Source organism: Pseudomonas taeanensis MS-3 (assembly GCF_000498575.2).
Lineage (GTDB): Bacteria > Pseudomonadota > Gammaproteobacteria > Pseudomonadales > Pseudomonadaceae > Aquipseudomonas > Aquipseudomonas taeanensis.
Window position 1 is genome coordinate 1 of record NZ_AWSQ01000001.1, and the last position, 56203, is coordinate 56203.

At 59.4% G+C, this 56203-nt stretch carries 55 protein-coding genes, 1 tRNA gene and 3 pseudogenes (1 of these 59 cut by a window edge); 35 read left to right on the forward strand and 24 right to left on the reverse strand.

The window, feature by feature from the left end; genetic code table 11:
• Positions 1 to 27: 27 nt before the first annotated feature.
• Positions 28 to 1227, reverse strand: a complete 1200-nt coding sequence (gene tyrS, locus TMS3_RS00005) for a tyrosine--tRNA ligase (protein ID WP_025163178.1) — start codon at positions 1225 to 1227, stop codon at positions 28 to 30.
• A 213-nt stretch (positions 1228 to 1440) separates the two neighbouring features.
• Here tyrS and TMS3_RS00010 point away from each other — a divergent pair, with 213 nt between their 5' ends.
• Both TMS3_RS00010 and TMS3_RS00015 read left to right on the forward strand, forming a co-directional pair.
• Positions 1441 to 2880, forward strand: a complete 1440-nt coding sequence (locus TMS3_RS00010; protein WP_025163179.1) for a peptidoglycan DD-metalloendopeptidase family protein — start codon at positions 1441 to 1443, stop codon at positions 2878 to 2880.
• A gap of 5 nt (positions 2881 to 2885) precedes the next feature.
• Complete coding sequence (locus tag TMS3_RS00015) at positions 2886 to 3977, forward strand: anhydro-N-acetylmuramic acid kinase (protein WP_025163180.1); 1092 nt, start codon at positions 2886 to 2888, stop codon at positions 3975 to 3977.
• A 77-nt stretch (positions 3978 to 4054) separates the two neighbouring features.
• Here the strand turns inward: TMS3_RS00015 and erpA are convergent, their stop codons facing one another.
• The 4 genes from erpA to argC form a co-directional block, all read right to left on the reverse strand.
• A complete protein-coding gene (erpA, locus tag TMS3_RS00020; protein WP_025163181.1) occupies positions 4055 to 4405 on the reverse strand; it encodes an iron-sulfur cluster insertion protein ErpA in 351 nt (116 codons plus the stop codon).
• Between the two features lie 76 nt (positions 4406 to 4481).
• A complete protein-coding gene (locus TMS3_RS00025; RefSeq protein WP_025163182.1) occupies positions 4482 to 4892 on the reverse strand; it encodes a bactofilin family protein in 411 nt (136 codons plus the stop codon).
• A gap of 9 nt (positions 4893 to 4901) precedes the next feature.
• On the reverse strand, positions 4902 to 5633 hold the full coding sequence (locus TMS3_RS00030) for a DUF6776 family protein (RefSeq protein WP_025163183.1): 732 nt from the start codon (positions 5631 to 5633) through the stop codon (positions 4902 to 4904).
• On the reverse strand, positions 5633 to 6667 hold the full coding sequence (gene argC, locus TMS3_RS00035) for an N-acetyl-gamma-glutamyl-phosphate reductase (protein ID WP_025163184.1): 1035 nt from the start codon (positions 6665 to 6667) through the stop codon (positions 5633 to 5635). Before argC ends, TMS3_RS00030 begins: the two co-directional genes overlap by 1 nt.
• A gap of 134 nt (positions 6668 to 6801) precedes the next feature.
• Between argC and hemJ the strand changes: the two genes are divergently transcribed.
• From hemJ to TMS3_RS00055, 4 genes are all read left to right on the forward strand, one after another.
• Positions 6802 to 7230 (forward strand): protoporphyrinogen oxidase HemJ, encoded by a 429-nt coding sequence (gene hemJ, locus TMS3_RS00040; RefSeq protein ID WP_025163185.1) that lies wholly within the window; start codon positions 6802 to 6804, stop codon positions 7228 to 7230.
• Between the two features lie 32 nt (positions 7231 to 7262).
• On the forward strand, positions 7263 to 8225 hold the full coding sequence (locus TMS3_RS00045) for an NAD(P)H-dependent flavin oxidoreductase (protein WP_025163186.1): 963 nt from the start codon (positions 7263 to 7265) through the stop codon (positions 8223 to 8225).
• A gap of 167 nt (positions 8226 to 8392) precedes the next feature.
• Positions 8393 to 9388 (forward strand): DUF805 domain-containing protein, encoded by a 996-nt coding sequence (locus TMS3_RS00050; RefSeq protein WP_025163187.1) that lies wholly within the window; start codon positions 8393 to 8395, stop codon positions 9386 to 9388.
• Positions 9389 to 9478: 90 nt separating this feature from the next.
• Positions 9479 to 10270 carry an SDR family NAD(P)-dependent oxidoreductase gene (locus tag TMS3_RS00055; protein ID WP_025163188.1) on the forward strand — a complete coding sequence of 264 codons (792 nt, stop codon included), beginning with the start codon at positions 9479 to 9481 and terminating at the stop codon, positions 10268 to 10270.
• Positions 10271 to 10281: 11 nt separating this feature from the next.
• Here the strand turns inward: TMS3_RS00055 and TMS3_RS00060 are convergent, their stop codons facing one another.
• The gene (locus tag TMS3_RS00060) at positions 10282 to 11769 is read right to left on the reverse strand and encodes an AAA family ATPase (protein WP_025163189.1); all 1488 of its coding nucleotides are present in this window, start codon (positions 11767 to 11769) and stop codon (positions 10282 to 10284) included.
• Between the two features lie 88 nt (positions 11770 to 11857).
• Here TMS3_RS00060 and TMS3_RS00065 point away from each other — a divergent pair, with 88 nt between their 5' ends.
• Together TMS3_RS00065 and coq7 are read left to right on the forward strand one after the other, a co-directional pair.
• Positions 11858 to 12196, forward strand: coding sequence for a histidine triad nucleotide-binding protein (locus TMS3_RS00065; RefSeq protein WP_025163190.1), 339 nt, complete (start codon positions 11858 to 11860; stop codon positions 12194 to 12196).
• 153 nt (positions 12197 to 12349) lie between these two features.
• Complete coding sequence (gene coq7, locus TMS3_RS00070; protein WP_025163191.1) at positions 12350 to 12997, forward strand: 2-polyprenyl-3-methyl-6-methoxy-1,4-benzoquinone monooxygenase; 648 nt, start codon at positions 12350 to 12352, stop codon at positions 12995 to 12997.
• A gap of 83 nt (positions 12998 to 13080) precedes the next feature.
• Here coq7 and speD read toward each other — a convergent pair whose 3' ends face one another.
• Both speD and TMS3_RS00080 read right to left on the reverse strand, forming a co-directional pair.
• Complete coding sequence (gene speD, locus TMS3_RS00075; RefSeq protein ID WP_025163192.1) at positions 13081 to 13875, reverse strand: adenosylmethionine decarboxylase; 795 nt, start codon at positions 13873 to 13875, stop codon at positions 13081 to 13083.
• A 219-nt stretch (positions 13876 to 14094) separates the two neighbouring features.
• The gene (locus tag TMS3_RS00080; RefSeq protein ID WP_025163193.1) at positions 14095 to 14517 is read right to left on the reverse strand and encodes an OsmC family protein; all 423 of its coding nucleotides are present in this window, start codon (positions 14515 to 14517) and stop codon (positions 14095 to 14097) included.
• Between the two features lie 235 nt (positions 14518 to 14752).
• Here TMS3_RS00080 and crp point away from each other — a divergent pair, with 235 nt between their 5' ends.
• On the forward strand, positions 14753 to 15397 hold the full coding sequence (crp, locus tag TMS3_RS00085) for a cAMP-activated global transcriptional regulator CRP (protein ID WP_025163194.1): 645 nt from the start codon (positions 14753 to 14755) through the stop codon (positions 15395 to 15397).
• A 54-nt stretch (positions 15398 to 15451) separates the two neighbouring features.
• Here crp and trpC read toward each other — a convergent pair whose 3' ends face one another.
• The 7 genes and pseudogenes from trpC to rpe all read right to left on the reverse strand — a co-directional run bounded on the left by trpC (position 15452) and on the right by rpe (position 21083).
• Positions 15452 to 16288, reverse strand: a complete 837-nt coding sequence (trpC, locus tag TMS3_RS00090) for an indole-3-glycerol phosphate synthase TrpC (RefSeq protein WP_025163195.1) — start codon at positions 16286 to 16288, stop codon at positions 15452 to 15454.
• Entirely contained in the window at positions 16285 to 17331 is a 1047-nt protein-coding gene (trpD, locus tag TMS3_RS00095; protein ID WP_025163196.1) for an anthranilate phosphoribosyltransferase, read from the reverse strand. Before trpD ends, trpC begins: the two co-directional genes overlap by 4 nt.
• Positions 17328 to 17924, reverse strand: a complete 597-nt coding sequence (locus tag TMS3_RS00100) for an aminodeoxychorismate/anthranilate synthase component II (RefSeq protein WP_025163197.1) — start codon at positions 17922 to 17924, stop codon at positions 17328 to 17330. Before TMS3_RS00100 ends, trpD begins: the two co-directional genes overlap by 4 nt.
• Before the next feature lie 11 nt (positions 17925 to 17935).
• Positions 17936 to 19429: an anthranilate synthase component I gene (gene trpE / locus TMS3_RS00105; RefSeq protein WP_025163198.1), complete on the reverse strand. Its 1494-nt coding sequence runs from the start codon at positions 19427 to 19429 to the stop codon at positions 17936 to 17938.
• A gap of 68 nt (positions 19430 to 19497) precedes the next feature.
• Positions 19498 to 19595 (reverse strand): annotated as a pseudogene (locus TMS3_RS25815) (phosphoglycolate phosphatase); the annotation flags it as partial.
• A gap of 124 nt (positions 19596 to 19719) precedes the next feature.
• A complete protein-coding gene (locus tag TMS3_RS00110) occupies positions 19720 to 20412 on the reverse strand; it encodes a phosphoglycolate phosphatase (RefSeq protein WP_025163199.1) in 693 nt (230 codons plus the stop codon).
• Positions 20409 to 21083 carry a ribulose-phosphate 3-epimerase gene (gene rpe, locus TMS3_RS00115; RefSeq protein ID WP_025163200.1) on the reverse strand — a complete coding sequence of 225 codons (675 nt, stop codon included), beginning with the start codon at positions 21081 to 21083 and terminating at the stop codon, positions 20409 to 20411. The genes TMS3_RS00110 and rpe overlap by 4 nt, the downstream gene beginning before the upstream one ends.
• Positions 21084 to 21218: 135 nt before the next feature.
• Between rpe and TMS3_RS00120 the strand changes: the two genes are divergently transcribed.
• Entirely contained in the window at positions 21219 to 22211 is a 993-nt protein-coding gene (locus TMS3_RS00120; RefSeq protein ID WP_025163201.1) for an alpha/beta hydrolase family protein, read from the forward strand.
• A 35-nt stretch (positions 22212 to 22246) separates the two neighbouring features.
• Here TMS3_RS00120 and TMS3_RS00125 read toward each other — a convergent pair whose 3' ends face one another.
• Genes TMS3_RS00125 through TMS3_RS00135 form a run of 3 tightly spaced genes read right to left on the reverse strand, consistent with a single transcriptional unit; the run spans position 22247 to position 24700 of the window.
• Positions 22247 to 23005 carry a TerB family tellurite resistance protein gene (locus tag TMS3_RS00125; RefSeq protein WP_025163202.1) on the reverse strand — a complete coding sequence of 253 codons (759 nt, stop codon included), beginning with the start codon at positions 23003 to 23005 and terminating at the stop codon, positions 22247 to 22249.
• A gap of 1 nt (position 23006) precedes the next feature.
• Complete coding sequence (murU, locus tag TMS3_RS00130) at positions 23007 to 23678, reverse strand: N-acetylmuramate alpha-1-phosphate uridylyltransferase MurU (RefSeq protein WP_025163203.1); 672 nt, start codon at positions 23676 to 23678, stop codon at positions 23007 to 23009.
• Positions 23675 to 24700 (reverse strand): aminoglycoside phosphotransferase family protein, encoded by a 1026-nt coding sequence (locus TMS3_RS00135; protein WP_025163204.1) that lies wholly within the window; start codon positions 24698 to 24700, stop codon positions 23675 to 23677. Before TMS3_RS00135 ends, murU begins: the two co-directional genes overlap by 4 nt.
• A gap of 297 nt (positions 24701 to 24997) precedes the next feature.
• On the opposite strand from TMS3_RS00135, the gene TMS3_RS25735 reads away from it, so the two are divergent.
• Together TMS3_RS25735 and ltrA are read left to right on the forward strand one after the other, a co-directional pair.
• A complete protein-coding gene (locus tag TMS3_RS25735; RefSeq protein WP_268787740.1) occupies positions 24998 to 25129 on the forward strand; it encodes a hypothetical protein in 132 nt (43 codons plus the stop codon).
• Between the two features lie 847 nt (positions 25130 to 25976).
• On the forward strand, positions 25977 to 27674 hold the full coding sequence (ltrA, locus tag TMS3_RS00140; RefSeq protein ID WP_025163205.1) for a group II intron reverse transcriptase/maturase: 1698 nt from the start codon (positions 25977 to 25979) through the stop codon (positions 27672 to 27674).
• 84 nt (positions 27675 to 27758) lie between these two features.
• Here ltrA and TMS3_RS25530 read toward each other — a convergent pair whose 3' ends face one another.
• Positions 27759 to 27941, reverse strand: coding sequence for a hypothetical protein (locus tag TMS3_RS25530; protein WP_235576628.1), 183 nt, complete (start codon positions 27939 to 27941; stop codon positions 27759 to 27761).
• A gap of 51 nt (positions 27942 to 27992) precedes the next feature.
• Between TMS3_RS25530 and TMS3_RS00145 the strand changes: the two genes are divergently transcribed.
• From TMS3_RS00145 to TMS3_RS00195, 11 genes are all read left to right on the forward strand, one after another.
• Positions 27993 to 30584, forward strand: coding sequence for an LPS-assembly protein LptD (locus TMS3_RS00145; RefSeq protein ID WP_407691592.1), 2592 nt, complete (start codon positions 27993 to 27995; stop codon positions 30582 to 30584).
• Entirely contained in the window at positions 30565 to 31860 is a 1296-nt protein-coding gene (locus tag TMS3_RS00150) for a peptidylprolyl isomerase (RefSeq protein ID WP_025163207.1), read from the forward strand. The genes TMS3_RS00145 and TMS3_RS00150 overlap by 20 nt, the downstream gene beginning before the upstream one ends.
• A 135-nt stretch (positions 31861 to 31995) precedes the next feature.
• Complete coding sequence (pdxA, locus tag TMS3_RS00155; RefSeq protein WP_025163208.1) at positions 31996 to 32997, forward strand: 4-hydroxythreonine-4-phosphate dehydrogenase PdxA; 1002 nt, start codon at positions 31996 to 31998, stop codon at positions 32995 to 32997.
• Positions 32998 to 33283: 286 nt separating this feature from the next.
• A complete protein-coding gene (gene rsmA, locus TMS3_RS00160) occupies positions 33284 to 34108 on the forward strand; it encodes a 16S rRNA (adenine(1518)-N(6)/adenine(1519)-N(6))-dimethyltransferase RsmA (RefSeq protein ID WP_025163209.1) in 825 nt (274 codons plus the stop codon).
• A 31-nt stretch (positions 34109 to 34139) separates the two neighbouring features.
• Positions 34140 to 34520 (forward strand): Co2+/Mg2+ efflux protein ApaG, encoded by a 381-nt coding sequence (apaG, locus tag TMS3_RS00165; RefSeq protein WP_025163210.1) that lies wholly within the window; start codon positions 34140 to 34142, stop codon positions 34518 to 34520.
• The gene (locus TMS3_RS00170) at positions 34520 to 35344 is read left to right on the forward strand and encodes a symmetrical bis(5'-nucleosyl)-tetraphosphatase (protein WP_025163211.1); all 825 of its coding nucleotides are present in this window, start codon (positions 34520 to 34522) and stop codon (positions 35342 to 35344) included. The genes apaG and TMS3_RS00170 overlap by 1 nt, the downstream gene beginning before the upstream one ends.
• The gene (gene glpE / locus TMS3_RS00175; protein WP_025163212.1) at positions 35341 to 35670 is read left to right on the forward strand and encodes a thiosulfate sulfurtransferase GlpE; all 330 of its coding nucleotides are present in this window, start codon (positions 35341 to 35343) and stop codon (positions 35668 to 35670) included. Before TMS3_RS00170 ends, glpE begins: the two co-directional genes overlap by 4 nt.
• Positions 35671 to 35951: 281 nt before the next feature.
• A complete protein-coding gene (locus tag TMS3_RS00180; protein WP_025163213.1) occupies positions 35952 to 37874 on the forward strand; it encodes a PrkA family serine protein kinase in 1923 nt (640 codons plus the stop codon).
• A gap of 103 nt (positions 37875 to 37977) precedes the next feature.
• A complete protein-coding gene (locus TMS3_RS00185) occupies positions 37978 to 39249 on the forward strand; it encodes a YeaH/YhbH family protein (RefSeq protein WP_025163214.1) in 1272 nt (423 codons plus the stop codon).
• Positions 39246 to 40826 (forward strand): SpoVR family protein, encoded by a 1581-nt coding sequence (locus TMS3_RS00190; protein ID WP_025163215.1) that lies wholly within the window; start codon positions 39246 to 39248, stop codon positions 40824 to 40826. Before TMS3_RS00185 ends, TMS3_RS00190 begins: the two co-directional genes overlap by 4 nt.
• A 164-nt stretch (positions 40827 to 40990) precedes the next feature.
• Positions 40991 to 42223, forward strand: a complete 1233-nt coding sequence (locus TMS3_RS00195) for a multifunctional CCA addition/repair protein (protein ID WP_025163216.1) — start codon at positions 40991 to 40993, stop codon at positions 42221 to 42223.
• Here TMS3_RS00195 and folK read toward each other — a convergent pair.
• Together folK and folB are read right to left on the reverse strand one after the other, a co-directional pair.
• Positions 42220 to 42756, reverse strand: coding sequence for a 2-amino-4-hydroxy-6-hydroxymethyldihydropteridine diphosphokinase (gene folK, locus TMS3_RS00200; protein WP_025163217.1), 537 nt, complete (start codon positions 42754 to 42756; stop codon positions 42220 to 42222). The two genes, TMS3_RS00195 and folK, sit on opposite strands and share 4 nt — an antisense overlap.
• Positions 42747 to 43103, reverse strand: a complete 357-nt coding sequence (gene folB / locus TMS3_RS00205) for a dihydroneopterin aldolase (RefSeq protein ID WP_025163218.1) — start codon at positions 43101 to 43103, stop codon at positions 42747 to 42749. The genes folK and folB overlap by 10 nt, the downstream gene beginning before the upstream one ends.
• 216 nt (positions 43104 to 43319) lie before the next feature.
• Between folB and plsY the strand changes: the two genes are divergently transcribed.
• Positions 43320 to 43889, forward strand: coding sequence for a glycerol-3-phosphate 1-O-acyltransferase PlsY (plsY, locus tag TMS3_RS00210; protein ID WP_025163219.1), 570 nt, complete (start codon positions 43320 to 43322; stop codon positions 43887 to 43889).
• 40 nt (positions 43890 to 43929) lie between these two features.
• On the opposite strand, the gene tsaD is transcribed toward plsY, so the two are convergent.
• Positions 43930 to 44955, reverse strand: a complete 1026-nt coding sequence (gene tsaD / locus TMS3_RS00215) for a tRNA (adenosine(37)-N6)-threonylcarbamoyltransferase complex transferase subunit TsaD (RefSeq protein ID WP_025163220.1) — start codon at positions 44953 to 44955, stop codon at positions 43930 to 43932.
• A gap of 207 nt (positions 44956 to 45162) precedes the next feature.
• Between tsaD and rpsU the strand changes: the two genes are divergently transcribed.
• The 8 genes and pseudogenes from rpsU (at position 45163) to TMS3_RS00255 (ending at position 52419) form a co-directional block, all read left to right on the forward strand.
• Positions 45163 to 45378 (forward strand): 30S ribosomal protein S21, encoded by a 216-nt coding sequence (gene rpsU / locus TMS3_RS00220; RefSeq protein ID WP_003296736.1) that lies wholly within the window; start codon positions 45163 to 45165, stop codon positions 45376 to 45378.
• Between the two features lie 141 nt (positions 45379 to 45519).
• A complete protein-coding gene (dnaG, locus tag TMS3_RS00225; RefSeq protein WP_025163221.1) occupies positions 45520 to 47490 on the forward strand; it encodes a DNA primase in 1971 nt (656 codons plus the stop codon).
• Positions 47491 to 47557: 67 nt separating this feature from the next.
• On the forward strand, positions 47558 to 49399 hold the full coding sequence (gene rpoD, locus TMS3_RS00230; RefSeq protein WP_025163222.1) for an RNA polymerase sigma factor RpoD: 1842 nt from the start codon (positions 47558 to 47560) through the stop codon (positions 49397 to 49399).
• Positions 49400 to 49640: 241 nt separating this feature from the next.
• Positions 49641 to 49717: transfer RNA gene (locus TMS3_RS00235), tRNA-Ile, on the forward strand.
• 169 nt (positions 49718 to 49886) lie between these two features.
• Positions 49887 to 50187 (forward strand): annotated as a pseudogene (locus tag TMS3_RS25535) (PAAR domain-containing protein); the annotation flags it as partial.
• A gap of 1042 nt (positions 50188 to 51229) precedes the next feature.
• A complete protein-coding gene (locus tag TMS3_RS00250) occupies positions 51230 to 51625 on the forward strand; it encodes a putative Ig domain-containing protein (RefSeq protein ID WP_025163223.1) in 396 nt (131 codons plus the stop codon).
• A 106-nt stretch (positions 51626 to 51731) separates the two neighbouring features.
• Positions 51732 to 51998, forward strand: a pseudogene (locus TMS3_RS24385) (DUF4172 domain-containing protein); the annotation flags it as partial.
• 46 nt (positions 51999 to 52044) lie between these two features.
• On the forward strand, positions 52045 to 52419 hold the full coding sequence (locus TMS3_RS00255; protein WP_025163224.1) for a DUF7079 family protein: 375 nt from the start codon (positions 52045 to 52047) through the stop codon (positions 52417 to 52419).
• Between the two features lie 24 nt (positions 52420 to 52443).
• Here TMS3_RS00255 and TMS3_RS00260 read toward each other — a convergent pair whose 3' ends face one another.
• Positions 52444 to 53640: a type II toxin-antitoxin system HipA family toxin gene (locus tag TMS3_RS00260; protein WP_025163225.1), complete on the reverse strand. Its 1197-nt coding sequence runs from the start codon at positions 53638 to 53640 to the stop codon at positions 52444 to 52446.
• On the reverse strand, positions 53640 to 53891 hold the full coding sequence (locus TMS3_RS00265) for a helix-turn-helix transcriptional regulator (RefSeq protein ID WP_025163226.1): 252 nt from the start codon (positions 53889 to 53891) through the stop codon (positions 53640 to 53642). The genes TMS3_RS00260 and TMS3_RS00265 overlap by 1 nt, the downstream gene beginning before the upstream one ends.
• A gap of 226 nt (positions 53892 to 54117) precedes the next feature.
• Between TMS3_RS00265 and TMS3_RS00270 the strand changes: the two genes are divergently transcribed.
• The 3 genes from TMS3_RS00270 to TMS3_RS24910 all read left to right on the forward strand — a co-directional run.
• Positions 54118 to 54888, forward strand: a complete 771-nt coding sequence (locus TMS3_RS00270) for a nuclease-related domain-containing protein (RefSeq protein WP_025163227.1) — start codon at positions 54118 to 54120, stop codon at positions 54886 to 54888.
• A gap of 128 nt (positions 54889 to 55016) precedes the next feature.
• A complete protein-coding gene (locus TMS3_RS00275) occupies positions 55017 to 56015 on the forward strand; it encodes an ABC-three component system protein (RefSeq protein ID WP_025163228.1) in 999 nt (332 codons plus the stop codon).
• Positions 56003 to 56203 carry the 5' end (the start) of an ABC-three component system middle component 2 gene (locus TMS3_RS24910; protein WP_152985461.1) on the forward strand. Its footprint extends 312 nt past the window's final position, so only the first 201 of its 513 coding nucleotides appear in the window; its start codon is at positions 56003 to 56005; its stop codon lies off the right edge, out of view. Before TMS3_RS00275 ends, TMS3_RS24910 begins: the two co-directional genes overlap by 13 nt.

Consider the following 56203-nt stretch of genomic DNA (forward strand, 5'->3'; position numbering starts at 1 on the left):
AATCCACGTCAACGCTTATTTAAGGAGCTATTCCAATTTCAACGTGATGCGCGCAAAAGCCTTCTTGCCAGCCTGACAAACATGCGTAGCACCTACCTTATATATATAGGAGCGATCGACAACCTGACCATCTACCCGCACCCCCCCGGCACCTAGCAGATCACGCGCCATGGCCGAATTCTTCACTAACCCGGCCTTATTAAGCAGTGCCGCAATCGGCATATCCTCAGCCGCCATTACTTCTACCTCCGGCAGGTCCTCAGGCAGCTCACCCTCTTTCATGCGATTACCCGCCGAACGATGAGCACTGGCAGCAGCCTCCTCGCCGTGAAAGCGCGCGACGATCTCTTCAGCCAACTTAATTTTGACATCACGCGGATTGGCGCCCTTCTCGACATCACTCTTGAATTGCGCAATCTCTTCCATCGAGCGGAAGCTGAGCAGCTCGAAATAACGCCACATAAGCGCATCAGGCATGGAGACCAGCTTGTTGTACATGACGCCCGGGGCTTCCTGAATACCGATGTAGTTGCCCAGAGACTTGGACATCTTCTTCACGCCATCCAAGCCTTCAAGCAGGGGCATGGTGACTACACACTGCGAAACCTGACCATAGCCGCGCTGAAGCTCACGCCCCATGAGCAAGTTGAACTTCTGATCCGTCCCTCCCAGCTCAACATCCGCTCGCAGAGCAACCGAGTCATATCCTTGCACCAACGGGTAAAGGAACTCATGGATGGCAATCGGCTGCTGGGTCGAGTAGCGCTTACTGAAATCATCGCGCTCGAGCATGCGAGCAACGGTGTACTGCGAGGTCAGACGAATGAAATCAGCCGGCCCCATCTTGTCCATCCACGCGGAGTTGAACGCCACTTCAGTCTTCGACGGATCAAGAATTTTGAACACCTGGCTTTTGTACGTCTCGGCATTCGCCAGCACTTGCTCTCGAGTCAGCGGAGGTCGAGTTGCGCTCTTGCCGCTCGGATCACCGATCATGCCAGTGAAGTCGCCAATCAGGAAAATCACCTGATGCCCCAACTCCTGAAACTGGCGCAGCTTATTGATCAGCACGGTATGCCCAAGATGGAGATCAGGGGCTGTCGGATCGAAGCCTGCTTTAATTCGTAGCGGCTGACCGCGCTTGAGCTTTTCAACTAGCTCGGACTCAACCAGAACCTCTTCTGCACCGCGCTTGATCAGCGCCAGCTGCTCTTCAACCGACTTCATAACAGGGCTCACGACCACTCAAAAATCAAAGGGAACCAACCATACAATATCGCGGACAAATAACAAGTTTTGCCCAGCACCCACGCACACCAACAACTCAAGAACACGCTCAGGGTTGCCTCGTAGACGATTTGGTTATATTTTATACAGTTACTGCATATTCATCATTTTTTTCATCTCTTCTATCCATCTTTTCAAAGTCAAAAGCAGCCTATGACCTCTAAAACGACCAAAGCGCCGCCTCTGTACCCGAAAAGCCATATCTTGGCTGCCAGCGGCGTAGCTGCACTGCTCAGTTTGTCCTTACTCGTATTCCCGTCTCGCGAAGTCGAAGCCAAGCGAACCTATCTTGGCCTGGAACTCGACACTAGCCCTGCACTTGTGGTGCCGGAAAACGATGCTCCGCCACTCGACTCTGACCTGGAGGGTAAGGCCGCCTCGCCCTTCGCCAAGATCGAAAGCACATCAGCTAGTCAGCGTCCCGCCGAGCAAAATGCAGCTATAAAGGACACGGACACAGCTCCCAACCTTAGCGATACCCCTGCCGACCCCAGCCACAAGATCATTAGCGTTGCGAATGGCGATACCCTTTCCACGGTATTTGCCAAAGTCGGCCTGTCCGCCAATGCTTTGCATGAAGCGCTGAGCAGCAGCAAAGAAGCCAAGCAGTTCAGTCGCCTTAAGGTTGGCCAGGAACTGGAGTTCCAGCTGAGCGCAGACGGCCAACTCGAAAGCTTGCACAGCAAATTGAACGACCTGGAAAGCATCAGCCTGGCCAAGAGCGCCAAAGGTTTCTCTTTCAAACGCGAGCTGGTCAAGCCAGACGTCAGGACTGCCTACGCTCACGGCATGATCAATAGCTCGCTGTTTCTCTCCGCCAAGCGCGCGGGACTGTCACATGGTTTGACCATGGAACTGGCTAATGTCTTCGGTTACGACATCGACTTCGCCATGGACATTCGCAAAGGCGACGAATTTGAGCTCGTCTACGAAGAAAAGGTAGTGAACGGCAAGCGGGTCGACACCGGCAACATTCTCTCGGCACGTTTTACCAACCGCGGCAAAACCTTTACCGCCGTGCGCTACACCAACAAACAAGGCAGCACCAGCTACTACAACGCCAACGGCGAGAGCATGCGTAAAGCCTTCATCCGCACCCCCGTTGATTTCGCCCGCATCAGCTCGCGCTTTTCCAACGGACGCCGTCACCCGATCCTCAATAAAATCCGTGCACACAAAGGGGTTGATTACGCAGCTCCGCGCGGCACACCGATCAAGGCCGCCGGCGATGGAAAGATTGCCCTCGCGGGACGCAAAGGCGGGTACGGCAACGCTGTCGTTCTGCAACACGGCAGTCGCTATCGCACGTTGTATGCACACATGCAGGGTTTCGCCAAAGGCATCCGCACTGGCGGCAATGTGAAGCAAGGGCAAATCATTGGCTACATCGGCACCACAGGCCTGTCCACGGGCCCGCACCTGCATTACGAATTCCAGGTCAATGGCGTTCATGTCGACCCGCTGAGCCAAAAACTGCCCATGTCCGACCCGATCGCCAGCAGCGAGAAAGCTCGCTTCATGCAACTGAGCAAACCGCTGATGGCGCGGATGGACCAGGAGAAGTCCACCCTGCTCGCCCTGAACAAGCGCTGATTGCGGTGCCGTACTACCTGGGGGTGATGTCCGGCACCAGCCTGGACGGCCTGGATATCGCCCTGATCGAACAGAGCGACAAGACCACCCTCCTAGCAACTCATTACCTACCCATGCCGACTGAGCTGCACGACGAGCTACTTTCGTTGTGTTCGTCAGGCCCCGATGAATTGGCAAGGGCCGCTATGGCCGAGCAGCGTTGGGTACAGCTGGCAGCTCATGGCATCAGTGAGCTGCTGGAGCTGCATCGACTCAAACCTGAGGCGATTCGTGCGATAGGTAGCCACGGTCAGACCGTGCGCCACGAGCCGGCACGCGGCTTCACCATCCAGATCGGCAACCCCGCCCTGCTCGCCGAACTCACCGGGATCTGCGTGATAAGTGACTTTCGCCGCCGTGACATTTCCGCTGGCGGGCAAGGCGCTCCTCTGGTGCCGGCCTTTCATGAAGCCTTGTTCGATGACCAGCGCAGCCACCGAGCGGTGCTGAATATTGGCGGGTTCAGCAACCTTAGCCTGCTAACACCTGGCCAGGCCGTACATGGCTTCGATTGCGGCCCAGGCAATGTCCTACTGGATGCCTGGATCCAGCGCCAGCGCGGCGAGCGCTTCGACAGGGACGGTGCCTGGGCTGCCAGCGGACAAGTTCAACCGCACTTGCTGCACGCCCTGCAGAGCGCCCCCTACTTCCAGACCCAGGGCCCGAAGAGTACAGGTCGCGAACTGTTCAACCTGGAGTGGCTTGAACGACACCTGGGCCACCTCCCCGACTACCCAGAAGCAGATATTCAAGCAACGCTGCTAGAGTTGACTGCATCGAGCATTGTTACCGCACTGCAAGGTGCCCAACCTCAGACGGAAGAGCTGTTGGTGTGTGGTGGAGGCGCGAACAACCGCGCGTTAATGCAACGTTTGAGCGACCTGCTGCCCGGCTGCGCGGTCAACAGCACGGCAGTTCATGGCGTACCCGCAGACTGGGTGGAAGCCATGGCCTTCGCCTGGCTCGCGCACTGCTGCCTTGAAGCTATTCCGGCGAATCGCCCGAGCGTGACGGGCGCACGAGGGCTGAGAGTACTTGGGGCGATCTACCCCGCCTGAGCACTGCTTTCACAGCCCCCCAGAAACGACAACGCCGCGCACAAGGCGCGGCGTGAGCATCGACTCTTCGCTTACGATCAGATCGAAAAGGACGAGCCGCAACCACAGGTCGTGGTGGCGTTCGGATTCTTGATCACGAAGCGCGAGCCTTCCAGGCCTTCCTGATAATCCACTTCGGCACCCGCCAGATACTGGAAGCTCATGGGGTCAACCACCAGACTCACCCCCTCGCGCTCGACGATGGTGTCGTCATCGGCGACGTCTTCATCGAAGGTAAAGCCATACTGGAAGCCCGAACAACCGCCACCCGTAACGAATACGCGCAACTTCAGGCGAGGGTTCCCCTCTTCATCGACCAGGCTCTTCACCTTGCTCGCGGCGCCCTGCGTGAATTGCAAAGCTGTAGGGGTGAAGGTTTCGACGCTCATGCTGACTATCTCCCGGCGCTAAGCGCCATACTGCGTTGGGCCCTGCATTATCCGCTTACCCTACAAAAGCGGTCAACTATTGTGCATCGTCCAATCTTTCCGGCAACTCCAACGGGCGCGATTGATCTTTCAGGTGGCACAAGCTCCCTTCGATCTGCGCGCCCATGGCCATCTCCATCAAGCCGTAATAGAGGTTTCCGCGCACCCGCGCACGGGCGCCCAATTCCAAGTGTTCGCTGGCATGAACATCACCGATCACCTCGCCGTCGATCACTATACGGGGAGCGCGAACGTCGCCCTCGACCAACCCTTCGACACTGATTCGCGCCATGCCGTCAGTGGCCAGCAAATTACCACTTACTCGACCATCGACCTGCACCGCCCCCTGAAACTGCAAGTCGCCACTCAGCTCAGCCCCTGCAGCGATCAAGCTGGTCTTGCCGGTAAAGCGTTGTAGGTCAGCTCTGCTTTTGTCTTTATTCCACATATACAACAGTCACTCTTGGTCGATCCATTTGAATGTACGCTCCAGCGGTTTCTCACCTTTGATTTCGGCGCGCACCTTGACCTGACGCGGCATAAAGCCGTCAGGTAACTTCAGCTCGGCGAAACGTCCGGCTTCGGGAATGGCCTGGAAGTGCTTGAACGCGAAGTGAATCACTTGGTCATCCAACTGATCAGGCAGCCCCTGGGTCAAGGTCGCCAATTCCAGACTGACCTGCTTGTCGCCCTGCACACCCTCCACAGTCACCTGCAACTTCCCCTCCAAGAGTTTTTCGTCCTTGCCCACCCGGCTGAGCAGCAATTTGTAGCGAAATAGCTGAGGTGTGTCCGTGGCCTGCAACTCAAAGGTGCGAATCCTCAGCCCCTTTCGTCGACTCGCCGGGGCTAACACTCCCTTGTAGAAAGCCAGGTCTTGCTGTTGCTTGAATATCTGCTCCTCGAGCAGTTTGATAGTCAGGCGACTCTGCTCGTTAGCTTGCTGCGCGACTTTTTCGCCGCTGGACACAACCGCCAGGCGCTGGCGCAACCCCTCCACTTCCTGTTCTTGCTCAGCCAAGCGAACCTGCAGTGACTGCCGCTCCTCCACAACCACTTGCATATGGCGTGTCTGCCACCAGCCCCCGGCATAGAACACGGCAGGAAGCGCCAGCACCAACATCCACAGGGCCAGACGCATGCGCCTGGCAGCGCGCGGGTCGCTCGGCCGGACTTCCCAGCCGGCCATCAGGGCAGCATGGCCGCATGCGCCAAGCCGAGACGCTCGTCGAGGCCAAAGAGGATATTCATGTTCTGTAGCGCCTGCCCCGAGGCCCCCTTGACCAGGTTGTCGATCACCGACAGCACCACAACCAGGTCACCGTCCTGCGGCCGGTGCACGGCAATGCGGCAGACGTTGGCACCGCGCACGCTGCGGGTCTCGGGGTGACTGCCGGCGGGCATCACATCAACGAACGGCTCTTGGTCGTAACGCTGCTCGAACAACGCCTGCAGGTCGACCGACCTATCCATCACGGTTGCGTACAGAGTGGCGTGAATACCGCGAATCATCGGCGTCAGATGCGGCACGAAGGTCAGACCAACTTCAGCACCGGCAGCCCGGCGCAAGCCCTGTCGAATTTCCGGCAAGTGGCGATGGCCTTTGACCCCATAGGCCTTCATGCTTTCGCCGGCCTCGCTGAACAGCGATCCTACGCTGGCACCACGTCCGGCGCCGCTGACCCCGGACTTGCAGTCGGCGATCAATTGCCCTGTGTCGGCCAGGCCGGCTTCCAGCAGGGGAATCAGGCCCAGCTGCGCCGCGGTTGGGTAACATCCGGGTACCGCGATCAGGCGCGCCGTTTTGATCGCCTCGCGATTGACCTCCGGCAGCCCATACACAGCCTCAGGCAGCAGATCCGGGGCGCCATGCGGCTGGCCATACCATTTAGCCCACTCTTCGGCGTCTTGCAGACGGAAGTCAGCGGACAAGTCGATGACCTTGGTGCCGGCCGCCAGCAGCTCACCGGCCAAGGCGTGAGCCACCCCGTGCGGGGTGGCGAAGAACACCACATCGCAGGCACCCAGCGTCGCCACATCCGGCACGCTGAACGCCAGGTCGGCGTAATGCCCGCGCAGATTCGGATACATCTCGTCGACGCGCAAGCCCGCTTCGGAGCGTGAAGTGATGACTTCGACGTGCGCCTGCGGATGCTGCGCCAACAGTCGCAGCAGTTCGACACCGGTGTAACCCGTGCCGCCAACGATCCCGACCTTGATCATCACTTGCCCCTTGAAAATGCCATTGGAAAGCTGCCGATGATAAAGCCGCTTCGGCCAGGGGCCAACCGCTGGTGATGACGTATGCAGCATCGCCCACTACTATCGAGGCACTTTAATCACGCGGAAGTCGAAAAATGCTCTACCTGTGGCTAAAAGCCCTGCACATCATCGCCATGGTCTGCTGGTTCGCCGGGCTGTTCTACCTGCCACGCCTGTTCGTCTATCACGCGATGAGTGAAGACGAGGCCAGCCGCCAACGTTTCTGCGTGATGGAGCGCAAGCTGTACCGCGGCATCATGTTGCCGTCGATGATCGCCACCCTGGTTTTCGGCATCTGGCTGCTCAGTCTCAACCCGAGCCTTTACCTCAGCCAAGGCTGGATGCACGCCAAACTCACCCTGGTACTCTTGCTGATCGGTTACCACCATGCCTGCGGCGCCCAGCTCAAGCGCTTCGCTCGTGGCGAAAACCAACGCAGCCATGTGTTCTATCGCTGGTTCAATGAAGCCCCCGTACTCGCCCTGATCGCCATTGTCATCCTGGTGGTCGTTCGTCCGTTCTGATCCTGCCACATTACTCAGTCAAAGGTGCCGCCATGTCCCTGCCTACCCTGCTCGAACAACGCTTGCGTCTGCCAGTGGTCGCCGCCCCGATGTTTCTGGTATCCAACCCACAACTGGTACTGGCCTGCTGTCAAAGCGGTATTGTTGGCAGCTTCCCGGCGCTGAATCAGCGTGACAGCAGCGGCTTTAACACCTGGCTGGAAGAGATCGAAGCTGGGCTTACTCCCGAATCGGCGCCCTACGCCGTTAACCTGATCGTGCATGGCAGTAATCCACGCCTGCAGGCGGATCTGGCGATCTGCGTAGAGCACCGTGTGCCCATCGTCATTACCAGTCTCGGCGCGGTGAAAGAAGTGGTCGATGCGGTGCATAGCTATGGCGGCCTGGTGTTCCATGACGTGACCACCCGCCGCCATGCGGAGAAAGCGGCGCAAGCCGGAGTCGACGGTTTGATCGCCGTGGCTGCAGGTGCAGGTGGGCATGCCGGCACCTGGAGTCCATTCGCGCTGATTGCCGAAATACGCCAGTTTTTCGACAAGACCCTGCTGCTCGCCGGTTGCCTCAACCGGGGTCATGAAATCCTCGCCGCACAGTTGCTCGGCGCCGACCTGGCTTACCTTGGCACGCGCTTTATCGCCACCCAGGAGAACAATGCCACTACGGCTTACAAACAGATGATCGTCGATGCCAAAGCCGCCGACATCATCCACACCCCGGCAGTCTCCGGCGTGCCGGCCAGCTTCATGCGCCGCAGCCTGGAGCTCGCCGGCTACGACCTGGACCAACTGCAGAACAAGGCCGAGGTCAATTACGGCGAGAAGCTCAAGCCGATCAGCGACGAGGCCAAAGCCTGGAAAACCGTGTGGTCGGCCGGCCAAGGCGTCGGCGCAATCGGTGACCTGCCAACGGTCGAGGCACTGGTCGCGCGCCTGGATCGCGAATATCGCGCCGCACACAGCCAAGCCCAGCACCTGAAAAATGGCTGGCTACGCTAAGGCCTGCGTCTGTTTAACCCAGCGCTAGGAGGCGACTCGCCGACTGCAACGCCCAGCCGACCTCCATGCAGTCAGCAAAGACGTTCCCTGAGCAGTTTGTTTGGCGAACGCCACGCCCACTGGGCTATCTTGATTATTCCCCCACGGCGCCGACAAGGAAGCCCCGCATGACCCAAGCCCGTTTCAAGATTGTCTTCAATGGTGAACTGATGCCCGAAGTGGCTCTTGAAACCGCCAAAGACAACCTGGCCCGCCTGTTCAAGAGTGACCGCACACGCATCAATAGCCTGTTCAGCGGTAGCACCTTCGCCCTCAAACGCGACTTGGGTGAAAGCGAGGCCGACCAGTATCTGGCGGCCTTGCAACGCGCTGGCGCGAACGCGCGCAAGGAGCCGGACCTGGCAGCCAGCCTAACCCTGGTGGAAACCGAACAGCACAACCCCGCTGTAGCAACCGACACAGTTAGTGGCATCGAAATGACCTGCCCCAAATGCGGTAAACAGCAAGCCAAAACAGCAGAATGCACGGCATGCGGGGTCATCATCGATAAATTCCTGGCTCGCCAAGCCTTGCTGGCCGAGAGTGCATCGACAGCCACATCGAACAGCGACAGCAGCCCCAGTAACACCCCCTATGCTCCGCCACAGGCGGACGTCGGCGGGGCCTTGGCGGAAGTCGGCGAGCTCAATGTGTTCTCCACCGATGGACGAATCGGTCGCCTGCGCTACCTGGCCTGGTCGCTGGTGCTGATGTTCGCCACCAGCGGCGTCATGGGCGTGGTGGCCATCGCCGCCAGTATCTCCGAGGTACTTGGCGGCTTGCTCGGCATCGCGGCCATGATCGGCATGCTGGTGGTCAGTGTGCAAATAGGCACACAGCGCTTGCATGACATCGGCTGGAGCGGCTGGCTGTTGCTGCTGAATATTGTGCCCCTCATCAACAGCGTGTTCTGGTTGCTGATGCTGGTGATTCCCGGCACCCTTGGCGCCAACCGCTTCGGCCCACCACAACCGGCCAACAGTACTGCGGTCAAGGTGTTGGCCGGGTTGTTCCTGGCGTTGCTGCTCGGCGGCGTCCTGAGTTTGTTTCTCGGCGGCTTCGCCATGCTGGGCTTGGCCCTAAGCGGCCTCGATCTCGGCGCCCTGGGCACACCCAGCAACTGACCGGTCACTGGGCCGCGGTAACTAACTTGCTGGCCCAGGCAACCCTAGGCAGCCGCTGTGGTCGAAGCCGACCCGTCACGGAGAAACTCAATGCCCCGTTATGCCCTGATCACCGGTGCTTCAAGCGGTATCGGCCTGGCCTTGGCCGAAGCCCTGGCGCGCCGAGGGCGCAATTTGATCCTGGTAGCGCGCCAACGTCATGCACTGGAAAGTATCGCCTACGAACTGAGCCAGCGCTTTGGTGTAGAGGTACTGTTTCGGGTCTGCGACCTAAGCGAACCACTGCAGTTGTCCGGCTTGCTGCATGAACTGGAGCAAAGCGAACTGATCATCGAGCTGCTGGTGAACAACGCAGGGCTGGGCAACTCTGGCGCCTTTGTCGCGCAGGACTGGAAACGCGAACAGCAACTGATCGAAGTCAACATCCTCGCCCTCGCCCGACTCTGCCATAGCATCGGCACTATCATGGCGGGTCAAGGCAGCGGGCAAATCCTCAATGTCGCCTCGGTAGCGGGCTTTCAGCCTGGCGCCTGGATGAGCAATTACTACGCGAGCAAAGCCTACGTATTGCACTTCTCCGAGGGTCTGCGTGAAGAGCTCAAGGAATACGGCGTCAGCGTGTCGGTGCTGTGCCCCGGACCGACACGCAGCGCCTTCTTTCGTAACGCACTGATTAATAGCGCACCACTGGAAAGCAGCAAATTACTGATGAGCGCCGAGGAAGTGGCGCTCATCACGGTCAGAGCGCTGGAGAAGAAACGCGCGATCATCATCCCCGGCTGGCGCAATCAGCTGATGGCCATGCTGCCGCGCTGGGCCCCACGCTGGCTGGTACGCAAAACCGCGGGCAAGATCAACCAACGCTTCACCCGCGCTGACTGAGCCTTGCCGGTTCAGGGGCTGTTGGCATTCACCGTGCGGCCGTCGGCCCAGCTGCGCAGGGCGTTGAGATTTTCTGCCATGACCACTGACAACGGCGCCGTGTTCTGGATGCTCTGCAGCAGCAAGGCCTGATCGACAACTTTCTGCTGCGCCTGTGCGGCGTACAGCGCACTGACCACTACCTGTTCGACCTCCGCTCCGGAAAAGCCTTCGCTGGCAGCCACCAACAGGTTCATATCGAAATCGCCGGACTCCAGCTCGCGCCGGGCCAGGTGGATACGGAAGATCTCCAGGCGCACCTGCGCATCCGGCAAGTCGACGAAGAACAGCTCATCGAAGCGTCCCTTGCGCACCAACTCGGGCGGCAGGCGTTCGATGACGTTGGCGGTTGCCACCATAAATACCGGTGCTTTGCGCTCGCTCATCCAGGTCAGCAAGGTCCCCAGTACACGCTGGCTGACGCCGCCGTCGTGCTCACCACTGGCCAGGCCCTTCTCGATCTCATCCATCCACAGCACACAAGGCGCCATCTGCTCGGCCAGCTTCAAGGCCTCGCGCAGGTTGCGCTCGGTTTCGCCGAAAAACTTATTGTACAGGCAGGCGAAGTCCAAGCGCAGCAACGGCAAGCCCCACAGCCCGGCCACCGCCTTGGCCGCCAGACTCTTGCCGCCGCCCTGCACCCCGACCAGCAGCACGCCCTTGGGCAAGTCGACGCCCTTGCCTTCGAGAAAGATGCCCTGACGATCGGCCAACCAGCGTTTCAGATTGCTCAGCCCGCCAACTTCGGCAAACCGTGCTGTGTCGTACTCGAAGCTCAACACCCCATCCAGATCCAGCAGCTGGAACTTGGTCTTGTTCAGCTCAGGCAAGTCTTCCTGAGTAATGGCGCCGTCATCGCAGATGACGTTACGCGCCAGGATGCGCGCCTCGGCATGACTCAGACCGCGCAGGTTCTTCACCACCTGCTGCAGGGTGCGGTTGTCCGTGCGCACGCGGGCGTTGTGGTTGCGCGCACTCCAGTGACTGGCCTCCTCGCGAACGATGGCCAGCAATTCATCTTCCGAAGGCAAGGCCAAGCTGAAGCGCGCGGCATAACGCTGCACGTCCGGCGGCAACTTGCAGGCGTGGGACACCAGCACCAGTGTCGGCTTGTTTGCGCCGACGCACATGGCGACCTCCTTGAGCAGGCGCACCAGCTTGGGGTTGTCGTCAAGGAATGGATGCAGGTCGCACATGACGTAGAGATTCGCCAACGGATCGGCCTTGATCAGCCGTAGGGCGGCCTCCGGCTCCTGGGTCTGATCATCGCCCAGCGGCTCTCCACCGAAGCCGAGACGCTGCAGACCCTCTGTCACCGACCAGGTCTGCAAGCCGAGCCCGCGCTTGACTGCCAACCCGGTAAGGGTTTCCAGCACCCGTACTTCGTCCCATGACTCGATAAGGACCAGCTTGACCTTGGAATCGAGCACCAGCCCCAGGTCATGAATATCGTTTTTCACACAAACTCCTTGTACCCACGCCGCCACTGGTCTGGGCAAACTCCCACCGTTAAACTCGGATTTCTTTCAACAGGCCGGGAGACTGTCCATGGACTGTCTGTTTTGCAAGATCGTCGCCGGGGAAATACCCGCGCGCAAGCTTTATGAAGACGACCAGGTGTTTGCCTTTCACGATATTGGCCCCCAGGCGCCCGTGCACTTCCTTGTCATCCCGAAGAAACATATCCCCACGCTGAACGATCTTGCCGAAGAGGATAATGCCCTGACCGGGCACATGCTCTTCACCGCTCAACGCCTGGCCAACGAACTCGGCTGCGAGGCCGGCTTCCGCGTGGTGATGAACTGCAATGATCAAGGCGGGCAAACCGTACACCACATTCATATGCATGTACTCGGTCAGCGCCAGATGACCTGGCCACCGGGTTAAGCGAAACCGTTACCGAGCCGGCCAACCACCCGGAAGTTGGGCGATATGCCCCACAGGCCTGGCTGGTAGCGAGGCAAAACGCCTCAGGCCTGGCTCAAGCCTATGCTCGACGATTGGAGTAAACTGGGCCGCGTTGCTCACGCCGGAGGTTCCATGGCCAACGAACGTCATTATTCACCCGTAGATCGCCTGTTGCTGCAGGCCGATGCGGCGCTGCGCACCCTGCTGCCCTTCAGTGGCCAACCCAATCGTCCCTCGCCGGCCATTGTGCAGCCTGAAGTCGAACTGGATGAGCTCACGACGCAGCACATTGCCGGGCTGATGCGCATCAACCACACGGGTGAGGTATGCGCCCAGGCGCTGTATCAAGGGCAAGCGCTGACCGCCAAACTACCCGCGGTTCGCACGGCCATGGAGCACGCTGCCGACGAGGAAGTCGATCACCTGGCGTGGTGTGAGCAGCGCATCCGCCAGCTCGGCAGCCACCCCAGCGTGCTCAACCCATTGTTCTATGGCTTGTCATTTGGTGTGGGTGCAGTCGCTGGTTTGATCAGCGACAAGGTCAGCCTGGGTTTCGTCGCCGCCACCGAGGATCAAGTGGTCAAACACCTCGACGATCACTTGCAACAGATCCCAGCAGGTGACGAAAAGTCCCGGGCGATTCTCGAGCAGATGCGCGAAGACGAGGCCCAGCACGCCACCAGCGCGCTGGAAGCCGGCGGCCTGCGCTTCCCGTTACCGGTGAAGTTCGGCATGAGTCTGGTTGCCAAGGTGATGACCCAAAGCACCTACCGCATCTAAATCCACACAGAGCAAAAAAGGGGCGCCTGAGGCGCCCCTTTTTGCTTCCAGCTTCAACCAAGCACAGTCGCTTGGCGCCGAGATCAACGCGGCATATTGCGCGCGTAGAAGATCTCCAGCATCTCGTGTCGCACGCGCTCCTCCACCTGAGCGCGCAGCTCAGGGGTCAAGTTGCGGGTGGCATCTCCAAACAGATAGTTGTCCAGCTCGAAGTCCTTGAGCAACATCTTGGTGTGGAACAGGTTCTCCTGGTACACGTTGACATCGGTCATCTGGTACGCGGCCTGGGTATCGTCGGAGAGGTAGTTCTGGATCGAATTGATCTCGTGGTCGATGAAGTGCTTCTTGCCTTCCACATCACGAGTGAATCCGCGCACGCGGTAATCGACGGTGACGATGTCCGAGTCAAACTGGTGGATCAGGTAGTTCAACGCCTTGAGCGGTGAAATCACCCCACAGGTTGACACGTCGATGTCCACACGGAAGGTGGCGATGCCATCCACCGGATGAATCTCCGGATAGGTGTGCACGGTGATATGGCTCTTATCCAGATGAGCGAGAATCGTCTCGGGCAACGGACCCGGCGACTCCTCGATCTGACTTTCCGTCGGGTCCACCGGCTCCTCGGAAATCAGGATGGTCACGCTGGCGCCTTGCGGATCGTAATCCTGGCGAGCGATGTTGAGGATATTGGCGCCGATAATATCGACAACATCCGTGAGAATCTGGGTCAGGCGTTCGGCATCGTACTCTTCGTCGATGTACTGCACGTAGGCCTGCTGGTCTTCCGCGGTTTCCGCGTAGCAGATGTCATAGATGTTGAAGCTCAAGGTCTTCGTCAGGTTGTTGAACCCGTGGAGCCTGAGTTTGCTTTTCATCACCGTTGAAACTCTCTATATGGATGCGGCCCGGCCGCGTGATCGAGTATGCCTGTCAGGTGCGCAATGCGCGCCTGCGTAGGACGATGAACACCTCTTCGCATTAGCGAATTTTGATTGTTTGAACGGAGCGCGAGGCGCCCGGAAAGCAGGGACACCACGATGCAAATGACGCGCACCAGCCGCCAGAGCGCGGCCGATGCAAATGATCACAGGATTTCAGCCCAGCTCGATGATTTCATAGTCGTGACTGATCTCGACTCCGGCACGGCCAAGCATGATCGAAGCCGAGCAATACTTCTCTGCCGACAGCTCTACCGCACGTTTGACCTGCGCCTCTTTCAAGCCGCGTCCCTTGACCACGAAGTGCAGGTGGATCTTGGTAAACACCTTGGGCTCTTCACTGGCGCGCTCGGCCTCAACAAAGGCCTCGCAACTCTCTACCGGCTGTCGGGATTTTTTCAGGATGCTGACCACATCGAAGTTGCTACAACCACCGAGACCGATCAGCAACATCTCCATGGGACGCACACCCAGGTTACGCCCACCGCTCTCTGGCGGACCATCCATCACTACCGCATGGCCGCTGCCCGACTCGCCGAGAAACAGGGCTTCGCCGGCCCACTGAATGCGCGCTTTCATTACCATGCCTCCGCTGTTAAAAAGGGACGCAGCTTATCACAGCGCTTTTTGTCGCCCGACATACAGCTGATAACCTAAAAGTTCCCTGACAAGGTGTTACTCAGGTCGCAAAAACGGCCCCCGTCACGGACCGTCTGTTAAGCTGGCGTCGGATTACTGGCACACTTAGCCGGATAACTAATAAAAAACTTGCCTGTCGGACAAAGGCTTATCTTTTTATATTCGGGAATCGGGCATGGTCGCTATTACCCTCACACCTAAAATCAAGAATCTCGACAAACTCCTCGCACACTGTCACCGCCGCCGGTATACGGCGAAAAGTACCATCATCTACGCGGGCGATCGTTGCGAAACCCTGTTCTTCATCGTCAAAGGCTCGGTCACCATCCTGATCGAAGATGACGATGGACGTGAAATGATCATCGCCTACCTTAACCCCGGCGACTTTTTCGGCGAAATGGGCCTATTCGAAAAGGAAGGCGCGGAGAAAGAGCGCAGCGCCTGGGTAAGGGCAAAAACCGAGTGCGAGGTCGCTGAACTCAGCTACGCCAAATTTCGTGAACTGACCCAGCAAGACCCGGACATCCTCTATGCCCTGGGTAGCCAGATGGCCGAGCGCCTGCGTAACACTACGCGCAAGGTCGGCGACCTGGCTTTCCTCGATGTCACCGGGCGCGTGGCGCGCACCCTGCTCGACCTGTGCAAGCAACCGGACGCCATGACCCATCCGGACGGCATGCAGATCAAGATCACCCGCCAGGAAATCGGCCGCATCGTCGGCTGCTCGCGAGAGATGGTTGGCCGCGTGCTGAAGACCTTGGAAGAGCAGGAACTGGTCCACGTCAAAGGCAAAACCATGGTGGTGTTTGGCACCCGCTGAATACTCCAGAGCTAAAAAAGCCGGCGCATGCGCCGGCTTTTTTATTCGTGCGGGTCAATCCACATCCAGACTGTTGACCACCCGCTTGCCCCCTGGAAAGAACAGTCGCTCCAGCTCGGAGCCGGGATTTTCCGCACGCATGAACGCTTCACCGACCAGGAAGGCATAGACCTCACTGATTTCCATCAACTCGACATCGGCGCGATTGAGGATGCCACTTTCGGTCACCACCAGGCGGTCGCGTGGTATCCGCGGCAACAGGTCGAGGGTGGTTTCCAGGCTCACTTCGAAACTGTGCAGGTTGCGGTTGTTGATCCCCACCAACGGCGTATCCAGGGTATTCAACGCACGCTCCAGCTCATCGCCATCGTGCACTTCCACCAGCACATCGAGTTCGTAAGCCTTGGCGGTTGCCGCCAGCTCGGCCATCTGCGCATCGGACAACGCCGAGACGATCAACAACACGCAGTCCGCACCCAAGGCACGCGCTTCGACGATCTGATACGGATCGATCATGAAGTCCTTGCGAATTACCGGCAGCGTGCAGGCGTTGCGGGCCTCCTGCAAATAACGGTCGGCGCCCTGAAAGAAATCCACATCGGTCAGCACCGACAAGCAGGTCGCCCCACCGGCCTGATAACTCTGGGCCAGTTCCGCTGGCACGAACTGCTCACGCAGCACGCCCTTGCTCGGTGAGGCCTTCTTGATCTCGGCGATTACCGCCGGCTGCTTGCGCTTGGCCTGGGCCAGCAAGGCCTGAGCGAAACCACGGGGCGCATCGGCGGCCCGCGCTTGCTGCTCGACCTCGGCAAGACTGACTACGGCGCGACGGGCGGCCACCTCTTCGGCCTTGCGGGCCAGAATATTTTCCAGAACGGTTGGCAGACTCACCCTTCATTCTCCTGTTTGAATACCGCGGTGAAGGACACCAGTTCTTGCAGCTTTTCCCAGGCCAGACCGGTATGCAACGCATCGTTGGCCATGTCCATGCCCTGCTTGAGGCTGCTAGCCAGATCGGCGGCATAGAGTGCGGCGCCGGCATTCAGCACGATCATATCGACAGCTTTCTGCCCGGCCTCGGTCTTGCGCCGCCCCAGCGCGTCGCGAATCAGCGCCAGGGATTCATCGGGTGTTTCCACGGTAAGCCCGATCAGGCTCTGGCTCTTGATGCCGAAGTCCTCCGGCTGGATGCGGTACTCGCTGACCACGCCACCTTTCAGCTCGGCCACATAGGTCGGCGCGGCCAGGCTGATCTCATCCAGACCATCCTGCGCATGCACCACCAGCACATGCTCACTGCCCAATCGTTGCAGTACCTCGGCCAGCGGCCGACACAGCGCCTGACTGAACACGCCGATGACCTGATGCTTGACCCCAGCCGGATTGGTCATCGGCCCGAGCATGTTGAAGATGGTACGCAGGCCCAGTTCACGACGCGGGCCTATGGCATGCTTCATCGCACCGTGGTGGGCCGGCGCAAACATGAAGCCGACACCAACGTGTTCCACACAACGGGCCACTTGCGCAGGCGTAAGATTCAGGTAGACCCCGGCAGATTCCAGCAAGTCGGCGCTGCCGCTCTTGCCCGAGACCGCGCGGTTACCATGCTTGGCCACCTTGCCGCCCGCCGCCGCTACGACGAATGCCGCCGCCGTGGAGACGTTGAAGATGTTCATGCCATCGCCGCCGGTGCCACAGGTATCGACCAGACGCTCGGCGTTGATCTGCACCGGCGAGGCCAGTTCGCGCATCAGCCTGGCCGCACCGGTGATCTCGTCGATGGTCTCGCTCTTCATGCGCAAGCCCATAAGAAAGGCGCCGATCTGCGCGTCAGTGCACTGCCCGGTCATGATCTCGCGCATCACGTCCTGCATTTCCTCGGTACTGAGATCGAGCTGACTGACCACCCGGTTGAGGGCTTCCTTGATGTTCATCCGCGCACGCCTCCGTGTTGGTTGAGGAAATTGGCAAACAGCTCGTGTCCCTGCTCGGTGAGAATAGACTCGGGGTGAAACTGCACACCTTCGATGTTCAGGGTCTTGTGCCGCAGCCCCATGATTTCATCCACCGCGCCGTCGTCCAGCTGGGTCCAGGCGGTGACTTCCAGGCAATCCGGCAGGGTCTCGCGCTTGACCACCAGCGAATGATAGCGGGTCACCGTCAGCGGCTTGTTGAGCCCGGCGAAGACACCTAGGCCCTCATGGAATACCGGACTGGTCTTGCCGTGCATCACCTGACGCGCACGCACCACATCGCCACCGAAGGCCTGGCCGATGCTCTGGTGGCCCAGGCAGACGCCGAGAATCGGCAGCTTGCCGGCGAAGCGCTCGATCACCGCCAGCGACACACCGGCCTCGGTCGGCGTGCAGGGGCCTGGGGAAACAACGATGCGCTCGGGATTCAGCGCCTCGATCTCGGCGATCGTCAGCTCGTCATTGCGGATCACTTTGACCTCGGCACCCAGCTCACCGAGGTACTGCACCACGTTGTAGGTAAAGGAGTCGTAATTGTCGATCATCAGCAGCATGGCAAGACTCCTTAGTTCTCGGTCTGGACGGAGGTGGTTTGTTCGGCGAGTGCCACGGCACGGAACATGGCGCGGCGCTTGTTCAGGGTTTCTTCCCACTCCAGCGCCGGTACCGAATCGGTGACAATGCCGGCACCGGCCTGCACATGCAGCTCGCCGTCCTTGATCACCGCGGTGCGAATCGCGATGGCCGTGTCCATATTGCCGTTCCAGGCCAAGTAGCCGACTGCGCCGCCGTAAACGCCGCGCTTGACCGGCTCCAGTTCATCGATGATTTCCATGGCGCGAATCTTCGGCGCGCCGGACAGGGTGCCGGCCGGCAAGATGGCACGCAGCGCGTCCATAGCGCTCAGCCCCGCCTTCAATTGTCCAGTGACGTTGGAGACGATATGCATGACGTTGGAATAACGCTCGATCACCATTTTCTCGGTGAGCTTGACGCTGCCGGTGCTCGACACGCGACCGACATCGTTACGCCCCAGGTCGATCAACATCAGGTGCTCGGCGAGCTCCTTGGCGTCGGACAGCAGATCCTGCTCCAACGCTACATCAGCCTCTTCATTGGCTCCGCGCGGGCGAGTGCCGGCAATCGGGCGCACGGTGACCAGGTTGTCCTCCACGCGCACCAGCACCTCCGGCGAACTGCCCACCACGTGGAAGTCGCCGAAATTGAAGAAGTACATATAAGGAGTCGGATTGATGCAGCGCAGCGCGCGGTACAGATCGATCGGCGCGGCCTTGAAGGGAATCGACATGCGCTGGGAGATCACCACCTGCATGCAGTCTCCCGCCAGGATGTACTCCTTGATGGCATTCACCGAGCGCTCGTAGTCATCGCGACTGAAGCTGGAGCGAAAGGTCGGCTCGGCGCCGGGCGGGGCGTTCAGATCGACCCCCAGGCGCGGGGTTATCGGCTGACGCAGCTTGCTCAGGATATCCTGCAGATGCTCCAGCCCCTGCTCGAATGCGTTGGTTTCGGCCGGGTCGGCCAGCACAATGGCGTGCATCTTGCCGGCCAGGTTGTCGAATACCACCACGGCATCCGAGACCATCAGCAGGATATCCGGGGTGCCCAGCGGATCGGGGTTAACCCCACCCGCCAGCTTCGGCTCGACATAGCGCACGCTGTCATAACCGAAGTAACCCACCAACCCACCATTGAAGCGCGGCAGCCCCGGCAGGGTCGGCACCTTGTAGCGCTCTTTGAACTGCTCGACGAAGTCCAGCGGATCCTCGCACTCGTGGCGCTCCACTTCGACACCATCGACGCAGATACTGACGCTATGGCCATAGGCGCGCAGCACCGTGCGGGCGGGCAGGCCGATAATCGAGTAACGCCCCCACTTCTCGCCGCCCTGTACGGACTCCAGCAAGTAGGTATTGGCCTGATCGGCCAGCTTCAGGTAGATCGACAGCGGGGTGTCGAAATCAACCAGGGTTTCACAGGCAAGGGGAATGCGGTTATAGCCGGCAGCGGCCAAACGCAGGAATTCTTCGCGGATCATGATCAGCCTCGTGGCTTGAGGGTAAAACGGTCGTGTGCAAACGTGCCGACTAAGCGGCCAAGATCAGTTCAGAGGCGCCAGCGCCAACGGGCCAGGGCCTTGATGATTTTCATCCCAGCTCTTGCGAGCCAGTGTTTGCAGGTAACCACCACGGGGGATCTCTTGGGCGGGAGTAAAGTCTGGCCACACTAGCGTAGCCGCCGAGGCGAATCAACCCGCCAAACTCGCTCTCAGGCCAACTGCAGCCCTGTTTCCTCAATGGTGGCGAGCCTGCGCCTGCAGGCTCCTGCTTACTCTGTAGCCAACAATAACTCTCGCAGGTCATCGATCACTCGCGCCGGCGACTCTTCAGCGATCGGCCGACCATGGTTGTAGCCATAACTGAGCGCCACACAGGGCACGCCCGCCGCCTTGGCCGCCAGCACGTCATTGCGCGAGTCGCCGACAAACAATGCCTGCCGCGCCTCGACCTGGGCCAACCGCAGAATATGCAGCAAGGCCGCCGGATCGGGCTTCTGCTGCGGCAGCGTGTCGCCGCCGACAATCCAGCGGAAATAGCCACCCAGACCTTTCTCATCCAACAACGGGGCGACGAAGCGCTCCGGTTTATTGGTGACGATGGCCAGCGCAATACCCTGCTCAGTCAACCAGCCGAGCATGTCCTTCACCCCGGGGTAGACACGGGTCAAGGCATGGTTCTCGGCGTAGGCCTGCATAAACAGCTGCAGCGCCTCGGCCGCATCTGCCTCGGCGACATGCGCATGCTGCAGGCCACCGGCCAGGGCGCGGCGCACCAACACGCTGGCGCCATTGCCCACCCAGTCTCGCACTCGCGCGACGCCTGCCGGCGCCCGACCGAGGTCGAGCAGCACCTTATCCACGGCGGCGGCAAGATCCGGCACCGAGTCCACCAGGGTACCGTCCAGGTCGAACATCACCAGGCGCGGCAACTGGCCATCAAACAGCTCGCGCAACTGCATCAGCCGCGCACCTGCGCCAGCTCGGCGCGCATCGCCTCGATCACCTCGCGGTAGTTCGGCTGATTGAAGATCGCAGAGCCAGCAACAAAGGTATCGGCACCGGCCGCGGCGATCTCGCGAATGTTCTGCACATTGACCCCGCCATCGATCTCCAGGCGGATATCGCGGCCACTGGCATCGATCAGCGCACGCGCCTCGCGCAACTTATCGAGCGTGCCGGGGATGAACTTCTGCCCGCCAAAGCCCGGATTGACGCTCATCAACAGGATCATGTCGACCTTGTCCATCACGTACTTGAGCACGTCCAGCGGGGTCGCCGGATTGAACACCAGACCGGCCTTGCAGCCACCGGCACGGATCAGCTGCAGCGAGCGGTCGACGTGTTCTGAGGCTTCCGGATGGAAAGTGATGTAACTGGCGCCGGCGTCGATGAAGTCGCCGATCAGTCGATCCACCGGCTTGACCATCAGGTGGGCATCGATTGGTGCGGTGATGCCGTATTTGCGCAGCGCCGTGCAGACCATCGGGCCGATGGTCAGGTTGGGCACATAGTGGTTGTCCATCACATCGAAGTGGACGATATCGGCGCCGGCGGCGAGAACGTTATCCACTTCCTCACCCAGACGAGCGAAGTCGGCGGAAAGGATCGACGGGGCGATGGCGAAGGGTTGCATGGCGCACCTCGGGAGCATTCACGGAAGGCGCGCAGTGTACCAGCCCCAAGCCAGGCCTGGCGCGACCAGAAGCGCCTGACAAGACGACGGCGAAACCGCTAGGCTGCAACCACGATTGCCGCCCGGAGAAGTGCCATGCCCTCGCTTCACGCCCTCCTTGCCCTGTGCCTACTGTTGCTCGGCGCGCACGCCTATGCCGAAGGCGAAGCGTCACCGGCGAGTGGCGAGCCCACTGACACAGATGCATCAACAGTTAAGCGCACAGCGCTGCCGGAGCGCAGCCAGAGCGACGCCAGCGCGCTCGAACGCCAGCTACAGGATAAACAGCAACAGCAACTCAAGGCCGCCGAGGAAAGCTTTCTTGCTCTCTGGCTACCCGCCAACGTCGGCGAACCAAGCGGCGCGGTAATTCTCCTGCCTGGTGACGATGAGAGTGCCGACTGGCCACAGAGCATCGGTCCCCTGCGACGCAAGCTACCGGATGCGGGGTGGCACAGCCTGAGCCTGAGTTTGCCCGACCCTCAGGCTGGCATCCCTCCCGTACGCAGCGCCGACACCGATCCTGCCAGCCAGCCGACAGCAGCCCAAGCAGAAGAGAGTACTGACGAGCCGGACCCGACTGAGACAGCAGGCACAGCGCCAGTCGAAAATCAGCCGCCGTCCGTCACTAGCGACCGCGAAGCCCAGCGCAAGGCCCATGCAGAGCGGGTCCTGGCACGCATCGAAGCAGGCATAGCCTTCGCCCAACAACAGCAGGCGAAAACCATCGTCCTGCTCGGCCATGGCAGCGGCGCTTATTGGGCCGCGCGCTTCCTGGCCGAACGCCAGCCAAAGGACGTGCAGAACCTGCTGCTGGTCGCCGCCAAACGGCCCGACGGATTCAGCCCCGCACTGGAAGAACTCATCCCTAGCCTGAAACTGGCCACCGGCGATTTCTACTACGAGGAGCAGACCCGCGATCGCAACGCCGCCCTCGAGCGTCTGCAAACGAGCAAACGGCAAAAGCATCCGGCCTACATTCAAATCGCCATGCAGGCGCTACCGGGTAATCCGGCAGCGGAACAGGAGCAGCTGTCTCGACGCATTCGCGGTTGGCTCAGCAAGCACCTGCACACCAGCGCGCGGTAACCGACAGCGGCCTTTCCTGCAGGCCAGCCTGACGACTAGCGAAACCCACGACGCTGGCGGATCAGCTCGTAGGCCCGATGCAGCTCGCCGGTTTTTTCCGTGGCTTCGCGTACTCGCTCGGGGCCTGCGCCACTGCCGGTCAGCTTGTCGGGATGGTGGCGACTCAACAGGCGCCGATAAGCACGCTTTATATGCAGCGGCTCGCTATCGGCCGCGACCCCGAGCAAGCGCAGCGCCTCCTGATAGCTGCCGCCCGTCGAGGCCAGCGGCCCTTGCTTCGGCGCATAGGCTGCACTCAACGCCTCCTGAGTAGCGGCGGGCACACCCAGCCATTTCCCCCACAGCACAATGAGCTCGCGCTCGGCCTGCGAGACCCGACCATCCACCCAGGCCATCCGCCAACACGCACGCAACAAGGCTTCACCACGTACCTGCTGACGACGTAACGGCGCACGCAGGCTATCGCGCCCGGTCTTGCCTCGCGCAAATGCCTCGATAGCCCGCCGCTGCGCTGCCTCATTCAACCCCAAACGCTGCATCTCGTACCGCGCCTGCTGGATATGTGCCTGCAGCACCCGGCCATCGCACTTGGCTAAACGGCCGAGCAGGAGAAACAACACCTCCTCATCAGCAGGTGCTGCCCTACCGCCAAGGCGCTCACGCAGTGCGTCCCAACTGCTCAGGCGCAGACGACGATCCAGCACCTGGCCGAGTAGACCACCGAGCAATGCACCGGGAATGCTGGCCACGGCCAAGCCAGCAAACGCACCGAGCAATGTCGCCGGCCAGAGCACGTCAATCCCCCTGCGCGAGCAAACGTTCTACCTCGGCCAGGCGTTCATGGGTACCCACATCGACCCAACGACCGCTAAAGGCCTCGCCACTCACTCGCCCGTCGGCCATGGCATTACGCAACAGTGGCGCCAGCTTGAACGCGCCAGGCCGACAGCCGGCGAACAGCGCCGGCGAGAGCAGCGCGATGCCGCTGTAGGTCAGATTCGATTGACCTACAACGGCATCACTCACGCGACCTTGCGCCAGACAGAAGTCTCCCGCTTGGTGATGTGCCGGGTTGGCCACCAGCACCAGGTGAGCCAGCCCGTTCAGCGGCTTATCCAGCACGGCGAAGGGATAGTCGGTAAAAATGTCGCCGTTGACCACCAGAAAGGGCTCATCGCCGAGCAAGGGCAACGCCCGAAAAATCCCGCCCCCGGTTTCCAGCGGCTCGCCCTCCGCCGAGTAGCGGATGCTCACACCGAAGCGCCCGCCGTCGCCGAGGAAGTCCTCAATTTGCTGCCCGAGCCAGGCATGGTTGATCACCAACTCGTGGACACCGGCGGCGGCCAAGGCACGCACGTGGTACTCGATCAGCGGCACGCCGGCTGCCTGGACCAACGGCTTTGGCGTGTGCAAGGTCAAGGGCCGCAGGCGCTCACCCTTGCCAGCAGCGAGAATCATCGCCTTCATACGGATGCCGTCTCGGCCTGCCGCAAACCGACTAGCAGCTCGCCCAACTCGGCCAACTCGGGCCGACGAGCCACCACCGCGTCGATATACGCGAAGAAACGTGGCACGTCGCCGAGATACCTGGGCTTGCCATCACGGTGACAAATACGCGCAAAAATACCGATCACCTTGAGGTGGCGCTGCACCCCCATCAAATCACTGGCACGCAGAAAGTTGTCCAGTTCAGACTGAACCGGAATGCCCACTGCACGCGCTTGTCGCCAATAGCCTTCCAGCCAGTCGCGCACCCGCGCCTCAGGCCAACTGAGAAAGGCATCCTTGAACAGGCAGGTCACGTCATAGGTAACCGGTCCGTAGACCGCATCCTGAAAGTCCAGCACCCCTGGATTCGGCTCACTGAGCATCAGGTTGCGCGGCATGTAATCGCGATGCACCAAGACTTTGGGCTGCGCGAGCGCGCTGTCGATCAACAGGTTAGTGGTCCGTTGCCAGGCGGCCTGTTGCGCAACATCCAGTTCGATGCCTAGGTGATGTTGCACATACCACTCGGGAAACAGCTGCAACTCGCGGCGCAGCAAGGCGTCGTCATAGCTCGGCAATCCCGCATCCATCGGCAACTGCTGAAACGCCAGTAACGCCTCCAGTGCATCCGCGAACAGCAGGTCGGCGTTACCCGCATCAATAACGTCCAGATAGGTTTGCCGACCCAAATCATTCAGTAATAGAAAGCCGCGTTCGACATCGGCCGCGAGTATCTGAGGTACGTTCACCCCGGCTCCGGCCAACAACGCCGCAACCTTAACGAAGGGCCGACAATCCTCTTGCGGCGGTGGCGCATCCATCACGATCAGGCTGCGCCCGGCGCCTTGCCAGCGGAAATAACGACGGAAACTGGCGTCGCTACTTGCCGACGTCAGCGTGGCTGCAGGTACCTCGCCCCAGCCTTGTGCGGCGAACACTGTCGGCAGTTGCTGATCGAGCCACTCGCTCAGGAGTTGCAGGCGTACATCTTCATCAGGCATTACAAGGGTCTCCACGGCGCTAGCCGTTGCGCGGGTCATGCTTTATTATCCAGCATCTTGTGCGACACGCGTAGCGTGTCTCCAGCTTCGCGGTGAGGAGTCATCGTGAAGGGTTTCCGCAAGGAAACCAAGGGCCCCGGCATCCAATCCAGGGAACCAAAACCAGCCAAGAAGTCCATTGCCTTCAAGGACTTGCCGCAGCGGCGGTGGCAAAACCCAAGGTCGCCTAGCACTCGGAAGCGCGACTGCGAACCAGCTTCACTAGGTTCTGGAGTGCACACTCAACGGAGGGAAGGCATGAGCCAAGAAGTCTTTGGTTTTCTCCTGCTGACCTGCCTGCTGTTCTTCTGTAGTGGAATGGCAGTCTGGGCAAAGTGGCCTGAAATAAAGGGCTACCTCGCTAAGCATAGAGCTCCCCACAAACGTTGACCCTGGCCCTGGCGGCCCCACCCTCGCGGGAGAGAATCCCCGCTGGGGTTCCTCCTGCCTCAGAAACAGGAGGAAAACTCACCCTGAGCACGCTGCCGTGGCAGTCCCTGCTCACTTCAAACCGGAGACATGAGCGAAAGCTCTGTCTGTCATTGTCCAGCCATTGCCGGTTCGGAATGGTAGCGGACTCGTTGTGCGACCAACGATAGCCTAGGGAAACATGCGTCACCGGTAACGGTGGGGTATGAAGCTTTCCCGACAATGTAGCCCCCGTCAGGGTGCGACCTCGCCGCGAGGCGAGGCGTAGATGCTCGGAGCAGTACCGGGTTGAGGCGCTAGGCTGGCTGGTATGGGCAACGCAAGTGAACTGCTGATAAACACCGTAAGGATAACCATGCCCAAACTGCTGTTAGGCATGAACCAAAAGGTGCGAGGTCGGTTATCTCCGTAGGATGTGGGGATACGTCGCCACTACGACCTCCGGTGAAAAGGCAGGCCCTAACCCAGTCGTGTGACAGATAGGGAACGTGGTAAGCCCGTATCGCTGCCCTAGTGGCAGGCTAGCCGCAAGGCGAGCTGTTGGCGGTGCGGGTAGGGGATCGCAGAGAAAGCGAACGCCGGGCTGTAATGGTTCGGATAGGGGTTGGAATATCACCCCACGGGAAACCGGGCAGACTTCTGCGTGGTCTTTCGTCGCATGACCTCTGATTGAACCTGTCTCAATGAACCTCGGGCTCGGCTGTATAGAGCCCAACCTAACCAACCCTGGCGGGATGCGCGCTTCCCGTCAGGGATCGGCGTGTGTCTTCCGCTCGGGATGGTTCAACCATCTTGAGAGGAAAGCAGCATGAAAGAGCTCAGCCAACAGGCCGGGTCTGCGCTTTCCGGCGCCCCGCAGCAGTGGCACGACATCGATTGGTGTCGTGTGCAGCGGAACGTCCGGGGAATGCAGGTGCGGATTGCGAAGGCTTGTCGGGAAGGCGAATGGCGCAGGGTGAAAGCCCTGCAACGGATGCTGACCCGCTCGAAGTCGGCCAGGTATCTGGCTGTACGGAGAGTCACTGAAAACCAGGGCAAGCGCACGGCGGGAGTCGACCGCGTGCTCTGGGATACACCCGACGCCAAATGGAAAGCGGCACAAGGGTTGAAGCAGCGCGGATATCAGCCACGGCCTTTACGGCGTGTGTTCATTCCGAAGACGAATGGAAAGGAACGCCCCCTGGGCATCCCGACCATGACCGACAGAGCCATGCAGGCGTTGTATCTGCTGGCGCTGGCGCCCATCGCGGAAACCACGGGCGATCCGAACAGCTACGGCTTTCGAATCGAACGCTCGACGGCGGATGCGATGGGACAGTTGTTCATCTCCCTATCCAAGAAGGCCTCGGCCCAATGGGTACTGGAGGCGGACATACTGGGCTGTTTCGACCATATCAACCATGACTGGCTGATCGCCAACGTCCCAACGGACAAGGCGATCCTGCGGAAATGGTTGAAGGCTGGTGTGGTTCACAAAGGCCAGCTACAGGCAACGGATGCAGGTACGCCACAGGGTGGGATTATCTCGCCCACCCTGGCGAACATGGTGCTCGACGGCTTGGAATCACAGCTCAAGCAACACCTGGGCGTGACAAGGGCCAAGAAGCTGAAGGTCAACGTGGTGCGTTATGCGGACGACTTCGTGATCACTGGAGACTCCCCGGAGCTTCTGGAAAGCGAGGTCAAACCCTGGGTAGAGCAGTTCCTGGCGGTACGCGGGCTGCGGTTGTCGCCCGAAAAGACGCAGATCGTCCATATCGACCAAGGCTTCGATTTCCTTGGATGGAACTTCCGCAAGTACAACGGGAAGCTCCTGATCAAGCCGAGCAAGAAGAACGTCAAGGCGTTCTATCGCAAGGTGAAGGAAGTCATCGACACCCACAAGACGGCCAGGCAAGAGGATCTGATCCGACTGCTGAACCCGATGCTGCGTGGCTGGGCGCTGTATCACCAGCCCGTAGTCGCCAAACAGGCGTATAGCCGCATGGACTACAGAGTGTTTCTCAAGCTCTGGCGCTGGGCGAAACGGCGACACCCGAACAAGTCGCTGGAATGGATCAGGAAGAAGTATTACCAGACCCAAAGCGAGCAGAACTGGGTGTTTGCCACCACGCTAATGGACGAGTCAGGAGCAAAGCGGGACGTCGGACTGTACTCGCTTGCGAGTACACCGATCGAGCGGCACAAGAAGGTGAGCGGGGAATACAACCCCTTCGATCCTTCCATGGAAGAGATGGGCGAGAAACTGCGGATGGAACGGATGCTGAAGAAGCTGAAGTACCGCGAGCAAATCCTTCGCCTGTTCCAGAGTCAGAAGGGACTGTGCGTGCTTTGCAATCAACCGATTACCAAGGAAACGGGGTGGCACGACCACCACATTATCTACCGCTCACAAGGCGGTGGAGACTCCCTAAATAACCGGGTACTATTGCACCCCATTTGCCACCAGCAGCTCCATGCTCGTGGTTTGACAGTATGCAAGCCGGCCCCTTCGGGGGCGTTGTAAAGGCTTGAGCCGTATGCGCTGAAAGGCGCACGTACGGTTCTTAGGGGGCCCCGATTCCGGCAACGGATTGGGGCCACCCGACTTTCAGCCCATCGAGAGGCGTGCGGCCCCTGGGCCGATAGCGCGCAGGAAGCCCGGAAAAATAAGATGGCAGTAAAATACCCCGCATTCCGTAAAAAATTCCCACTTCTGGTCACTGGCAGCCTTCTTGCCATGCAGCCTGTCGCGGGTCAATTCGCAATAGCTGCCGAGCAGTATGACTGCCAAGCGTCGGCTTCCGGTAGCTGGGCATGCGCGCCAAAAGCCAGCAGTGCTGTTGTGCCTGCACGCCCGGTGCACAGTGGCTCCGCCGTCAGCAGCAGCGCCCCCGCGGACAAGGGCAGTCAGAGCAAAGCCTCTACCGCGACCCTCGTCACGCAAAGCGGTGGTAAGGCCCTGGCCTCGCGCAGCGCCGACTACAGCCACCTGGACTGGGTGCCGCGCGAGCAACTGAGTGCCGCGCAGCTGGCCGAAACAGGCCCTTACTGTGCCGGTGCGTACGTTGAACCGAGTCGTCCGGGCATGGGCGACACAACGCCAATGAGCGAATCGCCGATGTTCGTTTCCGCCAAAGCCTCGCGCTATGAGCAGGAACAACAGGTCGCGACCCTGGCTGGCGATGTGGTCTTGCGCCAATCGAGCCTGCAAGTCGAGGCCGATGAGGCCCGCCTGCTTCAAGCCGAGAATCGCGGCGAGCTGATTGGTAATGTACGCCTGCGTGACGATGGCGCGCTGGTGGTCGGCGACCGTGCCGAACTGCAACTGGATAACGGCGAAGCCAAGATCGATAACGCCGAGTATGTCCTGCATAAAGGCCATGTACGCGGTAGCGCGCTCTACGCCAAACGCGAAGAGACGGCGATTATCCGCCTGAAGGACGGCACCTATACCAGCTGCGAACCCGGCAGCAACGCCTGGCACCTGAAAGGCAACAACGTCACCCTGAATCCCGCCACCGGCTTTGGTACTGCTACCAACGTCACCCTGCGGGTCAAGGATTTCCCGGTGTTCTATACACCGTATATCCACTTCCCCATCGATGATCGGCGCCAGTCCGGCTTCTTGCCGCCGAGCATCAGCAGCTCCGGCGATAACGGCCTGACCCTGCAGACACCCTACTACTTCAATCTGGCGCCGAATTACGACGCCACGCTCTACCCGACCTACATGAGCGACCGCGGCCTGCTCACCGAAGGCGAGTTCCGCTACCTGACCAAGAGTAGCGAAGGTCAGCTGGGCGCAGGCTACATCAGCGACAGCAACGACGACCGCAAGCTGCAATCGGAGTCCAAGCAACAGCGCTGGCTCTATAGCTGGCAGCACAAGCAAGGCCTCGACTCGCGCCTGCTGGCCGAAGTCGATTACACCGACATCAGCGATCCGTACTACTTTCAGGACCTGAGCACCGACCTAGGCATCGATACCACTACCTATGTCAATCAACGCGGCACCCTGACCTACCGTGGTGACAACTACACCGCCCGGTTGAATGCGCACGCTTACGAGCTGGCCACTATCACCGACATCACCCCATACAACCGCCTGCCGCAGATCACCCTGGACGGCGCCCTGCCGTTTCACCCGGGCGGCCTGGACTTCAGCTACGGCAGCGAATTGGTGCGCTTCGATCGCGACCTGCGTTCAGGTCTATTCAGCGATGAAAACGGCATTACAACGCCTTGGTATGACACGAACTTGCAGGGTCTGGCCCGTGCCAATGGCAATCGCCTGCACCTCGAGCCGGCCGTCAGCCTGCCACTGGACTGGAGCTGGGGCTTCATCAAGCCGCAGGTCAAGTTCCTGCAAACCAACTATGACCTGAGCCTCGACCAGCAGGGCAAAAACACTCTGCTGGCCGAGCAGGAATTCAGCTCCAGCCAAAACCGTAGCCTGGCCATGTATAGCGTCGACAGCGGCCTGTACTTCGACCGCGACACCCAATGGTTCGGCAAAGACTTCCGCCAGACCCTGGAGCCACGGTTGTTCTACCTCTATGTACCCGAAGAGGACCAGACCGATATCCCAGTCTTCGACACTGGCGAAAGCACCTTCAGCTACTCGTCGCTGTTCCGCGAGAACCGCTTCTCCGGCAAGGACCGCATCGGTGACGAAAACAAGCTGTCGCTGGGTGTCACTAATCGCTGGATCGAAAGCAACGGCTTCGAACGGCAGCGCTTCAGCATCGGCCAGGCCTTCTACTTCAAGGACCGCAAGGTGCAACTACCGGGTATCGACGCAAATACCCGTGTCGATGCGCAATCATCCGTATCACCCTACGCACTGGAATACCTGTACCGCTTCAACCGCGACTGGCGCCTGTCCGCGGACTTCAACTGGGACCCGGACACCCACCGCACCCGCTCGGGTAGCACCATGTTTCACTACCAGCCGGAAGACAACCCGAACAAGATCATCAACGCTGGCTACCGCTACCGCAACGACACTGTGCGATTCGACCAGACCACCGGTAACTGGGTGGTTGGCGGCGGCGACTTCGGCACACCGGGCACGGCCAACTTCATCAAGGACTACTACAAAGTCAGCCAGCATGACTTCTCGGTGATCTGGCCGATCGTCCCGCAATGGAGTGCAATTTCCCGCTGGCAGTATGATTACGGCCGCAATCGCACCCTTGAAGCCTTCGCTGGCTTCGAGTACGACAGTTGCTGCTGGAAGCTGCGCGTGGTCAACCGTTACTGGATCGACTACGACGAAGTCAGCCTGAACCCCTCGCTCAATGATCAGGCCGACACCGGTATCTTCCTGCAAATCGTCCTCAAAGGCCTGGGCGGCGTGACAGGCAACAAGGTTGAAACCTTCCTCGACCAAGGCATTCAAGGTTATCGTGAACGTGAAGATCAAGCTTTCTGATTGTCTGCGCCCGCTGCTGTTGGGCGCAGTTTTTCTGGGTGCCGCGGCGCAGGCCGAGGTACAACCACTCAACCGTGTCGTGGCAATTGTCGACAACGACGTGATCATGCAGAGCCAACTGGATGCACGCGTTCGTGAGGTACAGCAAACCATCGCCAAGCGTGGCGCGGCCCTGCCGCCTGCGAACGTGCTGGACCAGCAAGTACTGGAACGCCTGATCATCGAGAACATTCAGCTGCAGATCGGCGACCGTTCCGGCATTCGCATCACCGATGAAGAACTCAACCAGGCGATCGGCACCATCGCCCAGCGCAATGGCATGAGCATCGAGCAATTCCGTGCTGCCCTGGCAAAAGACGGTTTGTCCTTTGCCGACGCCCGCGACCAGGTCCGTCGCGAGATGATCATCAGCCGAGTGCGCCAGCGCCGTGTGGCCGAACGCATTCAGGTGAGCGATCAGGAAGTGCAGAACTTCCTCGCCTCCGACCTTGGCAAACTGCAACTGTCGGAAGAGTTCCGCCTGGCGAACATCCTCATTGCAGTTCCTGAAGGGGCGTCCCCGGAGACTATCCAAGCGGCTGATCGCCAGGCGCAGGAACTCTATCAGCAGCTGCAACAAGGTGCCGACTTCGCCCAACTGGCGATCGCTCGCTCGGCCAGCGAAACCGCACTGGAAGGTGGCGAGATGGGCTGGCGCAAGGCCGCTCAACTGCCACCGCCCTTCGACGCCATGATCGGCGCCCTGTCAGTCGGCGAGGTCACCGAGCCGATGCGCACACCGGGCGGTTTCATCATGCTCAAGCTGCTGGAAAAGCGCGGTGGCGGCGGCAACCAGGTGCGTGACGAGGTCAATGTTCGTCACATCCTGATCAAGCCCAGTGAAATACGCAGCGAAGCCGAAACCAAACGCCTGGTTGAACGCCTTCACCAGCGGATAAAGGCTGGGGAAGACTTCGCCGAACTGGCGAAAAGCTTTTCGGAAGACCCAGGCTCCGCGCTCAATGGCGGCCTGCTCAGCTGGATCGACCCGAACGCACTGGTTCCGGAGTTCCGCGAGGTGATGAACAGCACCCCCAGCGGCGAGCTCTCCAAACCGTTCAAGACCACCTACGGCTGGCACGTACTGCAAGTCATGGGCCGTCGCGCCACTGACAGCAGCGAACAGTTCCGCGAGCAGCAAGCGATGAACCTGCTGCGCAACCGCAAATACGACGAGGAACTGCAAGCCTGGCTGCGGCAGATCCGCGACGAAGCCTACGTCGAAAGCAAACTCTGAGCCTGCCCCGCTGAACCCGAGCCCGGTGCCTGCAAGTAGCAGCACCGGGCTTTTCCGTTCTGGGCCGAGTACAGCATAAGATAGCGCTCAGCCCCACATTAATACCCGCCCAGATAGGGCGCTCGAGAACTCGCCATGACTGCACAGCCTCTTTTCGCACTGACCCCCGGCGAGCCGGCAGGCATAGGCCCCGACTTGTGCCTGCTGCTCGCTCAACAGGCTCAACCCCATCCGCTAGTGGCCGTCGCCAGCCGTGACCTGCTCGCCGAGCGCGCCACACAATTGGGCGTGGCGATTGAGCTGATCCCGGCCGGCCCCGGGGCCTGGCCGCATCAGTCAAGCCCTGCAGGTAGTCTTTATGTGTGGGATACGCCGCTGGCCGCACCAGTCGCTGCCGGAGAGCTGAATCAGGCCAACGCCGCCTACGTCCTGGAAACCCTGACCCGCGCCGCCCAAGGCTGTCTGGATGGGCATTTCGCCGGAATGATCACTGCACCGGTGCATAAGGGCGTGATCAACGACGCCGGCATCGCCTTCTCCGGGCACACCGAGTTTCTCGCCGATCTCACGCGCAGCGAACAAGTGGTGATGATGCTCGCCACCCGCGGCCTGCGCGTGGCCCTGGTGACCACCCATCTGCCGCTCAAGGATGTCGCCGCGGCGATCACCGCCGAGCGCCTGGCCCGCGTGACCCGCATCCTGCATGCCGACCTGCGCGAAAAGTTCGGCATCGACCAACCGCGCATTCTGGTCTGCGGCCTCAACCCGCATGCAGGAGAAGGCGGCCATCTGGGCCGGGAAGAAATCGAGATCATCGAACCGACGCTAGACTTGTTGCGCAGCGAAGGCATCAACTTGATCGGCCCGCTACCGGCTGACACCCTGTTTACCCCGAAGCACCTCGAGCACTGCGACGCGGTGCTGGCCATGTATCACGACCAAGGGCTGCCGGTGCTCAAATTCAAGGGCTTCGGCGCTGCGGTCAACGTCACCCTGGGCCTGCCGATCATCCGCACTTCCGTCGACCATGGCACCGCCCTCGATCTGGCAGGTAGCGGCAAGGTCGACAGCGGCAGCCTGCAAGTCGCCCTGGAAACCGCCTACGCGATGGCCGCCAGCCAAGCCCAGCAGAACTGACGTGTCAGGCCAGCGCACGCTGGCCGCCCTCTAGCAGGCCGTTGAAAAACTACTGCGCTAGGCTATGCAGCGTTGAAATCGGCCTCAAAATGCTCATTTACAACACGTAAACTGCGCTTTTTCGGCCGATTTAACCTTGCCTAGCCGTCGCTCGCTACATTTTTCAACGGCCTGCTAGCCCTGCGCCTAAAGGCGGATGGAAAAACACCATCCACCCCCCGCCCTGTTAAACTGCCGCACTTTGCATTCGCTTTAAGCTCGCGGCTTGAAGCTTGGAGCCGTTTGAATGTCCGAAACCTACCAACACCGTGCCCGTAAGCGCTTCGGTCAGAATTTTTTGCACGACGCCGGGGTTATCCACCGCATCCTGCGCGCCATTCATGCCCGCGAAGGCGAGCATTTGCTGGAAATCGGCCCGGGCCAGGGTGCATTGACTGAAGGCCTGCTCGGCAGCGGCGCAAAACTCGATGTTGTCGAACTGGATCGAGACCTGATCCCGATCCTCAACGCTAAATTCGCCACAGAGCCGCGCTTTCAGTTGCATCAGGGCGACGCGCTGAAGTTCGACTTCAACCGTCTGGGCGCAGAGCCCCGCAGTCTGCGAGTGGTCGGCAACCTGCCGTACAACATTTCCACACCATTGATCTTCCACCTGCTGAGCAATGCCGCGCTGATCCACGACATGCACTTCATGCTGCAGAAAGAAGTGGTCGAGCGCCTGGCAGCCGAGCCCGGTGGTGGCGACTGGGGCCGCCTGTCGATCATGGTGCAGTACCACTGCCGGGTAGAGCATCTGTTCAATGTCGGCCCAGGTGCGTTCAACCCACCACCTAAAGTCGATTCGGCGATCGTGCGCCTGGTGCCACACGAGATACTGCCGCATCCGGCCAAGGATCATCACCTGCTCGAACGCGTGGTACGAGAAGCCTTCAACCAGCGGCGCAAGACTCTGCGCAACACGCTCAAAGCCCTACTGCCCGCAGCAGCGATCGAAGCTGCCGGCGTGGATGGCAGTCTACGTCCCGAGCAACTGGATCTGGCTGCCTTCGTGCGTCTGGCCGATCAACTGGCCGAGCACCTGAGCATCACAGCCACGCCTGACAGCCGCTAAACTGCCTGTTCAGCATACCGAGTCCCAGCACATGCCCGATCCTCGTTATCAGGTCGACGTCAGCGTCGCCACTCGCTACCTGCCGGAGCAATCACAGCCGGAGCAGAACCGTTTTGCATTTGCCTATACCGTGACCATCGTCAATAGCGGTGAACTATCGGCCAAGCTTCTCTCACGCCACTGGCTGATCACCGATGGCGACGGCCGCGTGCAAGAAGTGCGTGGCGCCGGCGTGGTGGGGCAACAGCCACTGATCGAGCCTGGCGACAGTCATACCTATAGCAGTGGCACGCTGATCGCCACTCATGTCGGCACCATGCAGGGCAGTTATCAAATGCTGGCCGAAGACGGTAAACGCTTCGACGCCGACATCGCGCCCTTCCGCCTGGCAGTACCGGGCTCGTTGCACTGATGGCCACTTACGCGGTTGGCGACCTGCAAGGCTGCCTCAGCCCTCTCCAGTGCCTCTTGCAACGCGTGGCATTCGACCCCGGCACAGATCGTCTGTGGCTGGTCGGCGACCTGGTCAACCGTGGCCCGCAGTCGCTGGAAACCCTGCGCTTTCTCTACCGCATGCGCGACGCCGTGACCTGCGTACTGGGCAACCACGACCTGCATCTTCTGGCCGTCGCACAGAATATTGAACGCCTGAAAAAGGCCGATACCTTACGCGAAATTCTCGACGCACCCGATCGCGACGAACTGCTCGACTGGCTGCGCCGACAGAAGCTGCTGCATTACGACGCCGAGCGTGACATCGCCCTGGTGCATGCCGGGATTCCCCCCCAATGGACCCTGGAAAAAGCCCTCAAACGCGCGAGCGAGGTCGAGGAAGCGCTGCGCGACGATGCCCGTTTCCCACTGTTTCTCGACGGCATGTACGGCAACGAACCCGCCCGCTGGGACAAGGAGTTGCATGGCGTCCCGCGGCTGCGGGTGATCACCAACTACTTCACCCGCATGCGTTTCTGCAGCGCAGACGGTACCCTGGACCTGAAGAGCAAAGAAGGCGTCGACAGTGCGCCACCTGGCTATACCCCCTGGTTCAGCCATCGCGAGCGCAAGACGCGTGGACAAAAAATCATCTTCGGCCACTGGGCCGCGCTGGAAGGCCAGTGCAATGAACCCGGTCTGTTTGCCCTAGACACAGGCTGTGTGTGGGGCGGTGCCATGACTCTACTGAATATCGATAGCGGCGAGCGACACCGCTATGACTGTAACCAGGAGCACCCATGAGCGACTTCAAACGCATCCCCCCGGAGCAGGCCAAGGCACTGCGCGAACTTGGCGCGGTGGTGGTCGACATCCGCGACCCAGAGAGCTTTGCCAACGGCCACATCGCTGGCTCGCAGCATCTGGACAATCACTCGCTGCACGACTTTATCGCCAAGGCCGATCTCGACCGGCCGCTGATCGTTGCCTGCTACCACGGCAACTCCAGTCAGAGCGCCGCCGCCTACCTGGTCGGCCAAGGTTTCTCTGAGGTCTACAGCCTGGATGGCGGTTTCGAACTGTGGCGTACCACTTATCCCGAAGACTCCACACAAGCGCAGCCCGAATAAATATTTATTTGGGGTCCAAACCGCACCGGCACTGGGCTGCCGCCCTCTCCTGACGAACGGTAATATCTTGTTATCGTTCGCCGCCCCTTGACCTCGCCGATTCCGAACTATCCTTTAGCTCAGGCCATCCAAAACAAGGTAGAGCCGGCCAACCGGCATCCGGGCCATCGGTAAGACCTTTAGGTGTACTGGGGGATATCTCTCGACTGACTCGTCAGCCGACTACCAGCACCCGCACGACCGATCCCGCGCCGGCTCCTAGCATTGAGCGAGGTGACGTCATGACTATTTTCAGCCACTTCCAGCAGCGCTTCGAAGCGACTCGCCAAGAGGAGTACTCCCTGCAGGAGTATCTCGAGCTGTGCAAGCAGGATCGCAGCGCCTATGCCACCGCTCCAGAACGCCTGCTAATGGCTATCGGCGAGCCGGAACTGCTCGACACCTCGAGCAACTCGCGGCTGTCGCGCATCTTCTCCAACAAAGTCATCCGCCGCTACCCGGCCTTCGCCGACTTCCATGGCATGGAAGAATGCATCGACCAGATCGTCTCCTACTTCCGCCATGCCGCCCAAGGCCTGGAGGAGAAGAAGCAAATCCTCTACCTGCTCGGCCCGGTGGGCGGCGGTAAATCGTCGCTGGCGGAAAAACTCAAGCAACTGATGGAGAAAGTGCCCTTCTATGCGATCAAGGGCTCACCGGTGTTCGAGTCGCCACTCGGTTTGTTCAACGCAACCGAGGACGGCGCCATCCTGGAGGAGGACTACGGCATTCCGCAGCGTTTCCTCAACAGCATCATGTCGCCCTGGGCGACCAAGCGCCTGGCAGAGTTCGGCGGCGACATCAGCCAGTTCCGCGTGGTCAAGCTGTACCCTTCGATCCTCAACCAGATCGCCGTGGCCAAGACCGAACCGGGCGACGAGAACAACCAGGACATCTCCGCCCTGGTCGGCAAGGTGGATATCCGCAAACTGGAAGAATTCCCGCAGAACGACGCCGACGCCTACAGCTTTTCCGGGGCCCTGTGCCGAGCCAACCAAGGCCTGATGGAATTCGTCGAAATGTTCAAGGCACCGATCAAGGTGCTGCATCCTCTGCTGACCGCCACCCAGGAAGGCAACTACAACAGCACCGAAGGCCTCGGCGCAATTCCCTACAGCGGTATTCTGCTGGCCCACTCCAACGAGTCGGAATGGCACAACTTCCGCAACAACAAGAACAACGAGGCGTTCATCGACCGTATCTACATCGTCAAGGTGCCGTACTGCCTGCGCGTGACCGATGAAATAAAAATCTACGACAAGCTGCTGTTCAACAGCTCTCTGGCCAGCGCTCATTGCGCCCCGGACACCCTGAAGATGCTCGCCCAGTTCTCAGTGTTGAGCCGGTTGAAGGAGCCGGAAAACTCGAATATCTACTCGAAGATGCGGGTTTACGACGGCGAAAACCTCAAGGACACCGACCCCAAGGCCAAGTCGATCCAGGAGTACCGCGACACTGCCGGGGTCGACGAGGGCATGAACGGCCTGTCGACCCGCTTCGCCTTCAAGATTCTCTCCAAGGTGTTCAACTTCGACCCCCATGAGATTGCTGCCAACCCGGTACACCTGTTGTATGTACTGGAACAGCAAATCGAGCAGGAACAGTTCCCCGCCGAGACGCGCGAACGCTACCTGCGTTTTATCAAGGAGTACCTGGCACCGCGCTACATCGAGTTCATCGGCAAGGAAATCCAGACGGCCTACCTCGAGTCTTACAGCGAGTACGGACAGAACATCTTCGACCGCTACGTGCTGTACGCCGACTTCTGGATTCAGGATCAGGAATACCGCGACCCGGAAACCGGCGAGATACTCAATCGCGTGGCGCTCAACGAGGAACTGGAGAAGATCGAGAAACCGGCCGGGATCAGCAATCCGAAGGATTTCCGCAACGAAATCGTCAACTTCGTCCTGCGCGCCCGCGCCAACAACAATGGCAAGAACCCAACCTGGCTCAGCTACGAGAAGCTGCGCGTAGTGATCGAGAAGAAAATGTTCTCCAACACCGAGGATCTGCTGCCGGTTATCAGCTTCAATGCCAAGGCGAGCAAGGAGGATAAGCAGAAACACAACGACTTCGTCACTCGCATGGTCGAGCGCGGCTACACCGACAAGCAGGTGCGCCTGCTCTCCGAATGGTATCTGCGGGTTCGCAAATCGCAGTAACGCAGCCCCAAGCCATCGGCCTCAAGTTGCAAGTAGGAGAGCCCGCCAACACGCCTCCACTTGCAGCTTGTGGCTTGCAGCTTAAAGCTCCCCGGAGGGGCCTATGAGCCATGTGATCGACCGGCGCCTGAACGGCAAGAACAAGAGCACGGTAAACCGCCAGCGCTTTTTGCGGCGTTACCGTGACCACATCAAGAAAGCGGTGGAGGAGGCGGTCAGTCGCCGCTCCATCACCGACATGGAGCATGGCGAACAGATCAGCATTCCCGGTCGCGACATCGACGAGCCGGTGCTGCACCATGGTCGCGGCGGCAAGCAGACCGTCGTCCATCCAGGCAACAAAGAATTCACCACCGGCGAGCGCATCCCTCGCCCGCAAGGCGGCGGCGCAGGTCAAGGTGCGGGGAAAGCCAGCAACTCCGGCGAAGGCATGGATGAGTTCGTCTTCCAGATTACCCAAGAAGAGTTTCTCGACTTTATGTTCGAGGACCTCGAACTGCCCAACCTGGTCAAACGCCACCTGACCGGCAGCGACACCTTCAAGACCGTGCGCGCCGGCATCAGCAACGAGGGCAATCCGTCACGGATCAATATCATCCGCACCCTGCGCTCGGCCCATGCACGGCGTATTGCCCTGTCCGGGAGCAGCCGCGCCAAACTGAAAGTCGCGCAAGCCGAACTGGAACGCCTCAAGCGCGAGGAACCGGACAACCTAGGCGACATTCAGCAACTGGAAGCTGAAATCAGCAAACTGCACGCGCGCATCAATCGCGTGCCGTTCCTCGACACCTTCGACCTCAAGTACAACCTGCTCGTGAAGCAGCCGAACCCCAGCTCGAAAGCCGTGATGTTCTGCCTGATGGACGTTTCCGGCTCGATGACCCAGTCAACCAAGGACATTGCCAAACGCTTCTTCATCCTGCTGTACCTGTTCCTCAAGCGTAATTACGACAAGATCGAAGTGGTGTTCATTCGCCACCACACCAGCGCCAAAGAGGTGGACGAGGAAGAGTTCTTCTACTCCCGCGAGACCGGCGGCACCATCGTCTCCAGTGCACTCAAGCTGATGCAGGAGATCATGGCCGAGCGCTATCCCATCAATGAGTGGAATATCTATGCGGCCCAGGCGTCGGACGGCGACAACTGGAACGATGATTCACCGATCTGTCGGGATATATTGATCAAACAGATCATGCCGTTCGTGCAGTATTTCACCTACGTCGAGATCACCCCGCGCGAGCACCAGGCGCTGTGGTTCGAATACGAGCAGGTCTGCGAAGCGTTCGTCGACACCTTCGCTCAACAGCAGCTGGTCTCGGCGACGGATATTTACCCAGTGTTCCGCGAACTGTTCCAGCGGAGGCTCGAAACATGACGGCATATGACGGCGCTGTGCGCAAAAAGAAAGGTCAACCGATTTCCACCGGCTCGGAATGGACCTTCGAGCTGATCCGCGCCTACGACCGAGAGATCAGCCGGATCGCCGAAGGCTATGCGCTGGACACCTACCCGAACCAGATCGAAGTCATCACCGCCGAGCAGATGATGGATGCCTACGCCTCGGTCGGCATGCCACTGGGCTACCACCACTGGTCCTACGGCAAACAGTTCCTCAGTACCGAGAAGAACTACAAGCGCGGCCAGATGGGCCTGGCCTACGAGATCGTGATCAACTCCGACCCCTGCATCGCCTACCTGATGGAAGAAAACACCATGTGCATGCAGGCCCTGGTGGTGGCCCACGCCTGTTACGGTCACAACAGTTTCTTCAAGGGCAACTATCTGTTCCGCACCTGGACCGACGCCAGCTCGATTGTCGATTATCTGGTGTTCGCCAAGCAGTACATCATGCAGTGCGAGGAACGTCATGGCATCGACGCCGTGGAGGACCTGCTGGATTCCTGCCACGCCCTGATGAACTACGGTGTCGATCGCTACAAGCGCCCTTACCCGATCTCAGCCGAAGAAGAGCGGCGCCGGCAGAAAGATCGCGAAGAACACCTGCAAAAGCAGATCAACGACCTCTGGCGAACCATCCCCAAAGGAGCGGACAAAAGCGACGACAAAGACAACAAGCGCTTCCCCGCCGAGCCCCAGGAAAACATCCTGTACTTCCTGGAAAAGCACGCACCGCTGCTGGAGCCCTGGCAGCGCGAGGTGATCCGCATCGTGCGCAAGATCGCCCAATATTTCTATCCGCAGCGCCAGACCCAGGTAATGAACGAAGGCTGGGCGACTTTCTGGCACTACACCCTGATGAACGACCTGTATGACGAAGGCCTGGTCACCGAAGGCTTTATCATGGAGTTCCTGCAGTCGCACACCAGCGTGATCTACCAACCACCGTTCGACAGCCCTTATTACAGCGGCATCAACCCCTACACCCTGGGTTTTGCCATGTACCGCGACATCCGCAGGATCTGTGAGGCGCCAACCGATGAAGACAGGCGTTGGTTCCCCGATATCGCCGGCAGCGATTGGCTGAGCACCCTGAAATTTGCCATGAAGAGCTTCAAGGACGAGAGTTTCATCCTGCAGTACCTGTCCCCCAAGGTGATTCGCGACCTCAAGCTGTTCAGCATCATGGACGACGACCAGAAGGATGAACTGCTGGTCTCCGCTATCCACGACGATCCGGGTTATCAGATCATCCGCGAAACCCTTGCCGCTCAGTACAACCTCGGCAACCGCGAACCCAACGTGCAAATCTGGAGCATCGATCGACGCGGCGACCGCTCGCTGACCCTGCGCCATCAACAGCATGATCGCAAGCCGCTAGGCAGCTCGACCGAAGAGGTGCTGAAGCACCTGCACCGTCTGTGGGGCTTCGATATCCACCTGGAAACACTGCAAGGCGACAAACTGATCAACACCCAGCACGTACCGCCCAAAGGCGATCCTGAACATGACAGCGATCACCCACGACTGGACCTGATCATTCCCCCCATCTGATCGGCTGCCCCCGCCGCGCCTGTCCGTATCACAGCAGCCTGGCTGCGACTGCTGTGATACGCCCATTGCCCACCCGACCGCCTACCTCGACTTGAACGCCTGGGTGATAAGCCTTTTCCCACCAGCACGCCCAACCGTTATCCTCTGCGGCAACGGAGGTAGGCATGCAGATTTACAGAGTGGGTGGCGCGGTACGTGACCGCCTGTTAGGGCGACCGGTCAGCGAGATCGACTGGGTGGTAGTCGGCGCCACGGCCGAACAGATGCTAGAGCAGGGATTTCGCCCGGTGGGTGCGGATTTTCCGGTGTTCCTGCACCCGAAAACCGGAGAGGAGTACGCCCTGGCGCGCACCGAGCGCAAGAGCGGGCGTGGCTACGGCGGCTTCACCTTCTACGCCAGCCCGGAGGTTACGCTGGAAGAAGATCTGATTCGCCGTGACCTGACCGTCAACGCCATGGCCGAAGACGCTCAAGGACGGCTGATCGACCCCTACGGCGGCCAACGCGATCTCGCCGCACGCCTGCTACGGCATGTATCCCCGGCGTTTGCCGAAGATCCGTTACGGGTATTGCGCGTCGCTCGCTTTGCCGCGCGTTACGCGCCGCAGGGCTTTAGCGTCGCCCAACCGACCCTCGATCTCATGCGCCAACTCAGCGATTCCGGCGAACTGTCGGCGCTAACCCCCGAGCGCAGCTGGAAGGAAATCTCCCGCGCGCTGCTGGAGCCACGCCCGGATATATTTATCCACGTGTTGCGCGACTGTGGCGCCCTCAAGGCACTGCTGCCGGAGGTCGACGCACTGTTTGGCGTACCCCAGCCAGCCGCCCACCATCCGGAGATCGACACCGGCGCGCATGTACTCAGCGTCTTGCGGCAATGCGCCGAACATCAACAACCCCTGACCGTGCGCTGGGCCTGCCTGCTGCACGATGTGGGCAAAGGCCTTACACCCCAGGCAGATTGGCCCCGGCATATTGCCCACGAGCAACGCGGCCTGGCGGCGATTCGTGCGATAAACGAGCGCAGCAAAGCACCGAAAGACTGCCAGGAGCTGGCCCTACTGGTCGGTGAATATCACACCCATGGTCATCGCGCCCTGGAGCTGAAGGCCTCGACCCTGTTAGAGCTGCTGCAGCACTTTGACGTCTATCGACGACCGCAGCGCTTCGAAGCTTTTATAGCCGCTTGCGAAATGGATGCCCGCGGCCGCGATGGCCTGGAGCAGTCCGCCTACCCTCAGGCCGACTACCTACGCGGTGCCATGCAGGCGGCTCGGAGTGTCGCGGTACAACCGCTGCTGCAGCAGGGCTTTAAAGGCCCAGAACTGGGAGAGGCACTGAAGCGCGAGCGCCTGAAGGCGCTCAAGCTCTACAAGAACAGCGCGAAAACGCCTTAAGACTCGGGAAAGGCCAGGCGCAGCGACTCGGGGGTCAGCTCGACCCCGCGCCACTGGAAGGCCACCGGCCACAGCTGCTGGTCGATTCGCGCCGCCTGCCACAGCTCGGCAAAACTGCGCCGTTCGCCCAAATGCAGGCTATCCGGCGCCAATAGCGCCAGAGGCCACAGCACGAAAGCATTCTGCAGAATTTCTGCGCGGGGCAGTATCAGGCCATCGAAATTGCCGACCTGATCGCCATACAGCAACACATCGATATCCAGCGGCAGGCCCTTGCGCTCCGGTGCGTAACGTCCATTGTCCGCCTCGATGAACTTCAGGCGACGATCCAGTTCACGCAAGGGCAGGTCGGTATAACCCGTCACCACCAGGTTAAAGAACGGCCCACTCTTGATCCCCACAGCCTGACTTTCGAACACCGGCGAGCAGCGCATCTCCCGCAGAAAACCAGCCAGCGCCTCGAGGCCGGCGCACAAGTGGGCTTGACGCTCAATATTGCTGCCAAGGCCGAGAAAAACCGGAGTTAGCGACATCCGCGCTCGATCTCCACACCAACACCACCTGCAGCGGCCGGTACTGCACCGGGCTTGGTCAAACGTAAACGTAGCCAGGGAATCTGGAACTCATGCATCAGCAGTTCAACCAGGCGCTCGGCAAAGGTTTCCACCAGGATGAACTGCGATTCGCTGGCGAAAGCCTGCACACGCGTCGACACCGCAGCGTAATCGAGCGCCTTGCTCAGATCATCGCCCGCAGCAGCCGGTCGATTATCCCAGCCCAAGCTAAGATCCAGGCGTAAGCACTGGCGAATGGTGCGTTCCCAGTCATAGGCACCGATCACCGTATCGACTTCCAGACCCTCAATAAAAACTATGTCCAAGCACTCTCTCCATAACGCTACGAGGCCACATCACATTTTGGCAGGCCACTTTTAAACACCTCGGCGCCAGTTACAGCGCAGAGGAACCAGGCTCAGAAGCTTATTTATCCTTTATAAACTGCACGTGCCTTCCTTATCTCGAGGTCCCAGCCTGAGCTCGCTACCTATTTCAACGGCCTGTTAGAATCAGGGCGTCCCTCGCCCGGAATGGATACCATGTTTTGGTTGCTGGCGATCCTCGCCTACCTGCTCGGCTCACTGTCCTTCGCCATTCTACTCAGCCGCCTGGTTCATGGCCCGGACCCTCGCGCCAGTGGCTCGGGCAACCCTGGGGCCACCAACATGATGCGGGTCGCTGGCAAACGCCTGGCCATCTTGACCTTGTTGGGCGATTTACTCAAAGGTCTGCTGCCCGTACTAATTGCCTACCGACTTGGCCTCAACCTGCAACAGCAAGCCTGGGTTGGCCTCGCGGCTGTAGTCGGTCACCTCTATCCATTGTTCTTTCGTTTCCGCGGCGGCAAGGGCGTCGCCACTGCCGCGGGCATGCTGCTGGGGCTTTACCCGCCAGCAGCGCTTCTGGCGGTTAGTGCCTGGTTGCTGGCCTTCTCCCTTACCCGCACCAGCTCAATCGCCGCGCTGATCGCCATACCGCTGATATTACCGCTACTGGCCTGGCAACAGCCTGCAGCACTGCTGCCAATGAGCGCACTCACCGGCCTGGTTGTCTGGCGCCATCGCGGCAATCTACGCGATCTGTTCGCCGGCCGTGAACGGCATTTTTGAATCGGCAGACTGAACCCTGCTCATTCTGCAAAGCGCAGCCTTACAGCGCGGGTAACTGCTCCATCGGCCAGCGCGCCTGCACGGTAATGCTCAAGCCCTCGTGCTGACCCGCCTTGAGCCGCTGGCAACCGGCATAAGCAATCATTGCGCCGTTATCGGTACAAAAAGCCGGGCGCGCATAAAACACCCGCCCTTTCAACTCGCCCAGCATCCGCTCCAGCGACGCACGCAGTGCGGTGTTCGCACTGACGCCACCGGCGATCACCAGATTGTTCAAACCCGTTTGCTTGAGTGCTCGACGGCACTTGATGGTCAGCGTCTCGACGACCGCCTGCTGAAACGCCAGGGCGATATCGCAGCGCGTCTGCTCCGTGTCATCACCCGCCTCGCGACAGCGCTGCCAGGTATTCAAGGTAAAGGTCTTCAGCCCACTGAAACTCAGATCGAGACCCGGCCGGTCGGTCATGGGCCGAGGAAACTTGAAACGCCCCGGCGTGCCACCTTCCGCCATGCGCGCAATTTCTGGCCCGCCCGGGTAACGCAACCCCATCAACTTGGCCGTTTTGTCGAACGCCTCACCAGCGGCATCATCGAGCGACTCACCGAGTAGCTGATAACGACCGATACCATCGACTCTCACCAACTGGGTATGCCCGCCAGACACCAACAAAGCGACGAACGGAAAGCTCGGCGGCTGCTCTTCCAGCATAGGGGCCAGCAAGTGCCCTTCCATATGGTGCACACCGAGAGCAGGGATACCCCAAGCAAAGGCCAGAGCTTGAGCACAGGAAGCACCGACCAGCAGCGCGCCGACCAAGCCAGGGCCTGCGGTATAGGCAATCGCATCGATATCGCTCGACACGCAGCCGGCCTCAGCCAAAACCTCGCGAATCAGTGGCAGCATGCGTTTGACGTGGTCGCGCGATGCCAGTTCGGGCACCACTCCACCATAGACTCGGTGCAAGTCAATCTGGCTGAATAGCGCATCTGCCAGTAACCCACGCTCACTGTGATAGAGCGCGACACCAGTTTCATCACAAGAGGTTTCCAATCCCAGAACCAGCATGGGCAGTGCCTTGTAGTAGTAGAGGGGGGCGACTTCGAAGGGGCGCATGATAATGGTGCCTGACACGACCCGACCAGTGCTTTTCGATCAGAGGCTTTGCATTCCCGGCGATGAGACGGTAACATCCGCAACCCTTAAAAACCTACGTTCTCCAGCGCGATTTGCCAGGAGCACGTTAACCCCGGTAATGAAGAAGGTACGCCCTGGATGCCAGCCGTCAAAGTTAAAGAGAATGAACCCTTCGACGTAGCTCTGCGTCGTTTCAAGCGCTCCTGCGAAAAAGCCGGTGTTCTGGCTGAAGTTCGCAGCCGTGAATTTTACGAAAAACCGACTTCCGAGCGTAAGCGTAAAGCAGCAGCCGCTGTTAAGCGTCACGCCAAGAAAGTGCAGCGCGAGCAGCGCCGCAGCGTTCGTCTGTACTAATACGTACAAGCGTAACGCCTGATACCCGGCCTCGGCCGGGTTTAGCTTTTAGACTCCGAGCCACCCACGGGTGGCGGCCGGAGTCTTTTAGTTTCTGCCGCAGCTGCCAAGCCGCCTTCCACGACAGTATTCTGAGCGCTTATGGCCGGCCTGATCCCACAATCGTTTATCGATGATCTGCTCAACCGCACCGACATCGTCGACGTGGTGGCCTCGCGCATTCAGCTCAAAAAAGCCGGCAAGAACTACACCGCCTGCTGCCCTTTCCATAAAGAAAAAACCCCCTCGTTCAGCGTCAGCCCGGACAAACAGTTCTATTACTGCTTTGGCTGCGGCGCGGGTGGCAACGCCCTGGGCTTTGTCATGGATCACGACCAACTGGACTTTCCCCAGGCGATCGAGGATCTAGCCAAACGCGCCGGCATGGACATACCGCGCGAAGAAGGCGGACGCAGCAACAAACCGCGACAGTCGACCGACTCGCCGCTCTACCCACTGCTTACGGCAGCCGCCGAATTCTACCGGCAAGCCCTGAAGAGCCATCCACAGCGCAAAGCCGCAGTGGACTACCTAAAAGGCCGCGGCCTGTCTGGCGAAATTGCCCGCGACTTCGGCCTCGGCTTCGCCCCGCCAGGCTGGGATAACCTGCTCAAGCATCTGGCCAGCGACAGCCTGCAACAGAAGAGCATGATTGACGCCGGCCTACTGGTCGAAAACGCCGAAAGCGGCAAGCGCTACGACCGCTTCCGTGATCGCGTGATCTTCCCGATCCGCGACAGCCGTGGCCGGGTGATCGCCTTTGGCGGCCGGGTACTTGGCGACGACAAACCCAAGTACTTGAACTCGCCGGAAACCCCGGTATTCCATAAGGGCCAAGAGCTCTACGGCCTGTTCGAGGCACGCAAAAACAACCGCAACCTTGATGAGATCATGGTGGTCGAGGGCTACATGGACGTCATCGCCCTGGCCCAACAGGGCCTGCGCAATGCCGTCGCCACGCTCGGTACCGCCACCAGCGAAGAACACCTCAAGCGCCTGTTCCGCATCGTCCCCAGCGTACTGTTCTGCTTCGACGGCGATCAGGCTGGACGCAATGCCGCCTGGCGCGCCCTGGAAGCCACGCTATCGAGCCTGCAAGACGGTCGCCGCGCACGCTTCCTGTTCCTCCCGGACGGCGAAGACCCGGACACCTTGGTGCGCAGCGAGGGCACTGACGCCTTTCGTGCACGCATCAACCAGCAAGCACAACCACTGGCCGACTACTTCTTTCAGCAACTCAGCGAAGAAGCCGACCCGCGATCCCTGGAAGGCAAAGCACACCTCGCCACCCTGGCCGCCCCATTGATCGACAAGATTCCTGGCGCCAACTTGCGCGCCCTGATGCGCCAGCGCCTCACCGAGATCACCGGGCTCAGCGGCGAAGCCCCGAGCCAGGCCGCGCCCGCCAGCAAACCCAGCGCAGCGCCCAACGACTACCCGGATATCCCCGACAGCGCCTATTACGACGCCGCACCCAGTTATGACGACTATGAGAAGCCCAGCCCAGCGCAAGGCTTCGAGCGCAGCAACAAGGGCAAGGGCAAGGGCAAGGGCAAAGGTAACTGGAAGAAAGAGGGCAACAAGTGGGTCAAACAGGACCGTGGCGACTTCTCTCCCCGCGCACCACGCACCGCGGTCAGCGTCGAATCGCCGCACCTGAGCGCCCTGCGCACCCTGCTGCACCACCCGGAGCTCGCGCAAAAAGTAGAGGACGTCAGCCACTTCGCCGGCGAAGACGACACCTACGCACAATTACTCGTTGCCCTGCTCGGCGCTCTGCAGAAAAGCCCCACGCTGCGCTCGCTGCAACTGATCGCACGCTGGCACGGAACCGAACAAGGCCGCCTATTGCGGGCATTAGCGGAAAAGGAATGGCTGATTTCGGCCGATAACCTTGAACAACAATTTTTCGACACTATAACTACTCTTATAGCCCGCCAACGGGAGCGCATGCTGGAACATTTACTGCGCAAAGCCCGTCAAAGTGAGTTAAGTGCAGAGGAAAAAAATCAGCTGCGCAATCTATTGAGTCGTAATACATCACCGGTAATCCCGAGCTCAACTGGCGCGTGAGGGTCTTACTCGGGTATAATCCTCGGCTTGTTTTTTGCCCGCCAAGACCTTCAGTGGATAGGGTGTTATGTCCGTAAAAGCGCAACAGCAGTCTCGTATCAAAGAGTTGATCACACTCGGTCGTGAGCAGGGTTACCTGACTTACGCGGAGGTCAACGACCACCTGCCGGAGGATATTTCCGATCCGGAACAGGTGGAAGATATCATCCGCATGATCAACGACATGGGGATCAACGTATTCGAGGTTGCGCCAGATAAGGATTCCCTTATGCTGGCCGACGCCGACACCGACGAAGCAGCGGCTGAAGAAGCCGCTGCCGCACTCGCGGCCGTTGAAACTGATATCGGCCGAACCACCGACCCGGTGCGCATGTACATGCGCGAAATGGGCACGGTGGAACTCCTGACCCGCGAAGGCGAAATCGAAATCGCCAAACGCATCGAGGAAGGCATCCGCGAAGTCATGGGGGCTATTGCCCACTTCCCTGGCACCGTAGACAGCATCCTTGATGAATACACTCGCGTCACCACCGAAGGCGGCCGCCTGGTAGAAGTACTGAACGGCTATATCGACCCGGATGACGGCGTCGTACCGACCCCTGCCCCGCCAGCACCCGTCAAAGACGACAGCGCTGACGACAGCGATGACGACGACAAAGACGACAGCGACGATGAAGAGGAAGAAGAAGGCGACGGCGGTCCGGATCCGGAAGAAGCCCTGCGCCGCTTCACCGCTATCAGCGAACAGCTGGAACTAGCCAAGAAAGCCCTGAAGAAGCATGGCCGCGACAGCAAGCAAGGCATTGCCGAGCTGAAAGCCCTGGCCGTACTGTTCATGCCAATCAAGCTGGTGCCCAAGCAATTCGACGCGCTGGTGGTACGAGTACGCGACGCCCTGGTGCGCTTGCGTGCCCAAGAGCGCGCCATCATGCAAATCTGCGTGCGGGATGCGCGGATGCCGCGTGCTGACTTCCTGCGCCTGTTCCCCGGCAATGAAATCGACACCACCTGGGCCGAGCAATTGGCAAAGGGCAAGGCCAAGTATGCCGAAGCTATTGGTGACCGACTGGCAGACATCCAGCGCGGCCAGCAGAAGCTCACCGCACTGCAAGCCGAGTGCGACCTGACCCTGGCCGAGATCAAGGATATCAATCGACGCATGTCGATTGGCGAAGCCAAGGCCCGTCGGGCGAAGAAAGAGATGGTCGAGGCCAACCTGCGCCTGGTTATCTCGATTGCCAAGAAGTACACCAACCGCGGCCTGCAATTCCTCGACCTGATCCAGGAAGGCAACATCGGCCTGATGAAGGCGGTGGACAAGTTCGAATACCGTCGCGGCTACAAATTCTCGACCTACGCCACCTGGTGGATTCGCCAGGCGATCACCCGGTCGATTGCCGACCAGGCGCGCACCATTCGAATTCCGGTGCACATGATCGAAACGATCAACAAGCTCAACCGCATTTCCCGGCAGATGCTGCAGGAAATGGGTCGCGAACCGACCCCGGAAGAGCTGGGTGAGCGCATGGAAATGCCTGAGGACAAGATCCGCAAGGTATTGAAAATCGCCAAAGAGCCGATTTCCATGGAAACCCCGATCGGCGATGACGAAGACTCGCATCTGGGCGACTTCATCGAGGACGGTACCATGCAATCGCCGATCGACTTGGCGACCGTGGAAAGCCTCAAGGAAGCCACCCGCGAAGTACTCGCCGGCCTCACTGCACGTGAAGCCAAGGTACTGCGCATGCGCTTCGGCATCGACATGAATACCGACCACACCCTTGAGGAAGTCGGTAAGCAGTTCGACGTGACCCGCGAGCGAATTCGCCAGATCGAAGCCAAGGCGTTGCGCAAGCTGCGCCACCCGACGCGGAGCGAGCATCTACGCTCCTTCCTCGACGAGTAAAACAGAACCCCCGGCCCAAACCGGGGGTTTTGCTTTCTGCCGCCTCGACATAGCCTCGCCTCGCCAGACAAACCACAAGCAAAGCCCGCGCACACGGCTCCCTCCACTGCAGAGCACATGCACACCCCTGGTTTCACAGCCAACGGCGCATTTGCGACCGCTTCCTTTGCCACAGTGTCAGCATACTCACCGTTCCGTTGGCGCTAGCGTGACAGGGCCGGTATAATCCGCCCGCCTCTGAGGGCCCATAGCTCAGTTGGTTAGAGCAGAGGACTCATAATCCTTTGGTCCACGGTTCGAGTCCGTGTGGGCCCACCAACTCCAAAGCCGCGCACTGCGCGGCTTTTTCATGCCTGCACGAATAGCAGCTAGACCAGTCCTATACCCATAGCAAACCGTGACACCGCGCCCAGTTCGACAAATGCTGCAAGAGCACTAACGGAGACATGCGTAGGATCTACGCCTACGGAAACAAGGAGGTTTCACCATGAGCGGAAAACCGGCGGCTCGCCAAACTGACCCCACCTCTTGCCCATTACCTGGCCATGGCACAAACCCCATCGCCACGGGTTCACTCAACGTCCTCTTTGACAACTTACCAGCCGCTCGGATGACCGATACGTCGGCCTGCGGCAGCCCCATAACGGGCGCAGTGGTTAGCACGGTGCTGATCAATGGTCTGCCAGCAGCGACATTGGGCAGTACGGGTGGACATGGCAGCGTGATCGTTGGCGGCTCTGGCAGCGTGATCATCGGCAACTCCGCCGTCGCGGCACCGTTTACCGCGCCAACGCCATTATCGTTAGCTGCAGTCGCAGCCCCGGCAGCAGCAAAAGCCCCCGAGGGCCAACCGCCTGCCACGGCGCTTGCTGCACAGCCTGCACAGCAAGCCACAACAGCATCGGCAATAGCGCAGCCTGCTCAGTCGACAGATCGAGTTGCAGCGGCCAAGCAGATTGTGGACACCTTTGAGAGCTCGGCTTCTCAGACTCGTGTTTTCAACGACCGCGCCCATCCAATGGGCACTGCAAGTGATCCATTTGAGAAAGGCAAAGTCATTGAACAGCTGCGAGTACGCGTCGCAAGGTCTCAAGGCCAATACATTTCCACAAAGGAAAGAATCACCCCTTGGCCGAACCAGCAAGAGACGAGCCTGTGCGGGCCAGCTGTTTTCTTCTACGCACTGCTGGCGGATCGACCTGACCTTTACACCCAGGCGATCATCGAACTGTGGGAAACAGGTGAAACGACCATAGGGCAGCTACACATCAAGCCAAGTCATGACTGCCGCAACCCAAAGAAATTCAGCGATACGGCGGCGGGTGATCGTATATCCGCGATTGACTGGATTTCCTTGGCCAGCCTGCGTGACAGCGAGAATGACCTTTTCGATTACGACTCGCCTGGTGACCAGATCCCTGGGATTACCCTGCCTGGGAAAGTGAAATCATGGTTTACCAAAGCCGGCGCGACCGTAGTGTTCGACAACATCCAATTCCGAGGGCATATCAATCAGGAGAAATTCCTGGAACTGTTGAGCTATGCGGGCAACCAACATCATGTCACCTCGCTGATCTCTGCTGCGATGGTGGAGGGCGGCGCTGGGGTCGGAAAAAACCATTGGATCGCCTGGGAAAAAGCCCCGCAGACTCAAGGCGGCCCAGTCGACCAGACCACCTTGCCAGATGAGGTTATCGTCAACTCCAAGCTGTTCTCCTGGGGGCAGTCCATGCACCAGGTAACACGGGGCTACACGCTCAAGCAGCTTCTCAAGGACGTGTTTGGCGGGATCGTATTCAGCCGAATCCCATGATCAGGAAGGAACCCCATATGCTGAGGAAACTACTTTTTGCCCTCTGCTTAACGCTACCTCTTGCGGGCTGCGAAGCAGGTATCTTTGGCAACACGCTGGCGGGCTGCGCCATGCAGCCCGAGCCCACGCTACTCCCTGAGATCCTGCCCATAGCTGCAGTGGGCAGGCCATATAGCGTGCAACTCGAAGTGATCAACACCTCGACGCCCGTTCATGGCATCTATGTGAATGATGCCTACGCCCTACCTGAGGGCCTTTGGGTTGAGCACCAAGACCGCGACGCGTACGGGCTCATCACTGGCACGCCGCTCAAGGCTGGCACCTATGAAGTGCACATGGCCGCTGGCACTTACGGCACTCAATGCGCAGGGCGTAGAGCAAGCCGTGTTTATAAGCTTGAGGTCACTGAGTAACGGCGCTTTACGAGCTGATTAGACAGTGAGCCGAATAGACTCGCTAATCGGCTCACGCCTGTGCAAGCCCCATGAATGAACCCTTCTTGATCAGGCAGCAGCCCAACTGCTCCGCGCTTGCGGCCAGGCTCAGGGCCGCTTGCTCGTTATGCTCGGAGCTGTTGGTACTGATACTGAGATGCAGAGAAGCCTGAATGCCATGCTGCAAAACATCACCACCTCATCCGCTATCGAGGGCGAGCAGTGGAATGTCGGTTCGGTGCGCTCATCACTGGCGCGCTGGGTAGCGCCCGGTAATTGCCACGACAACGCGGTGGCGGAAAGCTTTTTCCAGCGGCTGAAGCGGGAGCGGATTAGGCGAAAGATCTACAGCATCGGGGGTAGTCCAAACTTGAGGAGTTTTCCAAGTGGGAAGTGTTTTGACGCGCGATGAGCGCACTCGATTGTGGTCGGCGCTATCGGATGCCTTCGTCGACAACGAAGTCGACTACAAGGCCATCGCTCGGCAGTTGGCGGGGTTTGACCTCGCCACGATAGAGGTCGCGTTCTTCGAGGAAGTGGCTCCAGTTTGCTATTCCAACCTGCAGGCCCCCATCCCACCGATCTGGACAGCATTCGAGAGCACTTGGCTCACCGAGACTATCGAGAGCACTCAGGAAGCCCGCCGCATTTCGACCTTTCGCCGCCTGCGCGATCGAGCCTTCGTGGTCTACCTTCGTTACCGACTCAAGGACGAGTGGCTGAGCATCGAGCGCGAGCTAGATCGCCAAAGCGCGGCCGACGCTGGCAGATGAGCAGCTGCCACAAACGCCGAATCGCTAGCCGAAAGTTCTTATAAACGGGCTCGCACTGTGCCTGATTGCCGCAACCACATGCGGTGCCCGCTCGCATAACTCGGTCGAACGAGCCAGCACCCGTTCCAGCGCGCTCAACTGCTCGCGGATAACATCTTCTGGGTGCGCCACATCGCAGACCTTAGCGAAGTCCAGCAGCCCTTGGCGCGAGGTTAAGAGCGACTTATTACCCGCCAGATCCAACGCCAATACATCCTCTGGAATATAGGCCGTGGTGTTGACGATATCGTAGGCCGGTGCGAGTCGTGCATCGCGCTGGGTAGGGTCGGAATACAGCAACCCGAAGTTCTTCAAATGGGCGTCGCCGTTGCCGACGATGCAGCTCAAGGTGACCATAGCGAATAGCTGCGCCAATGAGCCCTGCACGTGCTCGGATGGGCAGTACAAACGGATAGCCTTGGCGATGGCGGAATAGCTCTTGCTGTACTTCTGCTCCGCAGCCAGCCCCATCAGCGCCGCCATGTCCTCGAAACCAATCGGATTCAGCTGTTCGTCACGGTCGAAGCGGCGCATAACGAAAAGCTTAGCGTTGTCGGATAGGTAGAACTCCGGCACCGCAATCCCTGCCTGCTTAGCCACCGACATGCAGAGGAATTCATTGATCGCCAGCCCCGGAAACTCATCCCGGCCGCTTTTGATGATCAGGTCAGAGGTTTTCGAGGTGAAGCGCTGCGGGGCAGCATCCTGATGTTCAGGCACCAGTACCTTGGGCTGCACACCCGAGATGCCGGCGCGCAGAATGTAGCGATCCACCAGGCCAACGAATATGTCTTCTGCACCGTCCCAGGCGAGGATTTCTGCCAGCTTTTCTCCGGGAAACTGCTGACGCGCCAACAGCGCATCAACCTCCGGAGAGCTGACCGCCACCCGCCCAATTGGCGAACTGCTGCCAGACAACGCCAGCAGCAACATCGGGTCAACGTTCGCCACCTTGGCCAAGCGGTTACGTAACTGTTCCAGCACGTAGCCTTCCGGCAGGTTCATCTGGAAGATCGGGTGCAGCTCTCGATGACAGTATTCATCCAAACGCACAGGCATCAGCAAACTGATCGCCGCCTGCGCCTTGGCGTCTTCGTGGTAGCGGAACAGGTAGTCCCCGGCACTGGTAAGGATCTTGCCACTGCCGCCCTCTGACGTTGCAACCTGCAGCACGGTCGTCATCAGTCGAATACTCCGTGGATTTCGTCCAGCGTGGGCATGGCTGCCGGCACCACGTTGAGCTCGCAGTCGAGAGCGGCCAGCACTCGTGCATAAGCCAGCATGCCCACGGACAGATCACCCTTCTCGATAGCGATGACTTTCTGCCGGGTGAGGCCAGCCAGGGAAGCGAGCGCAGCCTGAGTCAGCCCGCGATTGAGGCGGCGCTGCCGAAGCTGCTCGCCGAGGCGCAGCGTGATGAGGGAATAGTCCATGTTATGAATACGTTACTAAATAGAGTAGATGTAACGTATACATGACTTAATAAAAAATCAATGCAGCAGCTAATACCCAACCTGAAAAGGGTTAGGAGGCTTGTGAGCCGAATAGCCGGAATATTCGGCTCACGCAATGAGCCGAATGTCGCCATAGAATACTTTCGTCCATTAACGCTTACTTTCGGTACTATCCGGTTAACTCAGGATTACTGAAGGTTGGGAAATGGACTTCACCCCCGTCATCGCGCAGGTCTGGGGCATGCTGATCTGGTTTATTCCAGCAGCACTGCTGATCGGTCTTCTCAAGTCGCCTTGGGCCAAAGGTCATATTGGCGAACTCCTGGTGCGGCTGTTTGCCCATTGGCAGCTGGAAAAGCAGACCTACCGCCGCCTGCACAACGTCACGCTGAACACGCCAGACGGCACCACACAGATCGACCACGTATTCCTCTCGCCCTACGGCATCTTCGTGCTGGAAACGAAGAACATGAGCGGCTGGATCTTCGGCAGCGAGAAGCAGGCGCAGTGGACGCAGAAGCTCTACAAACGCACCTTCAAATTTCAGAACCCGCTACGGCAGAACTACAAACACCTCAAAGCCCTGGAAGCCACCCTTGGCGTTAACCCCGAGCACCTGCACTCGGTCATCACCTTCGTTGGCGGCAGCACCTTCAAAACCGAAGTGCCGGCCAACGTGACCCAGGGCATCGGCTTTATCCGCTATATCAAGTCATTCCAGCAGCCGCTATTCAGCGAGGCTGAAACCGACGCCATGCTGCACGCCCTGCAAACTGGCCGCCGCGCACCGACGCTCGCCACCCATCGCGAACACGTGCAAAACCTTAAGCGCCGTAGCGATCCGACAGCCGAACGGCAATGCCCGAAATGCGGCAGTGCGTTGCTAATCCGCACCGTGAAATCAGGGGAAAAAGCGGGGCAGCAGTTTTGGGGATGCTCGGGGTTTCCCAAGTGCCGAACGATGCAGAGTATTTGAAATGCAGGAGAGGACTGGAAGTTGTGGTCTCCCCTTAGCAACTCTAGGGCTGATGAAAACACGCCTATCGTCGTGCGCTAGTTAATCAGAAGAAAAACTTTGGCCTAATTTTATTAGAAGGGTGGGGAATGCAGGATTACTCTCGTGACGTTCTTGCTCTTGATGATGTGCAATTAGAGTTATTTGTTAGGGATTGGGTGGGGAATAAGCAATCAAAATATTATGAGGTCGCTAGATTTTCAGGTTCAGGGGATTTAGGGCGCGATGTAGTCGGCTTTCGTACCGCTGAAAAACATGAGGGTGAGTGGGATAATTATCAGTGTAAACAATATGGAAAGCGCCTTCCTACCGACACCGCGATCTGTGAGCTAGGGAAGATTCTTTATTATGCTTCTCAAGGTGAGTTCAATCCCCCATCCACGTACTGCTTTGTAGCGCCTAAAGGACTAAACAGAAATCTAGAGCACCTAGTGTTTAACCCGAGCAAATTAAAAAAATTCCTAATCGACCAGTGGGATAAGTATTGCCGATACAAGATAATTGATGGCGGCGACATCCCGTTGGCGGACGAGGTTCTGGCAACAGTGAATAATTTCGATTTCTCGACTGTATGCAGGGTTGCGCTAGAGGACATACTTTCAGATGACTCTGCCAAGAAAGTACTTTTTAAGTTTTTCGGAGCGGACCCAGGAAGCTCACCAAAAGGTGTTGTTCCACAAGAGATTTTGGATACTGAGTCAGAGTATATTAAGCAATTGATAGATGCTTATGGAGAGCAGGAGAAAACCATATTCGCACATCATGGTGAAATTTCTGCCCACCCACATCTTCTGCAAAATCTCGATTTGCAGCGAGAGCGATTCTTTGATGCCGATGCATTTAAGAGATATTATAGAGACAACACCGACCCAAGTGTTATTGACTTGGTTGAACAAGACGTTTTCCATGGAATAGCTGATGTGCTCGGTGAAAAACACTCAGAAACAATGGGAAAAATATCAGCTGTGATGAAACAGGCAGCGACTGTTCAAACATCTGGAATCGCCTCTAAATATGCTCGCGTCCCTGTTAAGCAGGGGGTTTGTCATCATTTTGTGAATGATGGGAAGTTCAAATGGAAGAATTAAGTTTTTCGCCAAATAGGACAGGGATTTTTAATGGCCCGGTAGAAACAGGTATCAGGTCTTTAGTTATTCTCGACGCAGCCTACCCTAGATATTACGACATAAATGAATTGGTTTGGTTTGACCATTTAATTGTTCACAGTGAAGATGTTGGCGGCCCTCCCAGCATGCATCCTAAGCTTCCGCAGCGA

What these genes read in the sequence shown, in the direction of transcription:
- tyrS (WP_025163178.1), bottom strand. Translation starts at nt 1,227, where the DNA reads ATGAAGTCGGTTGAAGAGCAGCTGGCGCTGATCAAGCGCGGTGCAGAA.
- TMS3_RS00010 (WP_025163179.1), top strand. Translation starts at nt 1,441, where the DNA reads ATGACCTCTAAAACGACCAAAGCGCCGCCTCTGTACCCGAAAAGCCAT.
- erpA (WP_025163181.1), bottom strand. Translation starts at nt 4,405, where the DNA reads ATGAGCGTCGAAACCTTCACCCCTACAGCTTTGCAATTCACGCAGGGC.
- TMS3_RS00025 (WP_025163182.1), bottom strand. Translation starts at nt 4,892, where the DNA reads ATGTGGAATAAAGACAAAAGCAGAGCTGACCTACAACGCTTTACCGGC.
- TMS3_RS00030 (WP_025163183.1), bottom strand. Translation starts at nt 5,633, where the DNA reads ATGGCCGGCTGGGAAGTCCGGCCGAGCGACCCGCGCGCTGCCAGGCGC.
- argC (WP_025163184.1), bottom strand. Translation starts at nt 6,667, where the DNA reads ATGATCAAGGTCGGGATCGTTGGCGGCACGGGTTACACCGGTGTCGAA.
- hemJ (WP_025163185.1), top strand. Translation starts at nt 6,802, where the DNA reads ATGCTCTACCTGTGGCTAAAAGCCCTGCACATCATCGCCATGGTCTGC.
- TMS3_RS00045 (WP_025163186.1), top strand. Translation starts at nt 7,263, where the DNA reads ATGTCCCTGCCTACCCTGCTCGAACAACGCTTGCGTCTGCCAGTGGTC.
- TMS3_RS00050 (WP_025163187.1), top strand. Translation starts at nt 8,393, where the DNA reads ATGACCCAAGCCCGTTTCAAGATTGTCTTCAATGGTGAACTGATGCCC.
- TMS3_RS00055 (WP_025163188.1), top strand. Translation starts at nt 9,479, where the DNA reads ATGCCCCGTTATGCCCTGATCACCGGTGCTTCAAGCGGTATCGGCCTG.
- TMS3_RS00065 (WP_025163190.1), top strand. Translation starts at nt 11,858, where the DNA reads ATGGACTGTCTGTTTTGCAAGATCGTCGCCGGGGAAATACCCGCGCGC.
- coq7 (WP_025163191.1), top strand. Translation starts at nt 12,350, where the DNA reads ATGGCCAACGAACGTCATTATTCACCCGTAGATCGCCTGTTGCTGCAG.
- speD (WP_025163192.1), bottom strand. Translation starts at nt 13,875, where the DNA reads ATGAAAAGCAAACTCAGGCTCCACGGGTTCAACAACCTGACGAAGACC.
- TMS3_RS00080 (WP_025163193.1), bottom strand. Translation starts at nt 14,517, where the DNA reads ATGAAAGCGCGCATTCAGTGGGCCGGCGAAGCCCTGTTTCTCGGCGAG.
- crp (WP_025163194.1), top strand. Translation starts at nt 14,753, where the DNA reads ATGGTCGCTATTACCCTCACACCTAAAATCAAGAATCTCGACAAACTC.
- trpD (WP_025163196.1), bottom strand. Translation starts at nt 17,331, where the DNA reads ATGAACATCAAGGAAGCCCTCAACCGGGTGGTCAGTCAGCTCGATCTC.
- TMS3_RS00100 (WP_025163197.1), bottom strand. Translation starts at nt 17,924, where the DNA reads ATGCTGCTGATGATCGACAATTACGACTCCTTTACCTACAACGTGGTG.
- trpE (WP_025163198.1), bottom strand. Translation starts at nt 19,429, where the DNA reads ATGATCCGCGAAGAATTCCTGCGTTTGGCCGCTGCCGGCTATAACCGC.
- rpe (WP_025163200.1), bottom strand. Translation starts at nt 21,083, where the DNA reads ATGCAACCCTTCGCCATCGCCCCGTCGATCCTTTCCGCCGACTTCGCT.
- TMS3_RS00120 (WP_025163201.1), top strand. Translation starts at nt 21,219, where the DNA reads ATGCCCTCGCTTCACGCCCTCCTTGCCCTGTGCCTACTGTTGCTCGGC.
- murU (WP_025163203.1), bottom strand. Translation starts at nt 23,678, where the DNA reads ATGAAGGCGATGATTCTCGCTGCTGGCAAGGGTGAGCGCCTGCGGCCC.
- TMS3_RS00135 (WP_025163204.1), bottom strand. Translation starts at nt 24,700, where the DNA reads ATGCCTGATGAAGATGTACGCCTGCAACTCCTGAGCGAGTGGCTCGAT.
- TMS3_RS25735 (WP_268787740.1), top strand. Translation starts at nt 24,998, where the DNA reads ATGAGCCAAGAAGTCTTTGGTTTTCTCCTGCTGACCTGCCTGCTGTTC.
- ltrA (WP_025163205.1), top strand. Translation starts at nt 25,977, where the DNA reads ATGAAAGAGCTCAGCCAACAGGCCGGGTCTGCGCTTTCCGGCGCCCCG.
- pdxA (WP_025163208.1), top strand. Translation starts at nt 31,996, where the DNA reads ATGACTGCACAGCCTCTTTTCGCACTGACCCCCGGCGAGCCGGCAGGC.
- rsmA (WP_025163209.1), top strand. Translation starts at nt 33,284, where the DNA reads ATGTCCGAAACCTACCAACACCGTGCCCGTAAGCGCTTCGGTCAGAAT.
- apaG (WP_025163210.1), top strand. Translation starts at nt 34,140, where the DNA reads ATGCCCGATCCTCGTTATCAGGTCGACGTCAGCGTCGCCACTCGCTAC.
- TMS3_RS00170 (WP_025163211.1), top strand. Translation starts at nt 34,520, where the DNA reads ATGGCCACTTACGCGGTTGGCGACCTGCAAGGCTGCCTCAGCCCTCTC.
- glpE (WP_025163212.1), top strand. Translation starts at nt 35,341, where the DNA reads ATGAGCGACTTCAAACGCATCCCCCCGGAGCAGGCCAAGGCACTGCGC.
- TMS3_RS00180 (WP_025163213.1), top strand. Translation starts at nt 35,952, where the DNA reads ATGACTATTTTCAGCCACTTCCAGCAGCGCTTCGAAGCGACTCGCCAA.
- TMS3_RS00185 (WP_025163214.1), top strand. Translation starts at nt 37,978, where the DNA reads ATGAGCCATGTGATCGACCGGCGCCTGAACGGCAAGAACAAGAGCACG.
- TMS3_RS00190 (WP_025163215.1), top strand. Translation starts at nt 39,246, where the DNA reads ATGACGGCATATGACGGCGCTGTGCGCAAAAAGAAAGGTCAACCGATT.
- TMS3_RS00195 (WP_025163216.1), top strand. Translation starts at nt 40,991, where the DNA reads ATGCAGATTTACAGAGTGGGTGGCGCGGTACGTGACCGCCTGTTAGGG.
- folK (WP_025163217.1), bottom strand. Translation starts at nt 42,756, where the DNA reads ATGTCGCTAACTCCGGTTTTTCTCGGCCTTGGCAGCAATATTGAGCGT.
- plsY (WP_025163219.1), top strand. Translation starts at nt 43,320, where the DNA reads ATGTTTTGGTTGCTGGCGATCCTCGCCTACCTGCTCGGCTCACTGTCC.
- tsaD (WP_025163220.1), bottom strand. Translation starts at nt 44,955, where the DNA reads ATGCTGGTTCTGGGATTGGAAACCTCTTGTGATGAAACTGGTGTCGCG.
- rpsU (WP_003296736.1), top strand. Translation starts at nt 45,163, where the DNA reads ATGCCAGCCGTCAAAGTTAAAGAGAATGAACCCTTCGACGTAGCTCTG.
- dnaG (WP_025163221.1), top strand. Translation starts at nt 45,520, where the DNA reads ATGGCCGGCCTGATCCCACAATCGTTTATCGATGATCTGCTCAACCGC.
- rpoD (WP_025163222.1), top strand. Translation starts at nt 47,558, where the DNA reads ATGTCCGTAAAAGCGCAACAGCAGTCTCGTATCAAAGAGTTGATCACA.
- TMS3_RS00250 (WP_025163223.1), top strand. Translation starts at nt 51,230, where the DNA reads ATGCTGAGGAAACTACTTTTTGCCCTCTGCTTAACGCTACCTCTTGCG.
- TMS3_RS00260 (WP_025163225.1), bottom strand. Translation starts at nt 53,640, where the DNA reads ATGACGACCGTGCTGCAGGTTGCAACGTCAGAGGGCGGCAGTGGCAAG.
- TMS3_RS00265 (WP_025163226.1), bottom strand. Translation starts at nt 53,891, where the DNA reads ATGGACTATTCCCTCATCACGCTGCGCCTCGGCGAGCAGCTTCGGCAG.
- TMS3_RS00270 (WP_025163227.1), top strand. Translation starts at nt 54,118, where the DNA reads ATGGACTTCACCCCCGTCATCGCGCAGGTCTGGGGCATGCTGATCTGG.
- TMS3_RS00275 (WP_025163228.1), top strand. Translation starts at nt 55,017, where the DNA reads ATGCAGGATTACTCTCGTGACGTTCTTGCTCTTGATGATGTGCAATTA.